Consider the following 57,167-nt stretch of genomic DNA (forward strand, 5'->3'; position numbering starts at 1 on the left):
TTTACACCCCCAACCCGCAAACCGCGAGCCCAGACGGTCTGGTGGGCTCGTTTTTGTTTATAAGACACCGGCGCGGCCCCGCCGATGGCGGGGCCGCTCTCGTGCGTTCGGGGGTCAGCTCTTGATCCAGCGCAGCGGGATGTCGATGGTCACGACCGTGCCCTCTCCCTCGCTGCCGCTCCATTCGATCGTCCCGCCCAGCTCGCCCTGGATGAGCGTGCGGATGATCTGCGTGCCGAGCCCCTGGCCGACCCTGCCCTCGGGGAGCCCGTGCCCGGTGTCCGACACCGTCACGCGCAGATTGTGCTCGGTGCGCGCGGCATCGATCGTGACGAAGCCCTCTTGACCGGCGAGCCCGTGCTCCACGGCGTTGGTGACCACCTCCGTGAGCGCGAGCGCGAGCGGCGTGGCGTACTCGCTGGGGAGCACCCCGAAATGGCCGCTGGAGCGCGTGCGAGCCCGCGTGTTGGGCGCGGCGGCCACCTCGGCGACGAGCTTGAGGACGCGGTGGAAGACCTCATCGAAGTCCACTTGCTGCGTCAGGCCCTGCGAGAGCGTGTCGTGCACCACCGCGATCGAGTCCACCCTGCGCATGGCCTGAGTGAGAGCATCCCTGGCTTCCTCGGAGTGCGTGCGCCTGGCCTGGATGCGCAGCAGCGACGCCACCGTCTGCAGGTTGTTCTTCACCCGGTGATGGATCTCGCGGATCGTGGCGTCCTTGGTGATGAGCTCCTGCTCCTGGTGACGCAGCTCGGTGACGTCGCGGCAGAGGACGATCGCTCCGATGCGCGTGCCCTGATCCTTCAGCGGGATCGCCCGCAGCGAGACGGTCACGCCACGGGCCTCGACGTCCGTGCGCCACGGCGCACGCCCGGTGACGACCACGGGCAGCGACTCGTCGACCTGGCGCGAGGGCGGGACGAGACGCGTGGTCACCTCCGCGAGGGACTCGCCCTCCAGCTCGTCGTCGAATCCCATCCGGTTGAAAGCGGAGAGCGCGTTCGGACTGGCGAAGGTGGCGATGCCGTCCACATCGATGCGGATGAGACCGTCTGAGGCGCGCGGCGCGCCCCTGCGCGGCGAGGTCGGCGCGGCGGGATCCGGGAACTCGCCCCAGGCGATCATGCGGAACAGGTCGTTCGCGCAGTCGTCGAAGGTGATCTGCTGCCGGGAGGGCGTCCGCGCCTCGCCGAGGTTCGTGTGCCTCGTGACGACCCCGACGATGCGACGCTCCGCGTCCTTGCCGCGCTCGACCGTGATCGGAACGGCCCGCACCCTCGTCGGGGTCTCCTCGAACCAGTCCGGAGACGAGGAGTCGACGATCTCCCCCGACTCGAACGCGCCCTGCACCTGCGTGCGCCACTGCGGTCGCACCCGCTCGCCGACGATGTCCCGATAAAACAGGGTCGCGGCGCCGCTCGGGCGGGCATGGGCGACGGCGACGAAGGAGGCGTCCGCTGTCTGCACCCACACGACGATGTCCGCGGAGGAGAGATCGGCGAGCAGCTGACCGTCCCCGGCGAGGCGATGCAGCCATTCGACGTCGTCGTCGGTCAGACGGCCTTCCGCATGGACGAGATCACTGAGAGTTGACACCCCATAAGCCTAGGCCGTGACGCGTCAGAGCACGGCGAGCGACGTGGTCCGCCAGCGCCGATCGAGACCCTCGAGACGGATGGCCACCGCCCTGGTCCGGCCCGGCCCCGCCACGACCACGACGGCCTCCACGACCCCGTCCGCGGGCGCGCTGTACCGCAGCGACAGGATCGCGAAGGAGGGCCGCGCGGCGATGACGCCCCTGGCGCTGCGCGCACGGGCGGCGAGGTTCGCGCGGGTGACGAGCTTCGCGTAGGCATCCTCGCTGAACCATCTGGCGAGCTGATCGACCTCGCGCACCCCGGCGATCACCTCCAGGACTCCCTGGGTGATGCTGCGCAGCAGCGGCTCAGGATCGGGCAGGGAGGCTGCGGGCGTCGGCTGTCTGGCGAAGTACTCGTGCAGTGTCATGGTCGTACCGCTCTCGTGTGACGTGCCGAAAGTAGAACACGCACGTCGCACGCCGTGCGGCGCCGGCGACCGGGATTGTGGATAACTCGTAGTCCGGTCTCCGCGTCGCCTACGCTCTGTTCTCGTGCACTGGGATCGCATGTTCGAGGACCTCGAAGGCCAGCTCGCCTCCGAGTGGGAGGCGGAGCGCGCAGCGCTGGACGCCGAGTCGGAACGGCTGCGGATATCCAAGGTCGAGCTGAGGGCGCGGATGCGGTCGCTCTGCGGCCGAGGCGCCGTCGTGCGTGTCGATCTGCGATGCGCGGGTGGTCTGGTCGTGACACCGACCGAGCTCGGTGCGGACTGGGTAGCGGCCTCCGTCGACGGCGAGCACGGGATCTCGATCATCCCGCTCGGCGCGATCGCCGGGATCCGGATGGATCACGGCCTTCTCCTTTCGACCCTCGAGCCTCTCGTGGCCGAGGCCTCGCTGCGGGAGAGGATGACGTTCGGCTTCGTCCTGCGCGACCTCGCGCGGCGGCGCATCCCGGTATGGATCGACGTCGTCACGGGGCACGCGGACCACGGGACCATCGACCGCGCGGGCGCGGATCACCTCGACCTCGCGGAGCACGACGCGGGGGCACCGCGACGCGCCAGGGACGTCCGCGGCATGCGGGTGGTGCCCTTCAGCGCCATCGACCGCGTGCGCATCGACACCGCGCACCCCTGACCCGCGCGTCGGCGCCTCCGTGGGTCAGGACGTGAGCGGCGACGTGCCCCAGACCTCCGGGAAGCTCGCCTCGTTGGCCTGTCGCCACAGCGCCATCCGCCTGGCCTGCTCGGACTGCTCGGCGAGGTACTCGGACAGGCTCGATTCCTCCACGCGCCACCGCTGCGGCGAGCCGAGCTGCGACCCGCGCAGCCGACCCTCGTGGATCAGCGCGATCACCTCGGCGACCTCGATGCTCAGCAGCTCCGCGACCTGAGCGGGAGCAAGAAAGCGCGGTGTCGTGGGGAGCGCGTCTGCCATTCCCCCATTCTCCCCCTGCATCGCTGCACCTTTCCAGCCGAATCCGTCCTGTGGATAACTTTGACGCCCATGGGACTCGATCTGTGACGATGTCCTGCATGACGACACCGCGCTCACGTGCGGGCAGAGCCCCGTGGGGCGACGTCCGCTTCTACATCGGCATCGCCCTGGTCCTGCTGTCGGTCATCGGGGTGTGGCTCATCGTGTCGACGTCCCGACAGACCGCACCCGTCCTCCAAGCCGATCGCACGATCATCGTCGGCGAGGCGATCAGCTCGAACGATTTCGTCGTCGTCGAGGCGTCGCTCGGCGCGGCGCAGGAGGGATACCTCGCACCCCAGGACCTCGTCCCCGGCCTCGTCGCGACGCGGACGCTCTCCCCCGGCGAGCTCGTGCCATCCAGCGGCGTCGGCGACGCCGATGAGCGCCGCACCACGACGGTGGTGGTGGAGAGCACGATCGGTCTGCCAGCGGAGCTCGGCGCCGGCTCCGTCGTCGAGCTCTGGCAGGCGCCTGCGACCGAGGAGGGATTCGACGAGCCGCGCATCCTCGTCGCGGACGCCACGGTGGCGGCGCTCGTCAGCCGAGACGGCATGCTTGCACAGAGCTCCACCGCCGTCGAGCTCGTCATCGACCGCGCCGACGTCGCAGAGGTGCTGTCCGCCGTCACCGGGGGCGCCGCGCTGTCGATCGTCCCGACGGGCGCGCTGCCATGACGCGCATCATCCTCGCCCTGGACGAACCGCTCCGCTCGCGGATCGCGACGATCCTGACGGACGAGGGGGCGACGATCGTCGGCCTGATCCGACCGGGAGAGGCCCCGGACGCCGTCCACGACGATGCCGCAGCCCTCATCGTCCCCGCCGCGCGTACCGCGGTCACCAGCGGCGTGATCTCGGCATGCGATCGTGCCGGCATCCGCATCGTCGCGCTCGGAGACACCGATGCGCGCTACCTCGGACGTCGCGGAATCATCTCGATCCAGGCGGAACCGACCGCGGCGCAGATCCTCACCGCGGTGTCGACGGCGATCCCTCTCGTCTCGCAGGTCGAATCGCAGCCCGCGCGCATCACCGCGGTCTGGGGATCGCACGGCGCGCCTGGGCGGACGACGATCGCGATCCAGCTCGCGGTGGAGCTCGCGCGGACGGGGCGCTCGACCGCCCTCATCGATGCGGACACGGTCGCACCGGCGATCTCGCAGCTGCTCGGGCTCGACGACGACGCGCCAGGCATCGCCGCCGCCTGCAGGCGCGCAGAGCTGGGGGGCCTGGATGCGGCCGAGCTGAGCCGCATCGCCGCCTCAGTCGAGACCAGCGGAGGAATGATCGACGTGCTCGGCGGAGTGAACAGACCGAGCAGATGGCCCGAGCTCAGCGCATCGCGACTCACCGCTGCGCTCGGCGCGTGTCGCGACTGGGCCGAGCGGATCGTCGTCGACGTCTCCGCCGCCTACGACGCCGACGAGGAGGTCACCTGGGATCTGGCCGGCCCTCGTCGCCACGCCGCGACCCGTGCGGTGCTCGGCGCGGCGGACGAGATCCTCGCCGTCGCCTCGGCCGACCCGGTCGGGGTGTCACGCTTTCTCCGCGATCATGCCGAACTGCGCAGTCTCGCCGAGGGAACCCCGGTGAGGGTGATCGTGAACAACGTGCGGCCCGGTCCGCTGGGCATCGATGCGCGCGGTCAGGTGCGCCGCACGCTCGAGCGCTTCGCCGGCATCGCAGACGTCGTGTTCCTCCCCTACGACCAGCGAGGAGCGGACGCGGCGCTGCTGCATGCGAGACCGATCGCCGACGTCGCGCCGCGGTCCCCGCTGGTCGCGGGCATCCGTCGCCTCGTCTCAGCCAGAGAGGCGCCCGAGGTCACTGCCGATAGCTCGAGAGGAAGTTCCCGAGCCGCTCGATGGCCTCGCCGAGCACGCGAGGCTCCGGCAAGGTCACCACGCGGAAGTGATCGGGCGTCGGCCAGTTGAAGCCCGTGCCCTGGACGAGCAGGATGCGTTCGGCGACCAGCAGATCGTAGACGAACCGCTCGTCGTCGTGGATCTCGTGCACCTCGGGATCCAGCCGCGGGAAGGCGTACAGCGCCCCCTGGGGCTTCACGCACGACACGCCGGGAATGGCCTCGAGACCTTCCCAGGCCACATCCCGCTGCTCGTGCAGACGCCCCGTCGGAGCGATGAGCGCATCGATGGACTGCACGCCGGAGAGCGCCGCCTGAACCGCGTGCTGCGCGGGCACGTTCGGGCAGAGCCGCGTGGAGGCGAGCAACGTGATGCCCTCGATGAAACCCTTGGCGTGCTCCTGCGGCCCCGTGATCACCATCCATCCCGAACGGTATCCCGCGACGCGGTACGTCTTGGAGAGTCCGTTGAAGGTGAGGCAGAGCAGGTCCGGCGCGACGGTCGCCGTCGGGATGTGCTGCGCACCGTCGAAGAGGATCCGATCGTAGATCTCGTCGGAGAGCAGAAGCAGCTCGTGCTCGCGGGCGATCTGCACGATGCCCTCGAGCACCTCGCGCGAGTAGACGACGCCGGTCGGGTTGTTCGGGTTGATGATGACGATCGCCTTCGTCTGCGGCGTCACCTTGGCACGGATGTCCTCGAGGTCCGGCTGCCAGCCGTTCTGCTCGTCGCAGAGATAGTGCACCGGCGTGCCGCCGGCGAGGCTCGTCATCGCCGTCCACAACGGGTAGTCGGGGGCGGGGATCAGCACTTCGTCGCCGGCGTCCAGCAGCGCCTGCATGGTCATCGTGATGAGCTCGGAGACCCCGTTGCCGAGGTAGACGTCGTCAGGATCGACGTGCGGGAAGCCCTCGATCTGCTCGTAGCGGCTCACCACGGCGCGGCGAGCGGAGATGATGCCCTTGCTGTCGCTGTAGCCGTGCGCGGTCGGCAGTGCGGCGAGCATGTCGTGCACGATCTGGTGCGGAGCCTCGAACCCGAAGATCGCCGGGTTCCCGGTGTTCAGCTTGAGGACGCTGTGGCCCTCCGCCTCGAGACGCGCCGCCTCCGCCGGAACCTTCCCGCGGATCTCGTAGAGGACGTTCTTGAGCTTCGACGACTGGTCGAAATGGCGGGAGCGGGTCATCGCCCAAGCCTACTCCCGCACGAAGAGCGCCTTCGTCGCGGACGCCGATGCATATGCCACCGGAGCCCGATTGGACCCCGGTGGCATCGCCCGCACCGTCGCGGCGCGGTTACTTCTTCTTGCCTGCGGCTCGACGCTGCGCGCGGTTCTGAGCCGCGGGCGCGTCGCCCTGGGTCTTCTGCCCGAACGCTCCGCGCTCCGCAGGAGCCTCCGCGGCCGGCTCGCCCGCGGCGGCGGCCGCCGCCCGGCGCACGCGATCCGTCGCTGCCTGCTGCACCTGCCCGCGCTCGTTGCGCACCTCGACGTCGCCGGAGTCGCTGGGCGCGGAGTACTCCAGGCGCTGCTCCGGAGCACCGTCCGCCAGCCCCTTCGCCTCGACCGCCGCGACGTCCTGGCTGCCCTCGGCGCGACGCACCTCGACCTCGAGGTTGTAGAGGTAGCCGACCGACTCCTCCTTGATCTGACCCATCATCGACTGGAACATCGAGTAGCCCTCGCGCTGGTACTCGATGAGCGGATCGCGCTGCGCCATGGCCCGCAGGCCTATGCCGTCCTTGAGGTAGTCCATCTCGTACAGGTGGTCGCGCCAGCGGCGGTCGAGCACCTGCAGCACCACGCGGCGCTCGAGCTCACGCGTTGCCGGGGCGCCCAGCGTCTCCTCGCGGTTCTCGTAGGCGATCCTCGCGTCGGAGAGGAGCTCACGGATGAGGCCTTCGGAGGTGATGCCGCCCTTGCGCCCCTGCGCTTCGGAGACGACCTCATCGATGGTGACGCCCACGGGGTAGAGCGTCTTCAGCTCGGTCCACAGCGCGTCGAAGTCCCAGCTCTCGTTGTGGCCCTCGGCGGTGTGATCCTTGACGACACCGGTGATGGCGTCCTCGATGAAGTGCTGCACCCGGTCGGCGATGTCGTCGCCGTGCAGGATGTGGCGACGGTCGGTGTAGATCGCCTCGCGCTGACGGTTGAGGACGTCGTCGTACTTCAGGACGTTCTTGCGCATCTCGGCGTTGCGCGCCTCCACCTGAGACTGGGCGCTGCGGATGGCGCGGGACACGAGGCCGGACTCGATCGGCACGTCGTCCGGGAAGTTCGTGCGGGCGAGGATGGCCTCGGCGGCGCCCGACTGGAACAGCCGCATGAGGTCGTCCGTGAGGCTGAGGTAGAACCGGCTCTCGCCGGGGTCGCCCTGGCGGCCGGATCGACCGCGCAGCTGGTTGTCGATGCGGCGGGACTCGTGGCGCTCGGTGCCGAGCACGTACAGTCCACCGGCCTCGGCGACCTTCGCGCCCTCCTCTGAAACCTTCTCCTTCATCGCCTCGTAGGCCTCGTCCCAGGCGGACTCGTACTCCTCCGGGGTCTCGACCGGGTCGAGCCCCTTCGCCTTGAGCTCCTGCACGGCGAGAAACTCCGCGTTGCCGCCGAGCATGATGTCCGTGCCTCGTCCTGCCATGTTCGTGGCGACGGTGACCGCGCCGAGGCGTCCGGCCCTGGCGACGATCTCGGCTTCCCTGGCATGGTTCTTGGCGTTCAGGACCTCGTGCTTGACGCCCTTCTTGGCAAGCAGGCGCGAGAGGTACTCGCTCTTCTCGACGCTCACGGTTCCGACGAGGACGGGCTGCCCTGCGGCGTGGCGCTCGACGATGTCCTCCACGACCTGCGCGAACTTCGCGGTCTCGTTCTTGTAGACGAGATCCGCCTGGTCCTTGCGGATCATCGGCCGGTTGGTCGGAATCGGGACGACGCCGAGCTGGTACGTCGACATGAACTCGGCCGCCTCGGTCTCGGCGGTACCGGTCATTCCGGCCAGCTTGTCGTAGAGACGGAAGTAGTTCTGCAGGGTGACGGTGGCCAGCGTCTGGTTCTCAGCCTTGACCGGGACGTTCTCCTTGGCCTCGATGGCCTGGTGGATGCCCTCGTTGTAGCGACGCCCGACGAGGATGCGCCCGGTGTGCTCATCGACGATCATGACCTCGTCGTTCATGACGACGTAGTCGGTGTCCTTCTTGAACAGCGCGAGCGCCTTGATCGAGTTGTTCAAGAACGAGATCAGCGGGGTGTTCGCCGACTCGTAGAGGTTGTCGATTCCGAGGTAGTCCTCGACCTTCTCGATGCCGGGCTCGAGGACGCCGACGGTGCGCTTCTTCTCGTCGACCTCGTAGTCGACGCCCGCCTCGAGCGTCCTGGCGATCTTCGCGAACTCGGCGAACCAGCGGTTGGCCTCGCCGGAGGACGGCCCGGAGATGATGAGCGGGGTGCGCGCCTCGTCGATGAGGATCGAGTCGACCTCGTCCACGATCGCGAAGAAGTGGTCACGCTGGACGAGATCCTCCTTGCGCCACGCCATGTTGTCGCGGAGGTAGTCGAAGCCGAACTCGTTGTTCGTGCCGTAGGTGATGTCGCAGGAGTACTGCTCCCTGCGCACCGCGGGCGTCTGCCCCGACACGATGATCCCCGTGGTCATGCCGAGCGCGCGGTACACGCGTCCCATCAGCTCCGCCTGGTACGAGGCGAGGAAGTCGTTCACGGTGATGACGTGCACGCCCTTGCCTGCGATCGCGTTGAGGTACGTCGGGAACGTCGCGACGAGCGTCTTGCCCTCACCGGTCTTCATCTCGGCGATGTTGCCCATGTGCAGCGCGGCACCGCCCATGATCTGCACGTCGTAGGCGCGCATGCCGAGCGTCCGCTTGGCGGCCTCGCGCACCGCGGCGAAGGCCTCCGGCATCAGCTGGTCGAGGGTCTCGCCCTTCTCGTAGCGCTCGCGCAGCTCGACGGTCTCGTTCGCCAGCTCCTCGTCGGTGAGCTTCTCGAAGTCCTCCTCCAGCGCGCCGACGGCCTTCACGACCTGGTTGAGGCGGCGAAGGATGCGTCCTTCGCCCGCGCGCAGCAGCTTCTCAAGAGGATTCGCCACTTAAGTCATCTCCCTGTTGTGGGTCAGGACCCGGCCGCCCCGATGGGGCCGGTGCCGGGCATACTGTGCCATGTTACCGGTCTGTGACCTGCGCGTGGCCTGCACACCGGCCCTGCACGGACGATCCATAGGTTTCCCGTCATCCATATACTCGGTAATGCTTTCACTCGCCGCCCGAAGGAGCCCGGATGTCCGTCCGCCAGAGCCTGCTCGCCATCCTCGATCAGGGGCCCTGCTACGGCTATCAGCTGCGCGCGGAGTTCGATCGGCGCACAGGCTCCACCTGGCCCCTGAACGTCGGTCAGATATACAACACCCTCGAGCGCCTGGAGCGCGATGGCCTCGTCTCGCGTGGAGAACCGGACGAGCACGGTCACGTCTACTGGGAGATCACCCCCCCGGGGTCCTCCGAGGTGACCTCCTGGCTCTCCTCCCCCGTCCGGCGCGCTCAGGCGTCACGCGACGAACTCGCGATCAAGTTGTCCCTCACAGCGACCCTGCCCGGCGCCGATGCGACGGAGGTCATCAGGACGCAGCGCACCGAGACCGAGCGACGACGCAGCGAGCTCGCCGACGCCGCCCAGGATCTCGACAGGGATCGGGATCCGGCGGCGCTGACCCGCGCCCTCATCCTCGACGCGATGATCTTCTCGGCGGAGGCGGAGCTGCGCTGGCTCGATCACGCCGAGCAGCGCCTGTCGACGCAGCCCCCGCACGCGATGGCGTTGGAGATCGACCCGGTCCGCCCGCGCCGCGGCCGCCCGACACGGGCCGTCGCGGTCTGAGCATCCGCGTTCGCCCCTGGCGGATGCACAGCCGGCGCATGGCATACGGAAAGTAGGATCTGCTCATGGCTGGATTTTGGGGCAGGCGCAAACGCGAACAGGAGGCTCAGGCGGCGCAGGATGCCGACCTGGCCCGCAAGGCCGAGCAGGCGCTCGTCGCCGCGGACGAGCGGATCCGTACGGCGAGCGACGAGCTCGTCTTCGCAGAGGCCGAACTCGGCGCCTCGCTGACGAAGGACCTCACGACCGCTCTGGATGCCGTCCGCACCCACCTGCGAGAGGCGTTCCAGCTCCACCAGCTCAACCACGACGAGATCCCCGACACGGATGAGGAGCTGCGCACGCGCAACGCGCGCATCGTCCAGCTCTGCGAGTGGGCGGAGGACCTCCTCGACGAGAAGACCGACGCGCTCTCGGCCCAGGTCGCCCGTGTCCGCCAGGCGCCCCAGGTCATCGCCCAGCTGCGCCAGGACGCCGAGGCGCTCACGGCGCGCATCCCCCAGGCACGCACCACGATCGAGCGGCTGACGGCACGATATGCGGAATCCGCCGTCCACCAGATCGCCGCGTCCGCAGACGAGGCCGGCCAGCTCGTCGCCTTCGCGACGCACGGGGCGGATGTCTCGGAGCGTCGCCGTGCGGCGCGACAGAACGAAGAGGCGAACCTCGCCCTGGAAGCCGCCACGGAGGCGATCCGCAGGGCCGGCGTCGTGCTCGACGCGGTCGAGGATTTCGAGATCGAGGCGCTGCGCGCGGAGTCGACGCTCGCCGAGGTGGTCGCGGACTCGCGTGGCGATGTGATCGCGGCACGCACCGCCCCCCAGGTTCCCGCCGTGACGGGAGCCGTCGCCGACCTCGAAGCGGCGCTCGCCTCCCTTGCTCCCTCAGGCTCGAGGAATGATCCTTTCGCCGAGCTCTCCCGGCTGCGGACCGCGAACACCGCGCTCGACGAGGCGATCGCCACGGCGAGACACCGCGCCGAGCATCCGCTCCCCTCCGTCGCCCAGGTGCAGCACGCGCTCGATGACGCCGACCGTCAGCTCGGCGTCGCCCGCAGCCTCATCGCCGGTCACCGCGGGTGGATCGGCGCAGACGCGCGCACGCGACTGGCCGAGGCGGAGCGACTGCGCATCGACATCCCCGAGAAGATCGCCTCCGAAGACACCCGCGAGGAGGCGCTGGCCGGCGCGCGCCGCGTCGCGCAGCTCGCCGCAGAGGCGCTCCAGCTCGCCCAGCGCGACATCGACTCCTCGCGCCCTCAGCAGCAGCCGTACGACGACTGGGGCGGCGGTGGCGGATGGGGCGGCGGCGGACGCCGTGGAGGCGGTGGAGGCGACCTCGCCTCCGGCATCCTCGGCGGCCTCGTCATCGGCAGCATCCTCGACGGCATCTTCGACTGACGCAGAAAGGCCCGGCCTCTCGGCCGGGCCTTTCTCTTCGTGCCTCAGGACGCCAGCGCCTCGGCGGGCGGTGCCTGAGTGGTCAGGGAGATGACGCCGTAGTCCCAGCCCTTGCGGCGGTAGACGACGCTCGGGTGGTCGGTGCGGACGTCGACGAAGAGGAAGAAGTCGTGTCCGACCAGCTCCATGCGATCGACGGCCTCCTCCACGGTCATCCACTCCGCATCGAAGTTCTTCGTGCGGATGACGACGGGAGAGTACGCCTCTTCCTCGTCGTTCTGGATGGGGACGGAACCCGTGGCGACGGCGTGCAGCACATCCGCGGATGCCGGCTGGACGTCGATCCCCGTGAGGGCCCCGCTGCCCTTCTCGAAGTGCGCGCCTCGGGGATGCTGGCGTCCGTCGACGCGCTTCTCCTTGGCACGGCGCAACTGCTCGCTGAGCTTGTCGATGGCGAGATCGAGGGCGACGAACTTGTCGCCGTCCGTCGCCTCCGCCCGGACGACCGGGCCCTTGCTCACGAGCGTGAGCTCGACCGTCTCATCCGGAACACGACCGCCTCGATAGGCCCGGTGGGTGACCTTGACATCGAGTCGTTGGGCGCGTGCGGCGAAGGCTGCGATCCTGGCGATCTTCTCTTCGACCACGTCCCGGAAGCGATCACTGATGCTCACTCCCACGCCGACGATGCTCGTTTCCATTCGTGCCTCCTTGTCCCGGTCTGCCCGGCCAAGGGCGGACCGTGGTCGCCTTGTGACCCCCTACCGTAGTCCCCGTTCCCTCGGATGTCACCATTGATTTCCGATGAGTCCGGTGTGTCTCTTCCGCGACGTGCCGTGGCGGCAAGCGCGACGCATCCGACGACATCGAATCCCGCGCGGGTCAGCACCGCCGATGCCTCGGAGAGCGTGGCACCGGTCGTGACGACGTCGTCCACCACGACCACCGCGCGGCCGTCTCCGGCACGGGTCGCACGCATCGTGCCCGCGACGTTCATCGCACGCTGCTCCCTGCCGAGCAGACGCTGATCCGAGGCCCTCCCCGTGGACGCGAGAAGGCGCACAGGGCGCGCGCCCGCTGCACGGATCAGGAGCTCGGGGACGCGGTAGCCCCTCGCACGGAAGGCGGACGGGCGCGTGGGAACGGGCACGCACAGCGCGTTCGGCGGGATCACCGCCGCGAGCGCAGCGCCGAGCGGACGGGCGAGCATCGTCGCGCCCTCCTCCTTGAGCGCCCGTACGCAGCGCGCTGCCACACCCTCGAACGCGAGAGCTGCGGTCGCCTCACCTCCGCGAGGAAGGCGCGCACGCAGCGGGGCCGGAGCCACCGCCTCCGCGCATCCCTCGCAGAGCATCCACCCCGGCGCGTCGCACCCCGCGCAGGATGCGCCGAGGAGCAGCCCGAGCACCTCTTCGCAGAGCTTCCGCCCGGCGCGGAGGAGGGCGGCGGGGTCGGTGTCCGCGTGTGAGGTCATGCGTTTCAGCTTCGGGGACACCGCCCGCCGCTCACGCGATCGGTGGACGCATCCGATCCGCGCGTGGTCGTGCAGGAGGTCTCAGAACCCTGCGCGGGTCCCGAGCACCTGGACCCCGCCGAAGTACTCCTGCCACACCGAGGCGCGCGGCGCGAACACCAGACCTTCCGCATCCAGGACACGGAGGCTCGACCGATCGGCCGCTCCGGCGATCATGCTCGCATCCGCCGGCGCGAAGCCCGTCACCCCTGGCCCTCCGACCGGCTGTGTGAGCAGCACGCCGTCCTCGCCGGTCACGAGCACGACGAGCTCGCCCGAGCCGAGCCACGCGAGCTCCGCTCCGCCCGTCGAGATGTCGACCAGCTCCTTCGCCGGGCCGAGGCCCGTCGGCACCCCGGATTCGTCCCTGATGATCGCGGCCACGACCACGCTCTGATGCCCGCCCACCGCGATGACCGCGGCGATGCGGGTGCCGTCGGAGGCGACTCTGAGAGCGGTGATGGCTGAGGCCTCCGGCCAGGAGCCCTCCACGTCGATCGCCGCGGCATCCGCATCGGTCGCGTGCAGGGCCACCGGATCGCGCGACGGCACCGTCCAGACGTAGCCGAGCGGATCGATCGTCGGTCTGACCAGGCCCGGTCGTTCATCCAAGGCGGTGACGCGGCCCTCGCCGATGGCGAACACCGTGCCCGAGACGGACCGGGTCGCCACGAAGGACTGGTTCGCGGCGAGCTCGATCGACGTGAACTGCTCATCGATACCCGCGAGCTGTTCCGAGATACCGGCCACGTCGGTCAGCTCGCCGCCCACGAGCGTGCCGAACCGGTCGTCGGCGAGGACGAGCGTCCCCGACTCCGCCCCGCCGCCGGTCAGCGGCACCGTCTGGGCATCCAGCGTGCGCCCCTGGACCGTGAAGCGCACCTCGCCGACTCCTGCCGCGCGCAGGCTCGCCTGCAGCTGCGTCCGCATCCGTGCGAGCGTCACCGTGTCCAGGCTCAGCGCGGCCTCGCTGAGCTCCACCTCTGCGATCTGACCGTCGAGGGGAACGGATGCCCTGGCGAGGGTGACGTCGGCGGGGAAGGCGTTCTGCACGGCCGGCAGGAGCCACTCCGCCGGCCCGTTCTCCAGGACGGTCCTGGTGATCCGCGTCACGACGTTGGTCTTCGGGTACCAGCGCACGTCCGGCACGAGCCGCGTCCAGCTGCGGTCGAAGTACTGCAGCTGATAGGGGCTGAAGACCTGCTCGAACGCCGCCTGGTCGATGACGATGCCATCCGGCGCGTCGGAGATGCGCCAGTCGCCGTCGTCATTGCGCTCCAGCGCGAACGTCAGACCGGTCGCCCCCGATGCCTCCGTGTACCCTCCCCCGGCATCGACGCTCGCGACCTGCTCCAGATCGACGACCATCGTTCCCTCGGTCTCCGACTCCAGGGTCTCGGGGTCGAGATCGGCGGACGCGAAGACGCGGGAGGAGACCGTGGCGTCGATCGTCACGCCGGAGCGCGGAGCCCAGGTCTCGGCGAACTCCGCCGTGAGGAACTGCCTGGCGATGTCCCACTCCCCGGCCGGCGAGATCGAGGCCTCCAGGAAGCCGGAGACGATCTGCTCCGGAGAGGCTCCGCGGACCGGGCCGGAGGCCACCTGGGTGAACTCCGTGTCGGTCTGGGTCTGGCCGACGGCGAGTCCGTTGCCGACGGGGCCCGAGGTGGGTAGCCCCGCGCAGGCGGTGAGCGCGAGCAGGGCGGCGGCGACGGCCGCGGCTCTCAGCATCCGCGGCGCGTTCATCGGCGTCCTCCGTCGTCTTCCGCTCCGCCGAACTCGTCGGCGTCCAGCTCGTAGCGCACCTGCGAGAGGTGGATGGGCTGTGTGGCGTCCGCGACGTCGCCGAGCGCCTCCTGCGGCTCCAGCGGCACCGGTGACGCGCCCTGCAGGTCTCCGGACTGTCGCGGGATCGTGAGGACGAAGTTCGATCCGACCGCGAGCTCGGACCAGACCTCCAGCCTGCCGCCGTGCAGACGTGCATCGCCGAGCGAGATGGACAGCCCGAGCCCCGTTCCGCCGATCGTGCGCTGGCGCGAGGGGTCGGCCCGCCAGAACCGGTCGAAGACCCGCTCGGCGTCCTCCGCGCGCATCCCGAGGCCGAAATCGCGTACACCGGCCGCGACAGCGTGCTGATTGCTGTCGACGGTGATCACGATCGGCCTGCCCTCGCCGTGCTCGATGGCGTTGCCGATGAGGTTGCGCAGCACCCGCCGCACGCGCCGCGGATCCATGTCCACGGGCGAGTATCCGCCCGGCGCGACGAGCCGCAGCTCGCTGCCGTGCCGGTCGGCGAGCGGACGCATCTGCTCGATGACGTCCTCCGCGAGGTGCGCCAGACTGGTCGCCTCCCATTCGAGCTGCACCGAACCCGCGTCGTACCGACTGATCTCGAGCAGGTCGTTCAACAGCGTCTCGAAGCGCTGCACCTGGGTGTGCAGCAGCTCGGTCGTGCGGGACGTCGTCGCGTCGAACTCCTCGCGCTGGTCGTTGAGCATGTCCGCCGCCAGCCTGATCGTCGTCAACGGCGTGCGCAGTTCATGGGAGACGTCGGAGACGAAGCGCTGCTGCACGAGCGACAGCTCGCCCAGCTCCTTGATCTGCGCCTCGATGCTGTCTGCCATCGCGTTGAACGAGCGCCCGAGCGTGGCCAGCTCGTCCTCGCCGCGGACCGGGATGCGCACGGCGAGATCGCCGGCGGCGAATCGGGCGCTGGTCTCCGCCGTCTCGACGATCGGCACGGACATCGACCGGAGCACGATCCAGGAGATGCCGGCGATGAGGGCGACGAGGATGCTTCCGGCCAGCCACAGCGTGCGCTGGACGAACACGAGCGTCTGCTCGGAGTCGGCCAGGCTGTAGGCGATGTAGACCTCGAACTCGCCGACCTCCGGCACCTCGAGCTGCTGCCCGACGACGATGCCGGGGACGACGGCGCCGGCGTCCTCGAGCGCGATGGACTGCCATTGCTGGAGGTCCTCGGCCGCCTTCACCCTCGTGCGCAGGGCGTCGCTGAGCAGGTCGCCGCTGAGGCCGGGCGAGGTGAAGCCGTTCAGGGTAACGTCATCGGCCTGGACGTCGATCTGGAACGCCGTGATCCGGTCGGAGGAGGACACCCGGTCGAGCTCGCCCTGCACGTTCAGCCAGAGCGCGCGCAGCGCCGTCCTGTCATCGCCGACATCGGCGGAATCGAGGGTGTTCTGCGCCGCCGCCACCGCGCGCTGGGCATCGGAGAGCGCCTGGTCCTTGCGGGAGACGAAGAGATCGTTCTGGATCACGAGCGCCATGATCGCGCAGGTGATGAAGACGGCCACCGAGGTCAGCAGCAGTGTGACGGAGATCGTGCGGAAGCGCAGCGAACGTCGCCACAGCGCGGCGATGTTCTCCGGCCAGCCGCGCCAGTCGCGCCAGAACGCGACAGTGGTGCGCGTCGCGCTCGTCGCGATCACGATGTCTCCTAGCCGACGCTCCCCGCGCGGTAGCCCACGCCGCGCACGGTCATCACGATCCTCGGGTTGTCCGGATCGAGCTCCACCTTCGCGCGCAGACGCTGCACGTGCACGTTGACCAGCCGTGTGTCCGCCTTGTAGTGGTAGCCCCAGACCTGCTCCAGCAGCATCTCTCTGGAGAACACCTGCTGAGGCTTGGAGGCGAGCGCGACGAGCAGCTGGAACTCCAGCGGCGTGAGGGCGATCGGCGTCGAGCCTCGACGGACCTCGTGCGCGTCGACGTCGACGAGGAGATCGCCGATACGCAGAGCCTCCGAACCGCCGGGCGATGCGGGGCGGAGCCTGGTGCGGATGCGGGCGACGAGCTCCTTGGGGTTGAAGGGCTTGACCATGTAGTCGTCCGCGCCGACCTCGAGGCCGCGCACGACGTCGGCGGTGTCCGTCCTGGCGGTGAGCATGATGATCGGGACGCCGGACTCGGCGCGGATCCTGGTGCAGATCTCGATGCCGTCCATGCCTGGCAGCATGAGGTCGAGCAGGACGAGGTCCGGCCGCTGCGTGCGCCATTCCTCGACGGCCTTGGCGCCGTCCGCGCAGAAGACCGGTTCGAAGCCCTCGGTGCGCAGCACGATGCCGATCATCTCGGCGAGCGCGGTGTCGTCATCGACCACGAGGATGCGTGAGGTCATGTGTGCCCAGCTCCGACTTTCTCTCCCAGGGCGCCGTCCGGGAACACACCGGACGCACGCGAGTTTTCTCAGCGTACTTCACGACACGCCGCGAATCACGGAACCCGCCGCCCTGCCGTCGACGGTGGCGCGTGTGACACGATGGGAATGCGACTGTCGGAGGGAGCGCCGTGAGCGGACAGATGTGGACACCTGCACCCAGGCGCGGGATCGTGCCGCTGCATCCGTTCACGTTCGGCACGGTGCTCGGGCGATCCTTCGCCGTGCTCCGTCACAACCCCAAAGTCGTGCTGACCTTCGCCGTGCTCACGCAGCTCGCCTTCACCATCGTCGCGGCCGGGATCATGGTCGTCATCCTCGTGACCACGATCGGGAGGCTGGATCGCGTCTCCTACGGATCCCCCGACTTCGAGCCGCTGCTCATCGGCACCATCGCCATCAACGGGGTCGCCGGATTCGTCATCGGCCTGCTCTCCGTGGCGTTCACGGCGCTCCTGCAGGGCGTCGTGGCCGCGGAGGCGAGCTTCGCCGTGCTCGGGGAGAAGGTTCCCCTCGCACGATTGTGGGGGCGGATGCGCCCGGTGTTCTGGCGTCTGTTCGGATTCGCGATGCTGCAGATCCTCTACATGATCGCCCTGGTGCTCGTCATCGTGCTGATCCTCACCCCGCTCGCCATGGCCACGGGCGCCTCTGCGGACTTCGTGGGGATCGGCATCGGCGTCACGGTGCTGATCGTGCTCGCCGCGGTGCCGCTGAGCGTATGGCTGTCGACGAAGCTGCTGCTCACCCCGAGCGTGCTCGTCTTCGAGCACGCCACGCTCAGAGGCGCGCTCGTCCGATCCTGGCGCCTGACCCGTGGCAGGTTCTGGTTCGCCTTCGGCGTGACGATCGTCATCGGCCTCATCATGGGACTGGCGGCCCAGGTCATCGCGACGCCGGCGTCGTTGATCTCCGGCATCCTCATCCCCATCCTGGCTCCCACGGGCTCGACGGTGGATCCGACGGCGATCATCCTCGCCGTCGTCCTCGGCGGTCTCCTTCCCCAGATCCTCCTCCTCGTCGTCCAGGCGATCGCCGTCGTCGTCCAGTCGACCTCCGCGGCGCTCGTGTACCTCGACTGCCGCTTCCGCTACGAAGGGCTCGATCAGACCCTGCTCGCCCACCTGGAGCGACGCGAGCTCGGCTGGTCGGCGGAGCAGCTCGGCGATCCCTATGCGGTCGACCCCGCCAGGGCGGTCTCCCGCACGCCTCCGCCGCAGCCCGTGTACGCGCAGCCCGCGTTCCCGCAGCCCGGCTACCCGCAGCCCCAGCCGCAGGGCTACCCGCAGCCGCAGGGCTACCCGCCCGCCCCCTCAGCGATCGTGCCTCCCCCGCCGTACATCGCGCCGTCCGCGCCACCGGTACCATCCGCTCCCGTCCCGCCGGACGACTCCCCCTGGGCTCCGCCGCGCGCATGATCGCGGGGTGGGAGGTGTTCATCCCGGACGGGGACGACGCGCGGCGCTGGGCCGAAGAGGAGCTCGCCGATCCGCGATACGCCGATGCACGCCCGACCTGGTTCGACCTGCTCGCCAGGGATGTCGCGCACTTCCTCGCCGATCTCTTCTCCCCTCAGGGCAATGCGAACGCGGGGCCGATCGGGCTCATCATCGTCTGCATCGTCGTCGTCGCCGTTCTCGTCGCGGCACTCCTCGTCTGGGGACGGCCTCGAGCCGCCCGATCGGTCCGCCGCGGCGGCGCCGACCTCCTCGGAGGCGCCGACGACCGCACGGCGGCGCAACTGCGCGCCGACGCGGACCGGAGCGCGCGCGGGGAGGACTGGGAGGCGGCCGTCGTCCTGCGCTTCCGCGCGATCGCGCGCGGGCTCATCGAGCGCGACCTCCTCGATCCCGCCCCCGGAGCCACCGCGCAGGCGATCGCACGGGAGGCCGGTGCCGTCTTCGCCGATGAGCGCGCCGCGTTGACGGCATCCGCCGCGCAGTTCGACGACGTGCGCTATCTCGAGCATCCGGCGGACGCCGAGGGATATCGGCGCCTCGTCGCCCTCGACGAGCGCCTGACCGCCAGGCGCATCGAGGCGGTGCCGGCATGAGCACCGTGCAGGATCCGGCGAGCGCCACCACCGCCGCACCGCGCCGCTCCCCTGTGACGCGGTGGATCGCATGGGCTCTGCTGTGCGCGCTCGTCATCGGCGGCGCGTTCGTCGTGGCCCGCGTGAACGATGTCCTCTCCATCCCGACCAGGGGCGCGCTCGATCCCGAGAGCGCAGGCCGTGACGGAGCGCTCGCGCTCGTCGAGATCCTCCGCGATCAGGGTGTGGAGGTGCAGGTCGTCCGATCGCGCATCTCGGCGGCCGACGCCCTCAGGGAAGGGTCGACGCTCGCGATGACCGATCCCTACGCGCTGTCCGACGAGGCGGTGCGCGCGATGATCGCCCCGGCAGACCGCGTCGTGGTCCTCTCTGTGAGCGCCAGGATGCTGCGCCTCCTCGATCTCGGAGAGGACTCCTTCTCCTCGGCGTCCGGCGCCGTCGAAGCGTCCTGCGATCTGCCGGAGGTGTCGGAGGTGGGACGGATCCGCCCCGACCGCCTCATCGTGCCCGGTCCAGGAGTGACCGGGTGCTTCGCCGAGTCCGATGGGGCATCCGCACTGCTGCAGACCGACAGGGAGGGCGCCTCCGTCTCGATCATCGAAGCCTCTCGCCTCGTCAGCAACGGTTTCCTCGCCGAGGACGGCAACGCCGCCCTCGGGCTCGCCCTGCTGGGCCAGAGCGACCACGTGGTCTGGTACGTCCCCTCCTTCCTCGACGGCGACCTCGAGGCGCAGAGCGAGCCGAGCCTCGGAGACCTCACCCCCGCCTGGGTGACGCCGGCGATCCTCCTGCTCGTGGCCGCCCTCATCGCCGCGGCGATCTGGCGGGGACGGAGATTCGGACCGCTCGTCGCGGAGACCCTCCCCGTGACCGTGCGGGCGTCCGAGACCATGCACGGCCGGGCCAGGCTCACGGCGAAGGCCGCCGATTCAGGACACGCCGCGGATGCGCTGCGCGAGGGCGCGATCCGCCGCCTCGCACGCCGACTCGGCCTTCACGAGCGCTCCAGCGCGGGAGAGGTCGCGGACGCGAGCGCCGACCGCCTGCGTGTACCGCGTTCGGATGTCGCGGAGCTCCTGTCGGGATCACCGCCCCCCGACGACGAAGCGCTCGTCCGGCTCGCACGCCGCATCGCCGATCTTGAGGCCGCTGTGGAGGCGGCGAGCCAGGACGGACGCCGCCGACCATGACCACCACCGCCCCCGCTCAGGGAGGGAACCGATGACAGCACCACTCACCGCCGCGCACGACGATGCGGCGCTCCGGCAGGCCATGCACCGCGTGCGCGAGGAGGTGGACAAGGCCGTGATCGGCCAGGCTGGCACCGTCACCGGCCTGCTCGTCTCTCTCCTCGCCAGAGGGCACGTGCTCCTGGAGGGCGTGCCGGGCGTGGCGAAGACGCTCGTCGTGCGCTCGTTCGCGAGGGCCCTCGGCCTGGACACCAAGCGCGTCCAGTTCACCCCCGACCTCATGCCGGGCGACGTGACGGGCTCTCTCGTGTACGACGCCCGCACCGGCGAGTTCGAGTTCCGTGCGGGCCCCGTCTTCACGAACCTCCTGCTCGCGGACGAGATCAACCGCACCCCGCCGAAGACCCAGGCCGCGCTTCTGGAGGCGATGGAGGAGCGGCAGGTCTCGGCGGACGGCGTCTCCAGGGCGCTGCCGGACCCCTTCCTCGTCGCGGCGACGCAGAACCCCATCGAGCACGAGGGCACCTACTCGCTCCCCGAGGCCCAGCTCGACCGCTTCCTCATGAAGCTCGTCGTCGCCATGCCGGAGAGGGACGCCGAGGTCGCGGTACTGCGTCTGCACGCCGGTGGCTTCTCCCCTCGCGCGCTGACGGGCGTCGAGGCGGTCGTCTCCGCCGAGGAGATCCGTGCCGCACAGGACGCCGCGGCACGGGTGGACGTCACCGACGACGTGCTCGGCTACGTCGTCGACCTCGCCAGGGCGAGCCGCCAGTCGCCGTCCGTGCTGCTGGGTGCGAGCCCCCGTGCGGCGACGGCTCTGCTGGCTGCCGCGAAGGCATGGGCATGGCTCAACGCCTCGACGGCCGTCACGCCGGACCACGTCCAGACGATGCTCGTCCCGGTGTGGCGTCACCGCCTCCAACTGAGACCGGATGCCGAGATGGAGGGCGTCTCCGCGGACGCCGTCCTCACCTCGGTGCTGCAGCAGACCAGGGTGCCGATCTAGGTGTTCCTCACCGGTCGGTTTCCCGTGCTCGTCGCCGCGGGGGTCGCACCTGTCATCGTGCTCTCGATGATGGGGGCGGCGCCGTATGCGGTGCTGGGCGGCTGGCTCGCGCTGTGCGCCCTGCTGCTCGCGATCGATGTCGCTGCTGCGGCCTCGGCGCGGACGGTCGTGGTCACGCGGCGCCTGCCCTCGCGCGTTCGCCTGGGAGAGGCCGTACCGACGAGCATCGCCCTGCACAACACCGGGCGCCGGGAGCTTCACGCCCTCGTCCGCGATGCGTGGCAGCCGACCGCCGGTGCCGGATCCGAGCGCTTCGGGCTGCGGATCCCGGCCGGAGAACGACGTCGCGTGGATGTGCCGCTGCGGCCACGGCGCAGGGGCGAGCTCGTCAGCGGATTCGTGGTGATCCGCTCCATGGGGCCGCTCGGTCTCGGCGGCAGGCAGGCGCGGCACGACGTGCGCGGGGCCGTGCGGGTGCTCCCGGCCTTCGCCTCGCGAAAGCATCTGCCCTCCCGTCTTGCGCGTCTGCGGGAACTCGACGGCAACACGAGCATCCAGGTCCGCGGCCAGGGCACCGAGTTCGACTCGCTGCGCGAGTACGTCCGCGGCGACGACGTCCGCTCCATCGACTGGCGCGCGACGGCACGGGCGGGCACGACGATGCTGCGCACCTGGCGGCCCGAGCGCGACAGGCACGTGGTGATCCTCATCGACACGGGGCGGACCGCTGCCGCCCGCGTCGGAGACGGCACCCGGCTGGAGGCCTCGCTGGAAGCGGCCCTCCTGCTCGGTGCACTCGCGGCACGGGCGGGCGATCACGTGCATCTGCTGATGTTCGACCGCGTCGTGAGGGCCAGAGTGACCGGCGTCGACGGTGCAGGGCTCCTGCCAGCGATGTCCGACGCGATGGCGCCGGTGCACGCAGGCCTGGTCGACACAGACTGGGCGGGTGCCTTCGCCGCGGTCCGCACGCTCACGACGAGGCCCTCACTGGTGGTCGTTCTGACCGCCCAGGACGCCGCCGAGTCCGCACGAGGGTTCCTCGGCGCGTTCCCGGACCCCGGCCGTGCGACGACCGTGCTGGTCGGATCGGCGACCGACACGTCCATCGCCGAGATCGCACAGGGCCGCGACTCCCGCGAGGCGGTCTATCTCGCGGCAGCCGCCGAGCGCACGATGCGCGACGCCGAGAACGTCGCGGATGCCGTGCGCAGACTCGGCGGCGAGGCCATCGCCGCCGACCCGGAGAACCTCCCGCCGCGCATCGCCGACCGGTACCTCGAGCTGAAGGCCGCTGGACGCCTGTAGCGTCGATCCCGACCCCACGTCGCACAACGCGGAGCGGCCCCCGTCCCGAGAGGACGAGGGGCCGCTCCGCGCTGCGGGTCAGCGCAGGTCGAAGCGGTCCAGCTCCGTGACCTTGCCCCACGCCGCGACGAAGTCGCGGACGAACTTCTCCGCGGCGTCGTCCGAGGCGTACACCTCGGCGATCGCACGCAGCTCCGAGTTCGAGCCGAACAGGAGGTCGACGCGAGTGCCACGTCCGACCTTCTCACCCGAGCCGTCCTTGGCGCCCTCGAAGGCGTGCGAGCCGGGGTCCAGCGGCTTCCAGGTCGTGCCGAGGTCGAGCAGGTTGACGAAGAAGTCGTTCGTGAGCACACCGGGCCGCTCGGTGAAGACGCCGTACTCCGAGCCGTCCCAGTTCGCACCGAGCACACGCAGGCCTCCGACGAGGACCGTCAGCTCCGGCGCGGTCAGGGTGAGCAGGTTCGCCTTGTCGATGAGCAGGTGCTCGGCGGGAATGCGCGCGACGTCCTTGGAGACGTAGTTGCGGAATCCGTCGGAGGCGGGCTCGAGGAAGGAGAACGAGTGCACATCTGTCTGCTCGGCAGAGGCGTCCGTGCGGCCGGCGTGGAAGGGCACGGTCGTCGCGAACCCTGCGTCCGCGGCGGCCTTCTCGACACCCGCGTTGCCCGCGAGCACGATGAGGTCGGCGAGCGAGACGCGCACGTCGTCGGTGCGGGCGCTGTTGAACTCGGCCTGGATGCCTTCCAGGACGCCCAGCACGCGGGCGAGGCGCTCGGGGCTGTTGACCTCCCAGTCCTTCTGCGGGGCGAGGCGGATGCGAGCGCCGTTGACGCCGCCGCGCTTGTCGCTGCCGCGGAACGTGGACGCGGCGGCCCAGGTCACCGAGACGAGGTCGGCGACGGACAGGCCGGAGGCGAGCACGGATGCCTTGAGCGCCGCCGCGTCCGCGTCGGAGATGAGGGCGTGGTCGACGGCCGGGACGTTGTCCTGCCAGATCAGCTCCTCCGCAGGGACCTCGGTGCCGGCGTAGCGTGCGCGCGGGCCCATGTCTCGGTGGGTGAGCTTGAACCATGCGCGCGCGAAGGCGTCGGCGAACGCGTCGGGGTCGTCCTTGAAGCGCTGCGAGATCTTGCCGTACTCAGGGTCGAAGCGCAGCGCGAGGTCGCTGGTGAGCATGCGCGGCTCACGGCGTCCACCGGAGTGCGCGAGCGGGACCATGTCGGCGCCGCCGCCGTTGATCGGACGCCACTGGTTGGCGCCGGCCGGGCTCTGGAAGAGCTCCCACTCGTACGCGTACAGGATGTGGAAGAACTCGTTGTCCCAGCGGGTGGGGTGGTAGGTCCAGGTGACCTCGAGTCCGCTCGTGATCTGGTCGTCGCCCTTGCCCGTGCCGTGGTTGTTCTTCCAGCCGAGGCCCTGTCGCTCGATGCCGGCCGCCTCGGGGTTGTCCTCGAGGTTCGAGTCCGACGCCGCGCCATGGGTCTTTCCGAAGGTGTGGCCGCCGGCGATGAGGGCGACGGTCTCCTCGTCGTCCATCGCCATGCGGGCGAAGGTCTCGCGGATATCGCGGGCGGACGCCAGCGGGTCGGGGTTGCCGTTCGGTCCCTCGGGGTTGACGTAGATGAGACCCATCTGGACGGCCGCCAGCGGCCTCTCCAGGTCGCGGTCGCCCGAGTAGCGCTCGTCACCGAGCCAGGTGGTCTCCGGGCCCCAGTACACGTCGTCGTCCGGCTCCCAGGCGTCGACGCGTCCGCCGGCGAACCCGAAGGTCTCGAAGCCCATGTTCTCCAGCGCGACGTTGCCTGCCAGGATCATCAGGTCGCCCCAGCTGAGCGCCTGACCGTACTTCTTCTTCACCGGCCAGAGGATCCGGCGGGCCTTGTCGAGGCCCACGTTGTCCGGCCAGCTGTTTAGCGGCGCGAAGCGCTGCTGACCGGTTCCTCCGCCGCCGCGTCCGTCCGTGACGCGGTACGTGCCGGCGCTGTGCCATGCCATCCGGATCATCAGCGGGCCGTAGTGACCGAAGTCCGCCGGCCACCAGTCCTGCGAGACCGTGATGGTCTCCTCGATGTCCTTCTTGACGGCGTCGAGGTCGAGCGCCTCGAACGCGGCCTTGTAGTCGAAGCCTGCGTCGAGCGGATTGCGCTCCGCGGTGTTCTTGGCGAGGATCTTCAGGTTCAGCTGCTCCGGCCACCACGTGCGGTTCGCGGAGCCCATCGTCGGGTGCGGCTGCGCGTGGACGACGGGGCAGGCGCCGGCCTCTGACGCCTCGACGGGCGGGTCGATGACGGTCTTGGACTGGTCGATGCCGGAGACGTCGTCCCCGATGCCTGGTACCTGCTCGTTGGCGGTCATGGTGGTCCTTCCGATGGATGGGCAGATGGATGGATGGTCAGGAGGCCTCGGCCGCGCAGGAGGCGCACAGCCCCCAGTACGTGACCTCCGCCGACGTCACGCGGAAACCGTGATCGTCGGACGGCGTGAGGCACGGGGCATGGCCGACGGCGCAGGGGACGTCCTCGACGGCCCCGCATCCCGTGCACACCAGGTGGTGGTGGTTGTCGTCCACGTGGAGTTCGAAGAGCATCGGATGCCCGGCGGGCTCGATGCGGCGCACGAGGCCGGCCTCGGCGAAGTCCCCGAGCACGTTGTACACCGACTGGAGGCTCGTCGAGTCGACGCGCGGGCGTACGGCGGCGTGGATCTCCTCGGCGCTCGCATGCGGATGACCGCGCAAGGCCTCGAACACCGCCCTGCGCGATTCCGTCACCCTGAGACCCGCGCCGCGGATCGCGGCGTCGTCGGGCAGCACGGGAAGGGTCACGAGGTCATTCTAGCTTGTTTTGAGTGATTCAAGAAAGGGTGACACGCGCCCTCGAGCGATATATCGGCATCGCCGTCACGTGCGACACATACGGCGCGCCTGCTGTGAGGATGCTGAGTACGCGGCCATCATGTGGCTTGCCGGGCCGTACCGGTCCGGCGCTCCTGAAAGGACTTCGGAACATGAGCGACACCACGTCCGCTGCGCCCACCATGGGGGCGAAGCTCGCCGCCGAGGGCTTCGGCACACTCCTGCTCGTCTTCGGCGGCGTCGGCACGGCGCTGTTCGCCTCCAACCATTTCACCGACCCCGGTGCCAACTCCGCGGTGTACGTCGCCGTGGCGCTGGCGTTCGGCCTCACCGTCGTCGCCGGCGCATACGCCTTCGGCCCGATCTCGGGCGGGCACTTCAACCCGGCCGTCACCCTCGGCGCTGCGGCCGCAGGCCGCATCGGCTGGGGCGACGTGCTGCCCTACATCATCGCCCAGGTCATCGGCGGTGCGGTCGGCAGCACGCTGCTGTTCCTCATCGGGCAGTTCGGCCCCGACGGCTGGCTGACGGGAGCGCAGGACGCCGGATTCGCCAGCAACGGCTTCGGCGAGCTCTCCCCCGGCGGCTTCGGGATCGGCGCAGCCATCATCATCGAGGTCATCCTGACGGCGGTGTTCCTGCTCGTGATCCTCGGCACGACGCACTCCAAGCGCGGCACGCCGTTCGCAGGTCTCGCGATCGGTCTCACGCTGACGCTCATCCACCTCATCAGCATCCCGGTCGACAACACCTCGGTGAACCCCGCCCGCTCGATCGCGGCAGCGATCTACGGCGGCGCCGAGCCGCTGGCCCAGCTGTGGGTGTTCCTCGTGTTCCCGATCGTGGGCGCACTGATCGCCGGATTCGCCTACAAGCTCCTCTTCGACGGCACGAAGAAGGCCTGATCCACGACAGGAGGCGCTCCCGCTCCGGCGGGGGCGCCTTCTTCGTGCGGCGACGGTTCAGCCCGCGACGAGGCGTGGAGTCCCCGCCTCGAACTCCACGAGGTCGCCCGTCTGCCCACGGCGATAAGCGCGGCCGCCGACGAGCAGCATGTATACGAGGAAGGCGGCCAGCGCCGCGCCGCCGATCCCGATCTTGACCGGCCATGGCAGCGACCAGCCGGTCACGAAGCCCTCGACGAGCCCCGCGAGAAGCAGTGCGAAGACGAGCCCGATCGCGACCGTCGCCAGCGACCGCCCTCCCGCGGCCAGCGACTCGGCCCTGCTCCGGTGGCCGGGGGCCACCCAGGACCAGAACACGTGCAGCCCGGCGGCCGCCGCGACGAAGATGCAGGTGAGCTCGAGCATCCCGTGCGGGAGGATGTACAGCACCATCACATCGGCCCGATCGTGAGCAGCCATGATCCCGCCCGAGACGCCGAGGCCGACCGCGTTCTGCACGATGACGTAGATCGGCCAGATGCCGGTGATGCCGAACAGCACGCACTGCGCGGCGATCATGGCGTTGTTGGTCCATACCAGGCCGGCGAACTCGGCCGCAGGGTTCTCGGTGTAGTAGCCGGTGAAGTCCTCATCCGCGTACTGCCGGAGGAACTCCGGCGAGCCGATCGAGGCGACCAGGGCCGGGTCGCCTGCGATCCAGATCGCCATCCCCACGGCGATGGCGAGGAAGGAGCCGGCTATCGCGAGGGTCGTCCAGCGCAGGCGGTACAGCGCCGCGGGCAGCTGGTCGACGAAGAACCGGATGATCTGGGTGATCACGTTGTCGCTCGCACCCGTGAGGGTCAGACGGGCCCTGGAGAGGATCGTGGACAGGTAGGCGCCCTGGGGCGACTCCCCCACCGACGTCTTCAGCTCGGCGAGATCCGCGGATGCCGCGCGATAGCGCACGATGAGCTCGTCGACCTGGGCGCCGCTGGCGACACGAGCTCGGCTGAGCTCGTCCAGCCGCTCCCATTCCGCGCGGCGTGCATCGCTGAGTGCATCGGCATCCACCTGGTTTACTGTACTCATGTCCACCCCGATCGCGTCGGAAGACGAGGTGCTCTCCGGAGAGGCCGTCGCGATCGACGCCCAGCCGGTCGGATTCCTCCTGCGCACGCTCGGCGCCATGATCGACTTCCTCGCGATGGTCGTCCTCTACATCGCCTTCCTGCTCCTGACCTTCTGGCTCTCGGGGGCGGGCGTGTTCAGCGACGCGGTGGCCCGCATCATGAGCGTCGTCGCCCTCGCCGTCTGCTTCGTCATCGTCCCGGTGGCCGTCGAGGTCGCCACCAGGGGCAGGAGCCTCGGCAAGCTCGCCGTCGGTGCACGCGTGGTCCGCATCGACGGAGGCGCCATCGGATTCCGGCACGCCTTCGTCCGCGCCCTCCTCGGTCTCCTCGAGATCTTCATGACCTTCGGCTCCGTCGCGCTGCTCACCGGGGCGATGACCGCCCGCTCGCAGCGCCTCGGCGACCTCGCCGCCGGCACCTACGCCCAGCGCGTGCGCACGCCGGCGCTCGTGCACCACGCTCCCCTCCTTCCTCCAGGGCTCGCCGAGTGGGCCGCCATCGCCGATGTCGCACGCCTGCCCGATCGCCTCGCCAGGCGCATCTCCCAGTTCCTGCAGAACGCGCAGAACTTCACACCGGCGGCGCGAACCCGTATCGCCGAACAGCTCCTCGAGCAGGCCGCACCGTACATCTCGCCCATGCCGGCGGCTCCCCCCGAGCACGTGCTCGCCGCCGCGACGGTGCTTCGTCGAGCTCGCGAGCTGCGCGCCCTGCAGCTCGCGGACGACCGCGCAGAGCGTCTGACGGGGCGGCGCATCCGCGTCTGAGTCCGCGTCTCAGAAGCGGATCGCGTCGATGACCTTCACGCGCAGGGCGACGAGAGCCGGGATGAAGCCGGCCACCGCGCCGACGACGACGGATGCCACGAGGCCCGTCACCGCCGCACGCATGGGGAACGGGGGGACGTCCTGCATCCCGGGGAACATCATCGTGACGATCCATTCCGAGCGCAGCACCGCCACGACGATCGCGATGCCGATGACTCCCGCGACGGTGGTGGCTACCAGGCTCTCCAGCAGCACCGAGGTGAACACGCGACCGCCTGTCGCGCCGAACGCGCGCCGGACGCCGATCTCCCGCACCCGCTGACGCATCGCGACGAGCTGGATGTTGACAAGGCTGAGCGCGCCGAGCGCGAGGATGAGCACCGCGATGCCGCCGGTGATGAGCTCGAAGGTGCGCATGGCATCCTCCAGGCCGCTCATCGCGCCCCAGTCGGTGCGGCTCACGCCGACCTCCTGCCCCTCGGGGAGGCCTGCCCGCAGATCCATCGCCAGCACCGGACCGATCTCGGATGCCTGCTCCTCGCCGACCCACACCTCCCACGTCGGCACCATGCCGAGCGGCAGCGCATCGACACGGGCGCGATAGGCGTCGTACAGCACGTCCACCCGTAGCTCCTCGTCCCAGATGCCCTGCTTCGGCGTCACACCCACGACCTGGTAGGTGCCGCCGGTCGGGCCGCCGACGGTGAGAACCGGATGCTGCGAGAGAGGCACGCGCCCCAGGCGGTCCCAGAGCGGCTCCGTGATGACCACCGCAGGGGCGAGCGCCTGCGCATCGCCGTCGGTGAGCCATCTCCCCTCCAACAGGGATTCCCGGTGGATCAGCGGGAACACCGGATCGATAAGCCGCAGGGGAACGTCGACGGAGCCGTCCGGCAGCTGCACGGGGATCGCCATGCCCTGGACGTTGCGCGCGGTGTGCGAGAACGCGAACCGCTCCCCGACTCTGGTGAAGAGCTCGTCGAAGGCATCCACGTCGATGTTCGAGCCGTCCTCGGTGTACGGCGTGACCGCGATCGTGGCGACACGCCCACCCCAGCGGTCGGATTGCTCGGCCTGGAACTGCTGCTGGAACTCGGAGAACGCGACCACGGCGGTGAGCGCCGCGACGGAGACCGCGATGCCGATCAGACTGAGCAGCACGCGCAGCCGGTGGACGCGGATCTCCGACCAGGCGTCCGCGAGCGCGCCGATGATGCCGCTCATGCGGTGCGCCCTTCGACGGGCTCAGGGCTCGATGGAACGGGCTCAGGGCTCGATGGAACGGGCTCAGGGCTCGAAGGGACGGGCTCGGCGAGGGTGGATGCCTCGAACGCTCTGCTGAGATCGACCGGGGCGAGCAGCCCCGCCTCCAACCGGTAGTGCCTGCGCGCACGAGCGGCGACGTGGAGATCGTGCGTGATCGTGACGAGCGCGGCCTCGGTCTGGGTCGCCACCTCGTCGAGCAACGACATCACGACCGCACCGGTGTCGATGTCCAGTGCTCCCGTCGGCTCGTCGGCGAGGATCAGTACGGGCCTGCGCACGAGCGCCCTCGCGATGGCCACCCTCTGCTGCTCACCACCGGACAGACGGTCGGCGATCTGGTCGATGCGATGGCCGAGGCCGACGCGCTCGAGCATCTCGGCGGCGATGTCCCTCCGACGCCAGAACAGCCGTCCTGAGGCGTGACCGAGCGGCATCATCACATTCTCCAACGCCGTGCGCCCCGGCAGGAGGTTGAACTGCTGGAAGACGAAGCCCACGTTCGCGCCGCGCAGCCGGTCGAGGCGCCCGGTGCGCATCTTCCGCACCGGTAGGCCCTCGAAGGAGACGGCTCCGGATGTCGGCGTATCGAGCATGCCGAGGATGTTCAGAAGGGTGGACTTCCCCGAGCCAGAGCGCCCGACGATCGAGACGTGATCGCCCGCATCGACGTCGAGGCTGATGCCGCGCAGGATCTCGAGACGGGAGTCGTCCGCGAGCAGGACGCTCTTGGTGACGTCCTGGAGCGAGACGAGACTCACCAGCTGGTCCCGCTCTCGCAGACCTCGACGCCTGGTTCGCTCTCGTAGCAGAACTCCTCGACAGGAGCGGCGAATCCGGGAACGAACTGCCGGATGCTCTCACCCTCCGTGAGACCCTCGGTGACCTCCACGAGCACCCCGTCGTTCACACCGAGGCTCACGGTGCGCTCCTCCGGCTCTGCGCCCTCTCCGGCATCCACCCACACCACTCCGGTACCGGATCCGCCCTGCACGGCCGTGACGGGGACGACGAGGGCGTCGTCCACCTGTCCGATCGCGAGATCGAGCTGGGCGGGGAGCCCGGCGAAGACCGTCTGATCCACAGGGATCGCGCATCGCACGCTGGCCGTCCCCTCGGCTGACACCTCGACCTTGACTCCCGTGCAGGCGAACGGCGCCGGCCCGCCGGTGATGGTGACCGTCGCCTCGCTCGGCGCGTCCACGAGCCGGTACAGCTGCACGGGCTCGACGGTGGCGAGCAGGTGGTAGCGCGCGGGTGTGAGGGTCGCGATCTCCTCGCCGACCGACGTCATCTGCCCCTTGACGAGGGCGATGTCGGTCACCTCGCCTGCTTCAGGCGCGACGATGTCGATCTTCTTCGCCGGCGAGTCCTGCTTGACCGTGAACAGGATCTGCCCGGCCTTCACGCTCGCCCCCTCAGACACGTGGACATCGGTGACCGTGCCGTTGACCTGCCCGCGGATCGCGAACGCCTCATCTCTGGCGATGTTCCCCGACAGTGTGAGCGCGTTGACGACCGAGCCGCGCTCCACGAGCACGACGGGATCGGTGATGCCCGCTTCCGGCTCGACCGCGGCCTGCGTGCTGTCCGGGAAGAACGCCAGCTTGACCAGCGCTGCGGCGCAGGCGCCGAAGACGATGAGGAGAAGGATCGGGAGAACCCAACGACGCCAGACGACCACGGCAGCTGCCTTTCCGGAAGCCCCGCCATGGCGCATCCGCGATCAGCCTAGCCAGAAGCGACCGGCGTGGATGGCAGCGACTCCTGGGAGATCGGTGTCAGACCCGCAGCGCCTCGTGACGGACGATCAGCCAGCCGGCCGGTGCGGAGAGCCGATCGGCATGCGTCGCGCAGAGATCGTGCGCGCTCGGCTGGGCCGACGGCCCGAGCGGGCCGAGCGCGACCATCTGGTCGCCGTAGTCGTAGGTGACCGTGGCCACCGCCTCTCGGGCGCAGGCGGGCTTGGAGCAGAGCCGTTCATCCATCTCCCTCAGGCTAGCCCGCACCGGCGCCCGCGCGACGACGCCGCGCGCATAGACTTTCGTCATGATCCGTCGACGCGCCGCCCGCACCTCGCCCCGCCGAGGTGCCAGGCACGGAAGGCACGGAAGGCTCGGACGCAGCGATGTCGTCCGCCCCCCGCTCCCCCCGCTCGACGGCCGACTGGACCGCTTCGATCTCACGGTCGGTTCTGCCGTGGAGTTCCTCCGAGGCACCTGGCCGGAACTCGAGGACGTCTCCTTCGAGATCGGCGCTCTGCCGATGGATGCGGGCGGCAGCAACGGCGTGCCGCGCTGGTGGATCGACCGCGAGGCCAGGCGGATCGTGCTGTTCCGCATCCCCATCGAACGCCTCCTGCCGCCCGGTCACGACGACGCCGCGCACCGCCGCATCGCCATCGAGAGCTCCGTGTTCCGGGCGGCCGCCGAGTACGCGGGGCGCGAGCCGTGGGAGATGGGCCCGGACGCCTGACGGCCGGCTCGCGTCAGGGGACGACGCCGATGACCTGCTGCGCCCCGGGCCCCGGGGAAACGGGCCACCCCGCGAGCTGCCCCTCTCCGGCCATCGTGACGGCGGCACGGACGGGAGCATCGGTCGAGATCCGGTAGAGGCTGGATGCTCGGAGATCGACGAGTTCAGAGGCTCCGGCTGCGACCCGGATCTCCTGTGCGGAGCCGTCGATGCGCGTGAGGGTGACGACGGCGTCGCTCTCGGGATCGCCGAGGAGATGAAGGGCAGGTCGTGGGCCGCTCGGCACAGCGAAGAGCGCATCGTCCTCCAGGACGGGCGACGGCGTCATCCAGGCGAAGTCCGTGCCGCCGCCTGTTCCCGTGCCCTGCCAGAGGCCGCCGACCAGCGGCACATCGGCGAGGACCTCGACCGAGTAGGTGCCGATCTCGAGATCGCCGAGAGCGACCTCGAGCGGTACACCGGCGGACAACGGCGCGGTGAAGGTGCTGGCGGTCCGGCCGTCGACATCCCGCACGGTCACCTGCGCCTCGGTATCCGCATCGACGGCGAGCAGGCGCAGGGCATCGGTCGCATTTCCCTCGCCGAGAGCGACGACCTGCATACCGGCGAAGACGAGTTCCTGCCCCACGACGCCGGTGCTGCTCTGCACGTCGACGCCGGCTGGTTCGAGCGTGCTCATCAGCGCGGATTGCAGGCTGGCCCTCACCGGCGCCCCTTCGGCGGTGACCCGGACGATCGGCTCCGTCTCACCCGCGGCGATCGAGGCGAACGGGATCCCGGTCTGCGTCTGCGCAGGGAGGATGACCGTCGATGCCGATTGCTCCTCGCCGTACACGGTCAGGGTCACGGTCGCCGTGACGCTGCCGGGGTTGGCGAGCACCAGCACATCAGTCGCTCCGGTCTGGATCGATCCGCCCACGATCCAGGACTCCGTGCTCGCCTGCTCACAGGAGCCGGCGGCGAGGCCCGAGAGGTCCTCTTCCGCGAGGCGCTGCGACTCGGATGCCGCCACGAGCGGCGCCTGCCGGTCCTGGACCTCCGCGGTGAAGACCTGGGCGGATGCCGCGCCGTCGGAACCTGCGAGCTCGACCGAATCGGGAGAGACGGGGTCGCCGCCGTCCGTGATGCGGCTGCTTCCGACGGACTCCAGCGCCGATGCGTCCTGCACATCCCGCCCGAGCGCGTGGAATGCGCCCGTGCAGACGAGCGCCGCGTCGGCCGGCACCGTCGTCACGGCCGTCTCAGCCGTGGTTCCGCTGATGCTCGGCCAGGGCAATGCGACGGCCGCGGTCACGCCGAAGACGCATCCGACGGCGACGACGGCGCCTACCGCGAGCCGGACGCCGGTCACCGCGATCGTCGCAGCCTTGTTCGAGGTCATCTGCTCGTCTCCTCGCCGCCCTGCGGGGCATCGTCCGTCTCTGCGGCGACGGGCTCCGCCGCCGTGTCCTGCGACGGCGGATCGAGCGCGGGCTCCGGCGCGGAATCGGGATCCGGCTCCGCCGCAGAGGCGGGATCGGGCGCCGTCTCGTCGGGTGCAGGCACATCCTGTTCATCGCCGGCGTAGTGATCGATCGCTCCGGCAGGCCTGCGCACCGGTGCGAGGGGCTCCTCCGGCGCCTTGCCGACGATGCGGGAGACGGCGCGCGCGGCGCGGCGTGACGCCCTGGTCGGCACGGCGAGCAGAACGGCGGCGAGGAAGACCACGAGCTGTGTGAGACCGACGGCGCGGGAGATGCTCCGCTGTCCGTCGTCGAGCGCAGCCGGCCCCTGCTCGCCCGGCTCCTCGAGACGCCAGAGGGCGCCCATTCCGGTGACCTCGCCCGCCTTGACGAACCCGGAGCGCTGATCGACCGCGATGATCGCGTCGAGGCGGAACGCACGCGCGGCATCGGCCTGGGAACCGGAGACCTCCCGGATGAGCACGAAGTCGATGCCGAGTTCCGCGAGCTGCTCGGCGGCGTCGAAGTCGCGACCGGAGATCAGATCGACGGCGACCGCGCTGATATCCGTGCCCTGCGGCAACGTCGCCGTGCTGAGCATGCTGGTCTGCGCTCCGAGCGTCTCACTGGATCCCCAGATCACCCTGGCAGCGAGTCGGTCGCCGGACAGCGGCGTCAGCTCGAGCGTGCCCTGCTCCTCATCGGCTCTGGCGTTGGCAGCGATCAGGGCGGGAAGGGTGCTCTCCCCGCCCTGCACGACCGCACTGCGGTCCGAGTGGAAGGCGGCGAGCGCCGGGACGGCGCAGACGGCCAGGGCCACCCCGGTGACAGCCGCCGAGAGCGTGCGCACCCACCCGATCCCGACGAGGGTGTCGAGGGTGACGCCGGCTGCGCCGACGACGCCCGCCCACGTCAGGCTCAGGCCGACGCCGGGCCAGATCGCCACCGCGACCCCGTCGACGAATCCGACGGCGACGCCGACGGCCGCGAACGCCGTCGCCGTTCCCACGAGGGCGACGAGCAGGAGCACGACGCCGGCCCGCCAGCGCGGTGCGGCCGCCGCGGCGAGCGCGAGAAGCGCGAGCGGTGCGAGCAGCACGGGGGCGAAGGCGGCGAGCGAAGGATCGACCAGCGTGGTCCAACCCGCCAGGTCTGCCGTCGGGAATCCGGTTGCGAGCACGAGCCGCCCCGCGGCATCCGCATCCGCCTGAGGCCCCGCCCATACCAGGGCGGGGTCCGCGAAGAGCGCCAAGGCGGACCCGTGACGGAGCTGCCAGACGACCAGGGGCAGGAACAGCACAGCCGTCGGAACGAGCAGCCACACCCAGCGGCCCACGCCGCGGGCGTTGCGCTGGGCGATCACGATGCCGACCGCGACGATCCAGAGCACACCGATCGCGGGCGCGAGCGAGGGCGATGACGCGACGACACCGGCGAGCAGCACCGACGCGGCGCCGGCCGCCCCCCACGATCGATGCGCGACGACCGCACTGTGGAACACCCACGGCAGCAGGAGATGAACGAGGACGGCTGCCGGCCGGCCGTCGACGAGCGCGGTGAGGAAAGTCGGTGCGAGCGCCCAGGCGATCGCGACGAAGGCACGCACGCCCGAGCGGTCCGATACCCGGGTCGCCGCGAACCATCCGCCGAGGACCGCGAGAGGCAGAGCGAGGATCCAGAGCAGGACGAGAGCGAACGACGGCGCGGCGGGCCACAGGCTGCCGAGCACGGCCACGACAGCGGCGAACGGATCGGCGGGGCCGATGACGTCGACGCCCAGACCGCGCACCCCCCAGGCGGCGTCAGCCCAGAGCGCAGCGACGGTGTCGCGCAGCGGAAGCAGCGCGCCCCCGGCGATGGAGGGCCAGGCGAGCAGGGAGGTGAACGATGCGATGCTCACGAGAAGCGCCGCGAGCACGATCCACGCCCCTCCACCGGAGAAGAACCGGAGTTCGCTCACAGCGCCGCGCTCGCTGCCGTGCCCGTCGTCCCAACGGCGGCGAAGCTGCCCTGCCGTGACGCGCAGCGGGGCGATGCTCGCCCAGGATGCCGTGCGGAAAGACCGGATGCGGCGGCGGGAGCGCGCGATGGCGCCGAATCGTGCCATCGCCGTCGCGGCGGCACCCCACTCCGGCAGGACGGCCGCCGGGCGCTTGCCGACGAGGTGCCCGATCGTGCGCCAGAGCGCCAGCGGCAGATAGGTCAGCCAGTGCAGCACGACCAGCGGAGCCGCGGCGTAGGCGAGGCGTCGATGCAGCTGGGCGAGTCGGGTGACGTACGCCCGCTGCGCGGTGCGCTCGGGGAGCGCGGCCGGGCCGTCCGGGGCGACGAGGACGCGGGCGCCGGAGGCGAGCACGACGCGGCCGCCCCCGAGTCGTGCGCGGACGCCGAGGTCGAGGCCTTCATCGGCTCCGGCGAGGGCGGTGTCGGGCAGAAGACTCTCGCGCAGCTCGCCCCGGATCAGCACGCCCCTGATATCAGCGCCGAGCGCCTCGTCGACGCCGTCGTGCTGCCCCTGATCGAGCTCGCCCGCGGCGAGATCGACGCTGCGGCCGAGCGTCGTCATGGTCACGCCGTAGGAGACGATCTCGCTGGGGTCCGCAGCGCTGAGCAGCTTCGGCGCGGCGAGGGCCGCGGAGGGCGAACGCTCCAGGGCGCCGGCGAGCTGTTCCAGCGCGGTGGGCTCAGGCGCTGTGTCGTGCGCGAGCAGCCAGACGCCGCTCCCCTGGCTCACCCTCGGCATCGCGAGTGCGAGCGCATCCGCGTACGACGTCGTCGCCCTGGTCGCGATGATGCCTTCGACGGCGCCGCCGATGGCTGCGCTCTCCTGAGCCGTCACGGTATCGCCGCAGAGGACGAGGGTGACGGCATCCGGCCGACGGGTCTGCGCGCCGACGGCGGAGAGAGTGTGCAGGAGCTGCGCTCGGGCTGTCGCCCCTGAGCGCGCGACGATGACGGCGTGGAGTCGGGCTGGCATGACGTGGTCAGCCTAGGCCGGTCGAGGCTCCGCCCGAATCATCGCGCACGGCGCGCCCCCGAAGCTGTGAACGAAGGATCAGACGGCGCGGCGCTTGAGCTTGCGGCGCTCGCGCTCGCTGAGCCCGCCCCAGATGCCGAAGCGCTCGTCGTTGCCGAGCGCGTACTCGAGGCATTCGCCGCGGACGTCGCAGGACGTGCAGATCCGCTTCGCGTCGCGCGTGGATCCGCCCTTCTCGGGGAAGAAGGCCTCGGGGTCGGTCTGCGCGCACAGCGCATCGGTCTGCCAGGCGAGCGCGTTGTCGTCGCCGGACTCGACCGGCCGCACCCCCGGAACTCCGAGGTTCACGGGATCGACGTACCAATTCTCGGGAACGTCCGAACGGTAACCCGTCATGTCGCCCTCCCTTGCCCTTGTCCTGCCCCCCGCCGGGCCTTGCTCCTCCTAATTACACCCGTGTCATTCGCTGCGGTCAAGTCGCGGATCGTAAACCCTCAACTCTGCCTTTAAGGTTCTTGAGGACGCATCGGCGTGTCGCGAAGGTCAGATCGGCGCACCGGGCTGGGCGACGAAGACCTCGCCTGGACCACGCAGACCGAGCGCAGCCTCATCCGCCGTCGCGAACGCGGCGCTCCCCGCAGAGACGACGATCTCTGCCCCGTCCGCACCGGAGACGCGGACCTCGCCGTTCGTGACGAGCACCATCGCCGCGCCGTCGAGGCGAACTGTGCGCGCCGCGCCCGACAGTTCGATCCGGCGCAGGGCGAAGTCGGGGATCGCCACGGGATAGTCCACCGCGCCGTCGACGAGCGGGGGACGCAGCACGTCGACCTCGCCCGGCGCGGTGTCCAGCACGGCGAGCAGCTCGGCGACATCGATGTGCTTGGGGGTCAGCCCTCCGCGCAGGACGTTGTCACTGGCGGCCATGATCTCCACGCCGAGACCGCCGAGATACGCGTGCAGGAGCCCTGCTCTGAGGAACAGCCCTTCACCGCGGGACAGCACGACGTGATTCATCAGCAGGGCGACGACGACGCCCGGATCTCCCGGATTGCGCTCGGCAACGCCGCGGATCGCCGCGATCGTCTCGGCGTATCCGTCGATGTCGGCCTCCGCGAGCGCGTCGATCACCTCGGCGACCTCGGCGTCCGCGTCTCCGGAGAGCAGCCACGCGATCGTGTCACGGAGCACGTCTCCCCCGGCGGCGAGGCGTTCGCGGAGCGCGACGACTCCCGCCCGATCGTCGAAGCCGTCGAGCAGCCGCAGCGTCTGCGCGACGGGACGGAGCCCGGCGAGCGCCTCAAAACGCTCGCTGAGCGCGACGATGAGCTCCGGCTTGTGGTTGTCGTCGCGGTAGCTCCGACGGGGATCGTCCTCGGCGAGGCCCGCCTCGCGCACCCGGCCCTCCTTCGCCTGCGCGATCGTCGGGTGCACCTGGATCGACAGCGGAGCGTCGGCGGCCAGGAGCTTCAGCAGATACGGCAGGCTCCCGCCTGTGACCGTGTCCAGCGTCGTGCCGCCCGCCACGTCGGCCGGATCGCCCGCATGATCCCCGAACCAGACCTCCGCCTCCGGCCGCCCCGTGGGCTCTCGGCCCTCCAGGTCGGCGATGAGCACGGCGGATCCCCACGCGTAGTCGCGCGGCACGTTCGACAGACGCAGCAGCATGCCCCCAGCGTAGGGCGTCGCCCGGCACGGGAATGCCGCAGGCGCGCACGGTAGCCTGAACGCGATGGCGCAGTACACGAAGCATCCGGTGTCGGCACCGCCCGCCGCACCCGAGCGCGAATCCACCGGGCGGCTGCTCCTGCGCGGGTACGTCGTCCTGGTGCTCGTCCTGGTGTTCGCGCACGCCGCCGTCTACAACCTCGTCGGCGCCGTGGGGGCCGGGGTCGTCATCCTCGTGATCTCGCTCGCGACGGCGGCGATCGGTGCGCCCATGCTGGCCCGATCTCGCCCGCACGCGTTTCCCTGGCGTCGCCTCCCGTGGGTGGCTCTGGGGTACGTTTCCCTGGCGCTCGTCTCGGTCGCCTGGTCGCACTGGCGTCTGCCGACCGTGATCACGTGGGTCCTGCTCGCCGCCATCACCGTGAACGCGCTGTTCATCGCCTACGCGCTGAGCTGGCAGGAGATCATCCGCGCGCTCGCATCGGCGTTCAAGTGGATCCTCGGCCTCTCGCTCGCTTTCGAGCTCTGGGCCGTGCTCGTCGTGCACGGCCCGATCCTGCCGAACTTCGTCACGCTCCCCGCCGGGGACATCGACCCGCAGTGGTACTGGGTGCGGGCCAACCTCTTCGACGGCGGACGCCTGCAGGGCATTGTCGGCAACGCGAACCTGCTCGCGTTCATCGCGCTCTTCGCGCTCGTCGCCTTCGGGGTGCGCCTCGCCGCCGGAGCCCGGTGGCGCACCACGCTCGCCCTGTGGATGCTGCTCGCCGCGTTCTTCCTCATCCGGGCGTCGTCAGCGACCGCGTACATCTGCGCGATGGCCGCCGGCGCCGTGCTCGTCGTCGCACTGCTGCTCCGGCGCGCTTCGACGCCCAGGGCGAGACGGCGCATCTATCTGACGGCAGGGTCGATCGGAGCGCTGTGCGTGCTGGCGGGCCTGCTGCTCGCTCCCGCGATCTTCACCGCGCTCGGCCGCAGCGCCGACCTCACCGGCCGCGCGGACAAGATCTGGACCGCCGTGCTCGACCGGGCCGCCGACAGTCCCGTCTTCGGCCTCGGCTTCTCCAGCCCCTGGCTGCCCTTCGACCCGGCTTTCGCGGGGTGGATCGAAGACCATGGGATCACGGTCTTCCACGCGCACAACATGTGGATCGACGTGCTCTTCCAGCTCGGCGTGGTCGGCGTCGTCCTCATGGCGATCACCTACCTCAGCCTGCTCTGGCGTTCGTGGTTCTTCGCGGTGGACCGTCCCCGGTGGGATCTGCGGGCTGATCGCCCCTACTCCCCCGTCACGCTGCTGCCGCTGCTGTACACGGTGATCCTGCTCGTGCAGGGCCTCACCGAGTCCACGCCCATCATGCTCTGGGGCTGGCTGCTCGTCGTCCTCCTGTCGTTCAAGGTGAAGTCGGTGCCGCTGGTGGGCGTGGGGTTGAGCGAGCGCGCCAGGGTCACGGAGGTCGGACGGCGAACGCGGCGGGTGCCGTGACCGGCGGGCACCCCATCTCCCGCCTGCTCGGTTCCGTCGAGGCGGCACGCGCCTACACGATCACGGTCCTGTGCGCGGTGTTCGGCTCCTTCGCGATCGAACGCATGACCTCCGCCGTCACGCTCTCGACGGTGATCCTCGTGCTGTGCGGCATCGGCGTCGCCATTCTCGTCGCACGGCGAGCGGAGCTGTCCCTCCTCAGGCTCGCCCCGACCTCGCTCCTCGCCTTCCTCGTGCTCGCCCTGGCCAGCGTGCTGTGGAGCACCGACCGCAGCGACACCCTCATCGCCTGGGTGTCGCTGGCCGGCTACGGGATCCTGGCGATCGTCATCGGCCACATCCGCGACACGCTTCAGACGGTGCGGGCCATCGGCGACTCCCTGCGCGTGCTGCTGAGCGTGTCGCTCGGCCTCGAGATCCTCGCCGGCATCCTGCTGGACATGCCGATCGCCTTCCTCGGCATCGAGGGCGACCTGGCCGCCGGAGGGCCAGTGCAGGGCATCTTCGGCACGAGGAACATGCTCGGATTCGTCGCCGTGATCGCGCTCATCACCTTCGTGATCGAATGGCGCACGCAGTCCGTGTCCGTCCGGCTCGCCATCCCCTCGATCGCTCTGGCCGGATTCCTCGCCCTGCTCTCCGCGTCGCCGACCGTGCTCGTGCTCGCCGTCGGAGTCGGTGTGGTGACGCTCGCGCTGACGCTCGTCCGGCACGCGCCCCCTGAACGCCGGGGTCTCGTGCAGTGGTCGCTCGCCGGCCTCGTCGCGCTCGCGCTGGTGTTCGCCTTCGTGTTCCGGCATCCCATCATCCGGTGGATGGGCGCAGGCTCCGATTTCTCCATGCGTGCGGACCTGTGGAACATGCTGCTGGACTTCGCCGCCGTCCATCCGCTGCAGGGCTGGGGATGGTTCGGGGACTGGCCCGCCGCTGAACGGCCGTTCTCGTCGATCAACTTCCTGCTCGGCCAGCAGCACGGCTCCGCCCTCAACGCCTATTTCGACGCCCTGCTCCAGCTCGGGATCGCCGGCCTCGTCCTGTTCCTGCTCCTCGGCGGCGTCGCGCTCGTGCGGTCCTGGCTGGTGGCCAGCGCCAGGCGGTCGGTCGTGTACGCCTGGACGCCGCTGATCCTCGTGACGCTCGCGATCGACTCGATGTTCGAGAGCTTCACGCTGGGCGGCCTCGGCTGGTTCATGCTCGCCCTGTGCGCGTTGCGGGCCGGACAGTCCCGTTCCTGGCGGGAGGACATCGACGCCGCGCACACCGGGGTGCTCCCCACCCTCCCCCCGCAGAGCTGAGCCGAGCATTGTCGGCGTGCTCGGAGGTGATGCCGAGGGGATGCCGGGTAGGCTGATCCGTGCCCTCATCAGGGACGCCCGCCGAACGCATACCGTCGGCGAGCGCCGCACCACCTCGGAGATCGCCTCGTGGCTCACGTCCTGCAGAATGTCGTCTTCCCGCTCGACCGCGACCCCGACCTTCTTCCGCTGTACGCCGACCCCGAGACATGGTCGACGATCGAGGGCGAGCCCGTGCGCGTCTCGGCGAGGGCGCACCTCGGCAACATCCTCGGCAGGCACAGGGCAAGGATCGTCGCGGGACGCCGCGTCTCGCTCGGCACCTACTTCAACGCCTTCCCCGCGTCCTACTGGCAGCACTGGACGAGCGTCAGGGAGATCCGCCTGACCGTGCGCACCAGCGGACCTGCGACGATCCTCGTCTACCGCTCGAACGGTTCAGGCATCCGGCAGCGCGTGGCGACACGGGAGGTCACCGGCGAGGCGTCCACGTCCTTCGACCTCGGCCTCACGCAGTTCAGCGATGGCGGGTGGATCTGGTTCGACGTCGTGGCCGACGAGAAGAACGCCGTGCTCGAGGGCGCGGAGTGGACCACCGAGCAGGAGCCGGCGCGGTCGGGCAAGGCGTCGCTGGGCATCACGACCTACAACAAGCCCGATTACTGCGTCGAGACGCTGCGCGCGCTGGCGGACTCGCCCGATGCGCTCGAGTTCGTCGACAGGATCTTCCTCGTCGACCAGGGCACCGAGCTCGTCGCCGACGAGGACGGCTTCGATGACGTCGCCGCTCGCCTGGGCGAGACGCTCAGCGTCATCCGTCAGCCGAACCTCGGCGGATCCGGTGGTTTCGCCCGCGCCATGCACGAGAGCATCCGCCGCGAGGAGAGCGACTTCGTCCAGCTCCTCGACGACGACGTGCGCATCGAGCCGGAGTCCCTGCGCAGGTCGATCGTCTTCGGGCGCTACGCGACCACCCCGATGCTCGTCGGCGGCCACATGTTCGATCTCCTCGACCGGCCGAAGCTGCACGGCTGGGCCGAGGTCGTCGACGAGTCGCCGTTCATGTGGCGCAATCAGTACCAGGAGAAGATGCCGCACGACTTCGGCACCTCGAACCTCCGCCAGACCAAGCTGCTGCACAAGCGCATGGACGCCGACTACAACGGCTGGTGGATGTGCCTCATCCCCCTCGACGCCGTGCGCGAGGTCGGGCTCTCGCTCCCCGCGTTCATCAAATGGGACGATGCCGAGTTCTGCCTGAGGGCGGGAGAGGCCGGCTACCCGACCGTCTCGATGCCCGGTGTCGCGCTGTGGCACGTCTCCTGGGTCAACAAGGACGATTCGATCGATTGGCAGGCGTACTTCCACGCCCGCAATCGCATCGTGGCCGGCCTGCTGCACTCCGGCGCCCCCAACGGCGGACGGCTGATCAGGCACAGCCGCCGCGCCGACCTCAAGCACCTGATGATGATGCAGTACTACCCCGCGGCACTGCGCGCGATGGCGTTGAGGGACGTGCTGTCTGGGCCCGAGCACATGCGACGCAACCTCGCCACGGCCATGCCTGCCGCCCGCGCCCTCGCGGCGGAATACCCCGAGACGGTCGTGCATCGCGACCCCTCCCGGGTGCTGCACTCCCGGCGGGGACGGCAGATGTACAAGCAGCTCGACATCAACGACCTCGACAACCCGACCGGGCTGGCGCTGCGCTGGTTCACGCTGTCCACGCTCGTGAAGCACTGGCTGCACACACCAGATCCGGCAAACGTCGCCCAGCCGGAGGTGGAGTTCGGCAAGGACGACGCGCACTGGTGGCGCGTACCCGCGTTCGACAGCGCCCTGGTGAGCGCGGCGGACGGCTCCGGCAAGAACATCTACACCCGTGATCGGGCGAAGTTCCGCCGCATGCTCAGGGAGACCCTTCGGCTGCACCGCCAGCTGCAGCGGCGCTGGCCGCAACTACAGGAGGAGTATCGCCGCGCGCTCCCCGACCTCGTCTCCGATGCCTCCTGGCAGACCACCTTCGAGGAGAAGGCATGACCTCCCCCGCCTTCGATCCCTCTTCGGCCGCGATCGTCGTCGTCACCTACAACCGGTCACAGCTGCTCACCGGCCTGTTGACGAGCATCACGGCGATGGACCCCAAGCCGGGCAGGGTCGTCATCGTCGACAATGCATCGGCGGACGACACCACGGACGTGGTCGAGTCGTTCCGCGACCGGATCGGCACGGAGATCGTCTACCGCAGGCTCGAGGAGAACACCGGCGGGTCCGGCGGCTTCAGCGAGGGCATGCGCACCGCGTACGGGCTCGGCGCGGAGTGGATCTGGATGATGGACGACGACGTCGAGGTCCTCCCCGACGGCCTGGCGAAGATGGGTGCGTGGAGCGGCCGTTTCAAGAGCATCCAGGGTCGCCGCTACGACTACGACGGCAGCGAGTTCTACTGGCAGTACCGGATCGCCGAGCGCATGGGCATCCCCATCCCGTTCGCACCGTCCGGCTTCGACGCTTCCGGGTTCAAGGAGATGAACAGCGGATGCTTCGAGGGGATGTTCATCCACCGCTCGATCGTGACGCGGATCGGCCTGCCCGACCCGCGGTTCTTCATCTACTGGGATGACCAGGTCTACGGCTGGCTGGCGTCGCGGCTCACGACCTCGGTGATCGTGGACGACTTCGTCCTGCGTCGCACGCGCGAGATCAGGCAGTGGGACTTCGGCCTTCGCCACCTCAACGCGTCCAGCAACGCCTACCGCTTCTACATCATGCGCAACCGCGCCTTCATCAAGCAGTACTACCGCGTGCACGGTGTCTACAACCCGGTGCTGTTCGGGCTCGGCACCACGGCGACGTTCTTCAAGGAGCTGATCCGGCTGGTGTTCGTCGAGCGGACCGCGCGCGGCACGAGCAACCTGTTCCGAGGCCTGCGCGAGGGCGGCCGTCTCGGACGCGACCGCAGCTGGCAGCCGATGCCCGCGTTGGAGGAATGATGAGCGACGAGCGTCAGCCCGAGGCGGTCTGGTACTTCCCGCCGCAGAAGAACAAGCGCTGGAAGGTCTGGCTGCTCGTCGGGCTCGGGGTGGTCGCCGTCGCCCTGGTCCTCATGTTCCTGCTCGTGGTGCTGCCTGGCAGCTTCCGTCCGGAGCCGACCGGCACCGCGACGCCCTCCCCCTCGCCCAGCGCCTCCGTCACAGCGACGCCCACCCCCACCGTGTCCCCGACGCCGACGTCGACGCCCACCGCGCCGCCGACGGCACCGCCCGTCACCGACCCCTCGATGGATGCCTTCGCCGCGCAGGTGCGCCCCGTGCTCGACGATGCGGTCACCGGCCTCGGCTACGCCGCCGAGGACGGCGGCGAGAGCGGTGCGAACGATGTGATGCTGCTGCAGCAGGACGCCGAACGGCTCTCGGATGCCGTCGCGCCGTCCTCGATCGCGGGCGACTGGTCTGAGGGGGTCCAGACCTATCTGGACGCGCTCAACACGCTGCAGTCGGCGTACCGCAGCGGCAACGGCGTCAGCGGCGCCGAGAGCACCGCCCAGGACGCGCTGCAGAGCCTGCGCGGGCTCGTCGGCCTCTGATCCGGTATCCAGGGCCGGCCGCGCCTGCCTCGCTCAGCGCGCGATATCGGCGTTGTAGCGATCGAGCACGGCGGTGATGGGGCCGTCGAGCACGAGGGCGCCCTTGTCGAGATAGAGTCCGCGCGTGCAGAAGCGCCGGAGATCGCGCTCGTTGTGGCTGACGAAGAACAGCGTCCTCCCCTCGGCGAGCAGCTCGTCGATGCGGGCGTAGCACTTGTCGCGGAACGCTTTGTCGCCCACGGCGAGCACCTCGTCGACGAGGAGGATCGGCTCGTCGAGTTGCGAGACGACAGCGAAGGCCAGACGGACCTTCATGCCGTTGGACAGGTGCTTGTAGGGGGTGTCCTCGAAGCCGTCGAGCTCGGCGAACGCGATGATGCCGTCGTAGCGGCGAGCGATCTCCGCCTTGGACATCCCGTGCAGCCCGGCGGTCATCCGGACGTTCTCGCGCACGGTCAGGTCGCCGACGAAGCCGCCGGTGAGCTCGATGAGGGGCGCCACGCCGCCGTTGACCTGCACGGAGCCCTCGTCAGGCAGCAGCACCCCCGCCACCAGTCGGAGCAGCGTCGACTTCCCCTGTCCGTTCCGACCGACGACGCCGATGGACTCGCCCTGCTGGACGCTGAAGGAGACGTCGCGCAGCGCCCAGAACTCGCCGGGACGAGAGCGGCGGGAGGCCCCGGCGAAGAGGTCCTTGAAACTGCGCCTTCCGCGCCTGTTGCGCCGGAAATGCACGCCGAGGCCGGTGACATCGATCGCAGCCGTCATACTTCTTCTTCCTCCTGCACCCGCCACAGCGCGATCGCCGCGAGGGAGTGCGCATCCATGATGACACCGTCGCGGACGAGCACCGCGATTTCTCCGGCCGGCACCCAGCGCTGCGCGTCGATCTCGCCGTCTGTCTCGCGCACGGGGTCGGCGGTCTCCGCCTCGCACATCACGACGTCGACGGGCTGCGGATAGACGGAGCTGTCCGTGATGTACCGTCCGAGCACACGGGGGCGGCGCCCGATCAGCCCGGTCTCCTCGGTCAGCTCGCGCATCGCCGTGTCGATCCCGTCGCCGTCCTCTGCGTCTCCGGCTCCGCGCGGCAGCTCCCAGAGGGTCATGCCCGCAGCAGGCCGGTCGCTCCGCACCAGGAGCACCGCGCCATCCCTCGTGGCGAGGATCACCGAGCCGACTCGCCCGTCCGCGACGATGAGGCGGTGATGCCGGTATGCGTCGGCCTCCGCCGCCTCGAGGCGGACATCGAGCGGGCCCTCGCTGCGGTAGACGACGTGGAACGGACCGGTCATGCCCGCGCCCCTCTGTGGACGATCAGCCGGGTGCGCTCGGCCTTCTCGAAGAGCGAGAGCAGGGACAGCAGCGAGTCGACCGGCACGGTGGTGGCGATGAGGCCGATGAAGGCGATCCAGGTGAGGGGGTTGTCGACGGCGCCGACGCCGAGCCCAGGGACGGCGAGCCAGATCACCAGCACGGCGAAGACGAGCTTCGACGCCGACGCGGTGATCACCCACCAGCGCGCAGGCACGGCGGAGACCTGCTTGACGGCGTACGCAAGTCCACGCATCTTCGACCAGGTCGGCGCGGCGCGAAGGCGCGCGCGCTGCGTGACGGACGCATCCCAGCCCAGCGCGATCGTGGACGGCGTCGATCGCTCCGCCCACGCCCGCAGCTCTTCCGGCAGGGGCACCTCGAGGTCCTGCGAGTCGAGTTCGGCGCGCAGGCCAGGGTCTCTGTCGAAGCTGATCCAGTCGGCGCGGGCGTTCTCCGCGATCATCCGCAGGTATGCGTCCGTCCACCAGGACCGGATCCGTGCGCGCTCGTCCTCTGAGACGGAGAGGTCGTCGATGCGCCGGTTCGCGATGCTGCGGAACAGGACCTCTCCGAGCTTCGACTCGGCCACGATCTCGAGCGTCTGCGCGGACGCGACCGGCGCCGGGCCGGTCCGCAGCGGAGCATCCGCCGCGGTCTGCTGTTCGTAGCGGATCGTGCCGCTCTCGGTCGCGTGCAGCCACCGGTTCCATGCGTCGGCGACGCTGTCAGGGACGCGCCCATAGGAGACGCCCTCGAGCGACCAGGCGAAGTCGGGGTTCTCCCGCCGCGCCTCAAGGCCTGCCCGCAGCGTCGGCGCAGTGCCGGTGATGACGAGAGGCTCGCCGGTGCCGGCGACGCCGAGTTCGCGGAGTACTCCATCCGGCCCGAGGCGGACGAAGTATGCGCCGTCGAGGACCATCGCATCGGTGACGAGCACGGTGCCCGAGATCAGCATCCCGGTGCGCAGCATCCCTGTCAGCTCGGTGATCGCCTGTCTGGCATCCTCGCCCTCGCGGAAGCGCTCGGCCTGCGCCGGCGAGTCGAGCTCCGCGATGAGCACGCGCGAGCCGGCCGTCATCACAGCTCCTTCAGCACGGGGCGTTCGAGGGTGCGGAACACCCAGGCGCCCAGCACGAAGATGATGAGGCTCATCGCCACGCTGATCAGCACCGTGTTCAGGTGCCACTCGCCGGGGAAGAACGCCATCCGGTAGAGCGTGAAGATCCCCGCGAGCGGGTTGAACGAGCCGAGCACTTCGAAGGCACCAGGCAGATCTCTGACGCTGTAGATGATCGGGGTTGCGTAGAAGAGCGCACGGAGGATGAGGCCGGTGGTGCGCTCGAGGTCGGCGTACAGGGCGCACAGCGGCGCGACGAGCATACCGAGACCGACGAGCAGGATCACCTGCAGCAGGATCGCGACAGGGAACCAGAGGATGCCCCAGCCGATGTGCACGACCTTGGTCGGGTCTGCTTCGGTGAGCATGTTGACGACGACGAACAGCGCGAGCACGGGAAGCGAGAACAGGAACTCCATGCCCTTGCTCAGCACGATGCGGTTGACCCAGATCGACCGCGGGATGTTCGTCGAGCGGACGAGTCGGGAGTCCTTCTTGAAGGCCCTGGTGAAATCCGAGACGGAGGAGTTGAACCACACCCACGGAAGAAGCGCCGAGATGAGGAAGACGATGTACGGTTCGGTTCCGACGTCGCGGTGGAAGATCTGCGTGAAGACGAACCAGTAGATGGCGCTCATCACGAGCGGATCCAGCACCGACCACAGGTAGCCGAGGAAGCTCGTCGCGTAGCGGACCTTGAGGTCCCTGGCGGACAGCAACCACAGCGAATGCAGATATCGCCGGGGCGTCCCCGGCGCCCCGACAGCAGCGTGACTCACGGTATCGAGTCTAGGAGAGGTGGTTGTTCCACATCGACAGCGCCGAGCCGATGGCCATGTGCATGTCCAGGTACTGGTAGGTGCCCAGGCGTCCGCCGAAGTGGACGTCCTTCTCCCCCTTGGCGAGCTCGCGGTAGGCCAGGAGCCCTGCCCGGTCGTCGGCGGTGTTCACCGGGTAGTACGGCTCGTCGTCGCGCGTGGCGAAGCGGGAGAACTCGCGCATGATGACGGTGTGGTCGGCCTCGTACACGTCCCTGCGCTCCGGGTGGAAGTGCTTGAACTCGTGGATGCGCGTATACGGCACGTCCATGTCCGGGTAGTTCATCACGGTGGTGCCCTGGAAGTCTCGGACGCCGAGCACCTCCTGCTCGAAGTCGAGCGTGCGCCAGCTGAGCGCTCCCTCCGCATAGTCGAAGTAGCGGTCGACGGGGCCGGTGTAGACGACGGGGACCTGTCCGACGGTCGCCTTCCGGTTCAGCGGCTGCGTCTCGTCGAAGTAGTCGACGTCGAGTTTCACCTCGATGTTGGGGTGGTCGGCCATCCGCTCCAGCCACGCCGTGTAGCCGTCGGTGGGAAGGCCCTCCCACGTGTCGTTGAAGTAGCGGTTGTCGTAGGTGTAGCGCACGGGCAGGCGGCTGATGATGTCGCCGGAGAGCTTGTGCGGGTCGGTCTGCCACTGCTTCGCGGTGTAGTCGCGGAAGAACGCCTCGAACAACGGGCGACCGACGAGGGCGATGCCCTTCTCCTCGAAGTTGGATGCTGTCGAGACGTCGAACTCCCCCGCCTGCTCCCTGACGAGTGCACGCGCCTCGTCCGGGGTGTATGCGGACTGGAAGAACTGGTTGATGGTGCCGAGGTTCACCGGCATCGGGAACACCGTGCCCTTGTGCGTCGTGTAGACGCGGTGCACGTAGTTCGTGAAGGTCGTGAAGCGGTTGACGTACTCCCAGACGGTGGCGTTCGAGGTGTGGAACAGGTGCGCGCCGTAGCGGTGCACCTCGATGCCGGTCTGCGGCTCCGCCTCGCTGTAGGCGTTGCCGCCGATGTGGTGGCGGCGCTCGATGACGGTGACCTTGCGGCCGGCATCCGCCGCGCGCTCCGCGATGGTGAGGCCGAAGAAACCCGACCCGACGACGAGGAGGTCCATCAGGCGGCCGTACCGACGACGATGCGCGGCGTGCCGGCCCACAGGCCGGCGTCGGTAGCGGCGCGCCCATCGACGATGAGCTTGATGCCGGGGAGCTCGGCAGGCGTCAGCGCCTTGTAGTCGGCGTGATCGGTCTGCAGGATGGCGAGATCGACCTCGCCGCCGATCGCGTACGGCTCGAAGCCGAGCCCGCGCAGCTCCTCATCGGTGTAGAGCGGGTCGTGCACGACGACCTCGGCCCCGCGCTCCTTGAGCGCCTTCACGGTCGGGAAGACGCCCGAGAAGGCGGTCTCCTTCACGCCGCCGCGATAGGCGGCGCCGAGGACCACCGCGCGCTGGCCGGCGAGATCGCCGAGGATGCCCTCGGCCTGCGCCACGAGTCGCTCCGGCATGGAGGCGTTCAGCTGACGTGCGACACGGACGATGTCGGCGTCGGGGTCGGTGGAGAGGTACAGACGCGGGTACACCGGGATGCAGTGCCCGCCGACGGCGATGCCGGGGCGGTGGATGTGGCTGTACGGCTGCGAGTTGCACGCCTCGATGACCTTGTAGACGTCGATGCCGTGGGATGCCGCGAACAGGCCGAACTGGTTGGCGAGCCCGATGTTCACGTCGCGGTACGTGGTCTCGGCGAGCTTCGCCATCTCGGACGCCTCGGTCGTTCCGAGGTCCCAGACGCCGTTCGGGCGGGGCAGGTCGGGGCGCTCGTCGAACTGGAGCACGGCCTCGTAGAACTCGCGCGCGCGACGGTTGCCCTCGTCGGAGAGGGCACCGATCAGCTTGGGGTACTTGCGGAGGTCCTCGAAGACGCGGCCGGTCAGGACGCGCTCCGGGGAGTACGCCAGGAAGAAGTCCACGCCCTCGGTGAGGCCGGAGCCGGACTCGAGCATCGGCTTCCAGCGGTTGCGCGTGGTGCCGACCGGAAGGGTGGTCTCGTAGGAGACGAGCGTGCCGGGGGTCAGGTGCTCGGCGAGCGAGGTCGTCGCGGCATCCATGTACTTGAAGTCGGGCTCCCAGGTCTCGTCGTCGACGAAGACGGGGGCGACGAGGACGACCGCGTCGGCGCCGGGGATGGCCTCGGCGTAGTCGGTCGTGGCGCGGAGCTTTCCGGCCGGGATCAGCTCGGCGAGACGCTCCTGGAGGTGCGCCTCGCCGGGGAACGGCTCGATCCCCGCGTTGATCGTGTCGACGGCCTTCTGATTGACGTCGACACCGATGACGTCATGACCGGAGGAGGCGAACTGGACGGCGAGAGGGAGCCCGATCTTACCGAGGGCCACGACGGCGATACGCATGGTGACCAGTCTACGGGCGGGTGCTGGAGCCGGCGTCCAGCAAGGTCTGCACGACTCGCTGTGCAGCATGGCCGTCACCGTACGGGGCGGCCGTAGTCTCGACCGGGCGCGGGCGCGTGACGCCGGCCGCGATCTCCGCCGCGGTGTTCGCCAGGACGTTCCAGCCGAGCTCCACCGTCTCCACCCACTCCGTCTCCGTGCGTACCGTCGTGCACGGGATGCGCAGCAGGAAGGCCTCCTTCTGGAGACCGCCGGAATCCGTCACCACGCCGGCGCTCGACAGCGCTGCGGCGATCAGGTCCGGGTAGGCAAGCGGCGCGTGGGCGATCAGCGAGCCCTGGGTGAGGGAGATTCCGTGCTCTGCGGCCTTCGCCACGACCCTCGGGTGCGCGAGGAGGATCACCGGCTTGTCGAGGCCGGCGAGTCCGGCAGCGACCTCGGCGAGTCTGGCGGGATCGTCCGTGTTCTCCGCTCGGTGGATCGTCGCGACGTAGTACTCGCCCTCGGCAAGACCGAGTTCTTCGAGCAGGATCGACGGCGTCCCAGAGACCTGGTCGCGTACTTCGAGCAGCACGTCGGTCATCACGTCCCCGACGAGCACGGTTCGCTCCGACAATCCCTCGGACGCGAGGTGGTCCACGGCGACCTGGGTGGGCGCGAGGAGGAGATCGGCAGCATGATCGGTCATCACGCGGTTGTGCTCTTCCGGCATGCGACGGTTGAAGCTGCGCAGGCCCGCCTCGAGGTGTGCAACCGGGATGTGCATCTTGACGGCGCTGAGCGCCGCGGCGACGGTCGAGTTCGTGTCGCCGTACACGAGCACCCAGTCCGGAGCGTGCTCGTCGAACACGGCGTCGAGGGCCGCGAGCATCGCTCCCGTCTGCACTCCATGCGAGCCGCTGCCGACGCCGAGGTGGACGTCCGGCGCTCCGATGCCGAGGTCCTCGAAGAAGACGTCGGAGAGCATCGGGTCGTAGTGCTGGCCGGTGTGCACGATCACGTGGTCGACACCTGCAGCCTTCGCCGCTTTGTGGATGGGTGCGAGCTTGACGAACTGGGGGCGAGCGCCCACGACGCTGACGATCTTCACGGGAGATCAGTCTACGTGTGCCGTGACGCATCCTCCTGGAGCAGACGCATCACCAGACGTTCTTGGACTGCGGTATCGGATGCTGAAGACAGCTGCGATGCGGCTGCATCTGCTGCAGCCTTCGCCTTGGCCACATCCGCACGGCTCAGCCGGCGGATTGCCCTCTCAATGTCGTCGGCTCCGAACCCCTCTGCGACCGCACCGAGCTGGTACTCACGAATCAGACGATCTGTCTCAACCGCAGTGGAGAACACGATGCCGAGGCGCGCCTGCACGAAGTCGAAGAACTTGTTCGGCAGCATGAGCCGGTGGTTCGGTGTCAACGGCGGCAACGAAAATACGCCGAGGTCGTAGCCGTTGAGAACATCCGGCAGTTCAGCTGGAGGCACGGGGGGGTGCAGCGTCGTTCGTGGACTGCGGTTGATCCTGTCCTGGAGTCCAGCCCAATACGTGTCGCGTTGGCGGCCCGGGATGAGGTACAGATCGAGGGAATAGCCGGTGCCGAGTTTATCCACTGCATCGATGAGGGCCTCGATGTTACGACCCGCGACCGCCCCTCCACTGTGAACCAGACGGATGCGCTCGGGATCAAGGGGTTGAGGTTCGAGATCCGGCCGATGCGCGATCGCGTTACGGACCACCGCTGGGCGCACGCCGAACTCTCGAAGATACATGTCTGCGATGGAGTCGTTCACGGTGGTCGAACCATCCACCACCGGCAGGTAGGTTGCACACACCCATCGCATGAAAGGTGCAACCAGCAACCGCCAGGACAGGATGTGCGTGCGTTCGGCGGGGGCCCATTCGTGCAGATCGCAGAGGATACGAGGATTACCCTGAACCGCCGCAGCGAGCGGCAGCGCACGCGCTTCATTCGCAACGACGAGATCGAAAGTCCGAGAGCCGAGTGCCGCGCGTGCAGCCGCCAAGGCAGGCGCCTCCCCCTGTACCGAATCGAAGCGGCGGAAAAGCAGTTTGAGAACACCCGAAGCGGTCTGCGGGAGTGACGGCAGTGACTCGTCGATCGCAATGTGCTCATCCGACCGGTCAGGCTTCTCCCCATAAGAAAGAGTCGTCACGTGGCCATGTCGAGCAAGCACATCCAGTTGACGCAGAACACGGGAGTCCGCCCGGATGTCCGAGAAAGAGATGCAGAGGATACGCGGACGAGGTCGATCGATCATCGAATCACCCCAGGGTCCCCGGGCCGCTTCTGAGCGACGACATCACGATAATGCTCGGCCAGCTCCTCTGCGCTCCGACGAAGGCTCCGATTCTCCACCACGAAGCGGCGAGCCTGCATGCTCATCTCGCGCCAACGTGAATCGGAAAGTGTGAGCACCGTTTTGATGGCATCTTCCAATGCCGGCAGGTTGCCTTCCTCCACGACGATGCCCGTCACGCCGTCATTGACCATCTCCGGCGCACCTCCAGAGTTATACACAATCGCGGGAACTCCCGAAGCCTGAGCTTCGAGTGATACGAGACCAGCAGCCTCGCGCCAAGGTCCCGATCGCTGGGTCGGCAACACGAACAGCGTTGCCCCGGCTATGGCGGAGCGCACCCCCTCGCGATTCACCTGACCGAGCACGTCAATATGGGAGTGCTGCAAAGCCGCCTCTTCGACTTCGACCCTGAGCGGCCCGTCGCCGACGATGACCAGCTCATGAGGAATCTTGTTGATGAGCGCCACGGACGCAGCGATAAGGTCGCGTACTCCCTTCGCGCGCGATAGAGCGCCGATGAAGACCACGCGCGGTGGCCCGTCGACCCTTTCAACGGGCCGATACAGTTCCGTGTCGATGCCTTGGTAATGAACCTCGACTCGGTCGGCCGGAGCTCCGGCACGAACGACCGTCGCAGCAAGATACTCGCTGACGGCAAGTATGCGGGAAGCCGAATCGAAAGCGCGCTGTATGGACCTCTGATGCCACAGAAGCAGGGGCTTTCCGAACATGTTGCGGTCGGACAAGGGCGTGAGCGGAACGTAGACGTCAGCTCCGTGGACGGTCACGATCAGCGGCACGTCTTGTGCTCTCGAAGCCGCGACTGCGGGCTGTGACCAGTTGGCGAAATGCTGATGCACAACATCAGGAGCCCAGTTCCGCACCTGACGACGCATCCGGCCGAAGAGCAGGGGGAGCGCGCGCTCTCGCCGCTGCCATGACGCGCGGCCTGCTGCGAACGGCGTGCCGCTCGAAGCATCGCGGATCTCGATCGATTCAGCGACCGCATCGTCTCGGATGTCAGCGGCCATCGTGAAGAAGCCGAACTCGAATTCTGTCTTGAGCTCGGCCGCGTGCTGGATCGCGAAATACGTTGGCGGAACTCGCAACGAGCCCTTGGTCAGCGCGATGCGCATCATCGCTCCTCGTCCACTCGATCTCGAAGCGCCTCGATCCGCGGATCGAGTTGCGCTTGTCTCGCGTATCTCGCTCCCCAGTTCTGGGCAGCCGTGCGAAGCTCAGGCGTCTGCGCCTCCGCTACGCGCGCCGACTCGCTGAGAGCCTCCGCGATATCGTCTGTCGAAAGGGAGCGAGCCCCGACCCATCCCGGTGCGTCTTGAACGACAGTCGTCGCTGCGTTCGCTGGATCGTGCACCGATACGACCGGGATGCCCGTCGCGAGATACTCGAAGACCTTCCCGCTCGTGACATAGCGTCCCGTGCCCAGCGCGAGGACCAGCACATCGAAGCCTGCGTACACGTCACCGATTCGCGCCTTGCTCACTGGACCTCGGAACTGCACGCCGACGTCAGCGGCCGAAGCGATGACCTCCGCTGCGGTTCCACCGCCGGTGTGTCCGACATAACCGTGAAGGATCAGCTGCGCGTTCACGGGCACGCGGCCATCGCTCCGAGCGAGCCGCCAACCTTCGATGAGCTGGGTGATCGGCACCTGATCCGAGATCGTACCGATGTACCCGAACACCAGTCCGCCGTCACGACCTTCGCGCAGCGGGACCGTCAGAGGGGATTCATACTCGTCGAAGCCATTCGAGACGACGTACATCCGGTCGGCACCGCCATAGTGCGCCTCATGCCACGCGCGGATCGGCTCGTTGACGAACCAGACCTCTGCCGCACTCTGAAGCAGCCGTCGCTCGAGTTTGCCGGCCCCAGGGACCCAGTTCGGTGCTGCCTCGCCGGTGAATACATCCAGAGCCCACGCATCGCGGTAGTCCATGACGTAGGGCACTCCGTGTCGGCGGTGCAGGTAATCTCCCGTCGCGAAGTCGACGTTAGGGTTGGCTGTGCCGATCGCGAGATCTACCGGGTGCTCGGAGTGCACTCGCGCAGCGGCGCGTTCAAGGGCCGGACGCCATCGACCATACGACAGTTCGGGGAAACGCCGGATGTCGCGCATGCGATCGATCCCGCGCCAGAGCTCGATGTTCCGGGCCCTCAACCGACTCCATCGCCTCAGGTCGTTCTCGTGTGCCGTGGCGCGAGGATCAACACGGAGCACACGGATGCCTTCCGCGACCTTCTCCTCAAGTGATGCATCGATGCCGGTGCTCATCTCGAAGATCTGCCTGGGGACGGTCAACACCGTGACGTCCCATCCGGCGCGCGCGAACGCATTCACTGTCGCGAGCGCCCGATACACGCCACCCGCACGACTGGGAGGGAAACTCCATGCCGTGTAAAGCATATGCGGCCTCACGCGGCTGCCCCCGACAGCACGCTCTCGGCGGCCGGATACCCACTCACCGCGGCCACATCATGACGCCGGGCGAGCTTCCAACAGGTGAAGTTGGCGTCCCGATCTGCTGCCACCAAGAGGTCAGCGTCTGCCAGAAGCGCCCTGACCTGCGCATTCCGACGGATTACACGCCAGGTGTGCGCACCCCGATCGAACGGAGAGAGCCTTACCAGCATCCGCAGTACTACGTGTCGACGCCCTAGCGCCTCAGCACGGTCGGCGAGCTGCTTCCCGAGTCCGCGGGTGTCGATGGCGAGCACGCGCGCGCTCGACGCGATCCCTGAGGCGCTCGTGATCACGCTCAGACTTACCTCTGAATGGCGAGCCCCGAACGGATCATCTGGAACGAGTCCGGATGTCGTGACGACGACGACCTTCATACGAGGCCGGCCAAACGCGCCTGCGCTGCAAAAGCGGCATTTGCAGCGACGACCTCATCGAACGTCCCCCGTCCTCCGACGCCTCCGTCCTGCATGAACACGATCTGGTCAGAGTCCCGAATCGTGCTGAGCCGATGCGCGACTGCGATAACCGTCACGTCTCCGCGAAGGTCACGAATCGCCTTGGCGACGTCGGCTTCCGTCTTGGTGTCTAGGGCGCTGGTTGCCTCGTCCAGAACCAGTACGAGTGGATCGTTGTAAAGAGCACGCGCGATACCGAGGCGCTGTCGCTGCCCACCGGACAGGCTTAGACCGCGCTCCCCCACCCTCGTCTGAAGTCCGTCCGCGCGGCTCTCGATGACGCTCCACAGCTGCGCACGACGGGCGGCCTCCTCGACACGGATCTGGTCGTAGTCGTCACCCCATGTGAGGGCGATGTTCTGTGCGATCGTCCCATCGAAAAGCGTCACCTCTTGTGGAACGTACCCGACGTGGGTTCGCCATGCCCTGAGGACATCCCCAAGCGGGCGGTCGTCGATGCTGATCGTCCCCGACGTCGGCGTGAGCAGACCGAGCAGCAGGTCCACGAGCGTGGACTTGCCCGCACCGGACGCACCGGCGATTCCTACGGTGCTGCCCAGAGGAATATCGAGTGAGACTCCGCGAACCGCATCGACCTCACTGCCGGGGAACGCGAAGCAGACATCGTCCAGTCGCAGTGTGCGTGGCTCGGCCGGAAGCGGATCGCGTCCGAGCTGCTCACGGTCAGCGTGATATCTCTTCGAATTCTCGATGTCGGAAATCACGAGCTCGATGTAAGGCGCGGCGGTCACCGTCCGAGTGAGCACGCCCTGGAATCCTGTGAGCGAGGGAACCAAACGGAACCCCGCGACGCCGAAGAGAGCGACAGCCGAGATCGTGGCGCCCATGTCGCCGCCATTGGTGAGATACGCCCCGCCGCCGACGACGATGAATCCACCGATGATCGCAGCGTCGAACACGAAGCGCGGCACGGCGGAGAGGAAACTTGAGTTCGCCCGGGCCTGGGACGTCCGTGCGCGGGTGGCGCCGACAACAGCGGTCACTTCGTCGGCCTTGTCGCGGAGGGTGATCTCCTTCAGCGAGGCGATCATTCCCGAGATCAGCGCGGCAACACGCAACGACGAGTCGCGGGCGACGCGAGCGGCCTGGCGGGTCTTCCCGCTCAGCACGAAGTACTGCAGCAAGGCGATCCCACCGAGATAGACGATCGTGATCAGTGCCGTCAGCGGCTGCGTGAACACGATGACGCCGACCACTCCGACGGAAGTCACGAGAAGTCCCGGCAGAGTGGTGATGGGCAGCAGGAAGCCGGAGACGACGTTCGCGATCGCACTGTCGGTCATGGCGACGATCTGGGCGCTGTTGCGCGTCATCCGATCGGTCCACGACGATCGGATGTATGCGCCGAACAGTTCTTGCCCGACCGTGAGCTCGTAGTTCGCGAAACGGCGGGTGGCGACCCACTGCAACCAGACGTTGGCTGCGGACTTCGCGATGATCACGGCGGCGAGGATCAGGATCAGCCACACCAACTGGTCCTGCGGGATCTTCCCTACCAACGGGAGCGATGCCCCAGTTCCCGCAACGGTTCCGGCCAAGGTGATCGCGAGCAGCATCAGCGCCGTGACGTCGATCAGGGCTAGCACCGCCGAGACCACGCCGAAAACCGTCAGGAACCTGCCCGTCGACTGCGGTAGCAGCGGCAGGAGTCGCCGGAGAGTACGAACGATATCGAGCATGATTCAGAGGCTCACAGACGCACCATCGCGGGCGGACTCCAGAGCAGCTTCCACGACCACGAGCGTACGAAGCCCCTGCGCCATCGTGACGACATCGGTCTGCTGGCCGAGCACGGCGTCGCGGAAGGCCTCGTGCTCGACGCGCAGCGGCTCGCGCTTGGCGAACGCGTAACGGGTGACGTCACCCTCTGAGACCCCGCGGAACGACGACACGGACTCCCACTCCAGCGGGATCGTGCCGTTCGCGTAGAAGGTGAGGTCGCCGGTGGAGG

Annotated in this window: 51 protein-coding genes (1 of these 51 running past the window's edge); 18 read left to right on the forward strand and 33 right to left on the reverse strand. The window is 69.1% G+C overall.

The window, feature by feature from the left end; genetic code table 11:
* Positions 1-114: 114 nt before the first annotated feature.
* Positions 115-1,596: a sensor histidine kinase gene (locus ACWGJP_RS13855; RefSeq protein WP_452330387.1), complete on the reverse strand. Its 1,482-nt coding sequence runs from the start codon at positions 1,594-1,596 to the stop codon at positions 115-117.
* 24 nt (positions 1,597-1,620) lie between these two features.
* Positions 1,621-2,007 carry an Rv3235 family protein gene (locus ACWGJP_RS13860; protein ID WP_452330388.1) on the reverse strand — a complete coding sequence of 129 codons (387 nt, stop codon included), beginning with the start codon at positions 2,005-2,007 and terminating at the stop codon, positions 1,621-1,623.
* Positions 2,008-2,131: 124 nt separating this feature from the next.
* Between ACWGJP_RS13860 and ACWGJP_RS13865 the strand changes: the two genes are divergently transcribed.
* Positions 2,132-2,719, forward strand: a complete 588-nt coding sequence (locus tag ACWGJP_RS13865; RefSeq protein ID WP_452330389.1) for a hypothetical protein — start codon at positions 2,132-2,134, stop codon at positions 2,717-2,719.
* 24 nt (positions 2,720-2,743) lie between these two features.
* On the opposite strand, the gene ACWGJP_RS13870 is transcribed toward ACWGJP_RS13865, so the two are convergent.
* A complete protein-coding gene (locus tag ACWGJP_RS13870) occupies positions 2,744-3,019 on the reverse strand; it encodes a helix-turn-helix domain-containing protein (RefSeq protein ID WP_452330390.1) in 276 nt (91 codons plus the stop codon).
* A gap of 98 nt (positions 3,020-3,117) precedes the next feature.
* Here ACWGJP_RS13870 and ACWGJP_RS13875 point away from each other — a divergent pair, with 98 nt between their 5' ends.
* Together ACWGJP_RS13875 and ACWGJP_RS13880 are read left to right on the forward strand one after the other, a co-directional pair.
* Entirely contained in the window at positions 3,118-3,735 is a 618-nt protein-coding gene (locus tag ACWGJP_RS13875; protein ID WP_452330391.1) for an SAF domain-containing protein, read from the forward strand.
* Positions 3,732-4,994 (forward strand): AAA family ATPase, encoded by a 1,263-nt coding sequence (locus tag ACWGJP_RS13880; RefSeq protein WP_452330392.1) that lies wholly within the window; start codon positions 3,732-3,734, stop codon positions 4,992-4,994. The genes ACWGJP_RS13875 and ACWGJP_RS13880 overlap by 4 nt, the downstream gene beginning before the upstream one ends.
* Here the strand turns inward: ACWGJP_RS13880 and ACWGJP_RS13885 are convergent.
* Both ACWGJP_RS13885 and secA read right to left on the reverse strand, forming a co-directional pair.
* Entirely contained in the window at positions 4,885-6,111 is a 1,227-nt protein-coding gene (locus ACWGJP_RS13885; protein ID WP_452330393.1) for a pyridoxal phosphate-dependent aminotransferase, read from the reverse strand. The genes ACWGJP_RS13880 and ACWGJP_RS13885 overlap by 110 nt on opposite strands.
* A gap of 109 nt (positions 6,112-6,220) precedes the next feature.
* A complete protein-coding gene (gene secA, locus ACWGJP_RS13890; protein WP_452330394.1) occupies positions 6,221-9,022 on the reverse strand; it encodes a preprotein translocase subunit SecA in 2,802 nt (933 codons plus the stop codon).
* Between the two features lie 188 nt (positions 9,023-9,210).
* Here secA and ACWGJP_RS13895 point away from each other — a divergent pair, with 188 nt between their 5' ends.
* Together ACWGJP_RS13895 and ACWGJP_RS13900 are read left to right on the forward strand one after the other, a co-directional pair.
* Positions 9,211-9,807, forward strand: a complete 597-nt coding sequence (locus tag ACWGJP_RS13895; RefSeq protein ID WP_452330395.1) for a PadR family transcriptional regulator — start codon at positions 9,211-9,213, stop codon at positions 9,805-9,807.
* A 65-nt stretch (positions 9,808-9,872) separates the two neighbouring features.
* Positions 9,873-11,207 (forward strand): hypothetical protein, encoded by a 1,335-nt coding sequence (locus ACWGJP_RS13900; RefSeq protein WP_452330396.1) that lies wholly within the window; start codon positions 9,873-9,875, stop codon positions 11,205-11,207.
* A 44-nt stretch (positions 11,208-11,251) separates the two neighbouring features.
* On the opposite strand, the gene hpf is transcribed toward ACWGJP_RS13900, so the two are convergent.
* From hpf to mtrA, 5 genes are all read right to left on the reverse strand, one after another.
* Positions 11,252-11,908, reverse strand: a complete 657-nt coding sequence (hpf, locus tag ACWGJP_RS13905) for a ribosome hibernation-promoting factor, HPF/YfiA family (RefSeq protein ID WP_452330397.1) — start codon at positions 11,906-11,908, stop codon at positions 11,252-11,254.
* Positions 11,878-12,681 carry a ComF family protein gene (locus tag ACWGJP_RS13910; protein ID WP_452330398.1) on the reverse strand — a complete coding sequence of 268 codons (804 nt, stop codon included), beginning with the start codon at positions 12,679-12,681 and terminating at the stop codon, positions 11,878-11,880. The genes hpf and ACWGJP_RS13910 overlap by 31 nt, the downstream gene beginning before the upstream one ends.
* 81 nt (positions 12,682-12,762) lie before the next feature.
* Positions 12,763-14,466 (reverse strand): LpqB family beta-propeller domain-containing protein, encoded by a 1,704-nt coding sequence (locus ACWGJP_RS13915; protein ID WP_452330399.1) that lies wholly within the window; start codon positions 14,464-14,466, stop codon positions 12,763-12,765.
* On the reverse strand, positions 14,463-16,169 hold the full coding sequence (mtrB, locus tag ACWGJP_RS13920; RefSeq protein WP_452330400.1) for an MtrAB system histidine kinase MtrB: 1,707 nt from the start codon (positions 16,167-16,169) through the stop codon (positions 14,463-14,465). The genes ACWGJP_RS13915 and mtrB overlap by 4 nt, the downstream gene beginning before the upstream one ends.
* Positions 16,170-16,177: 8 nt before the next feature.
* The gene (gene mtrA / locus ACWGJP_RS13925; protein WP_452330401.1) at positions 16,178-16,858 is read right to left on the reverse strand and encodes an MtrAB system response regulator MtrA; all 681 of its coding nucleotides are present in this window, start codon (positions 16,856-16,858) and stop codon (positions 16,178-16,180) included.
* Between the two features lie 170 nt (positions 16,859-17,028).
* Between mtrA and ACWGJP_RS13930 the strand changes: the two genes are divergently transcribed.
* Genes ACWGJP_RS13930 through ACWGJP_RS13950 form a run of 5 tightly spaced genes read left to right on the forward strand, consistent with a single transcriptional unit; the run spans position 17,029 to position 22,454 of the window.
* Entirely contained in the window at positions 17,029-18,315 is a 1,287-nt protein-coding gene (locus ACWGJP_RS13930; protein ID WP_452330402.1) for a glycerophosphoryl diester phosphodiesterase membrane domain-containing protein, read from the forward strand.
* Positions 18,312-18,950 carry a DUF4129 domain-containing protein gene (locus ACWGJP_RS13935; RefSeq protein WP_452330403.1) on the forward strand — a complete coding sequence of 213 codons (639 nt, stop codon included), beginning with the start codon at positions 18,312-18,314 and terminating at the stop codon, positions 18,948-18,950. Before ACWGJP_RS13930 ends, ACWGJP_RS13935 begins: the two co-directional genes overlap by 4 nt.
* Complete coding sequence (locus ACWGJP_RS13940) at positions 18,947-20,140, forward strand: DUF4350 domain-containing protein (RefSeq protein WP_452330404.1); 1,194 nt, start codon at positions 18,947-18,949, stop codon at positions 20,138-20,140. Before ACWGJP_RS13935 ends, ACWGJP_RS13940 begins: the two co-directional genes overlap by 4 nt.
* Positions 20,141-20,171: 31 nt before the next feature.
* Positions 20,172-21,146 carry an AAA family ATPase gene (locus tag ACWGJP_RS13945; RefSeq protein WP_452330405.1) on the forward strand — a complete coding sequence of 325 codons (975 nt, stop codon included), beginning with the start codon at positions 20,172-20,174 and terminating at the stop codon, positions 21,144-21,146.
* Positions 21,147-22,454, forward strand: coding sequence for a DUF58 domain-containing protein (locus tag ACWGJP_RS13950; RefSeq protein WP_452330406.1), 1,308 nt, complete (start codon positions 21,147-21,149; stop codon positions 22,452-22,454).
* A gap of 78 nt (positions 22,455-22,532) precedes the next feature.
* On the opposite strand, the gene katG is transcribed toward ACWGJP_RS13950, so the two are convergent.
* Both katG and ACWGJP_RS13960 read right to left on the reverse strand, forming a co-directional pair.
* Positions 22,533-24,809, reverse strand: coding sequence for a catalase/peroxidase HPI (gene katG, locus ACWGJP_RS13955; RefSeq protein WP_452330407.1), 2,277 nt, complete (start codon positions 24,807-24,809; stop codon positions 22,533-22,535).
* Between the two features lie 37 nt (positions 24,810-24,846).
* Positions 24,847-25,278, reverse strand: a complete 432-nt coding sequence (locus tag ACWGJP_RS13960; RefSeq protein ID WP_452330408.1) for a Fur family transcriptional regulator — start codon at positions 25,276-25,278, stop codon at positions 24,847-24,849.
* A 182-nt stretch (positions 25,279-25,460) separates the two neighbouring features.
* Here ACWGJP_RS13960 and aqpZ point away from each other — a divergent pair, with 182 nt between their 5' ends.
* Entirely contained in the window at positions 25,461-26,213 is a 753-nt protein-coding gene (gene aqpZ, locus ACWGJP_RS13965) for an aquaporin Z (RefSeq protein WP_452330409.1), read from the forward strand.
* Positions 26,214-26,270: 57 nt separating this feature from the next.
* Here the strand turns inward: aqpZ and ACWGJP_RS13970 are convergent, their stop codons facing one another.
* Entirely contained in the window at positions 26,271-27,266 is a 996-nt protein-coding gene (locus tag ACWGJP_RS13970) for a stage II sporulation protein M (protein ID WP_452330839.1), read from the reverse strand.
* 16 nt (positions 27,267-27,282) lie between these two features.
* Between ACWGJP_RS13970 and ACWGJP_RS13975 the strand changes: the two genes are divergently transcribed.
* On the forward strand, positions 27,283-28,092 hold the full coding sequence (locus tag ACWGJP_RS13975) for an RDD family protein (protein WP_452330410.1): 810 nt from the start codon (positions 27,283-27,285) through the stop codon (positions 28,090-28,092).
* Positions 28,093-28,101: 9 nt separating this feature from the next.
* On the opposite strand, the gene ACWGJP_RS13980 is transcribed toward ACWGJP_RS13975, so the two are convergent.
* The 4 genes from ACWGJP_RS13980 to ACWGJP_RS13995 all read right to left on the reverse strand — a co-directional run bounded on the left by ACWGJP_RS13980 (position 28,102) and on the right by ACWGJP_RS13995 (position 31,406).
* Positions 28,102-29,316, reverse strand: coding sequence for an ABC transporter permease (locus ACWGJP_RS13980; protein WP_452330411.1), 1,215 nt, complete (start codon positions 29,314-29,316; stop codon positions 28,102-28,104).
* Positions 29,313-30,116: an ABC transporter ATP-binding protein gene (locus ACWGJP_RS13985; protein ID WP_452330412.1), complete on the reverse strand. Its 804-nt coding sequence runs from the start codon at positions 30,114-30,116 to the stop codon at positions 29,313-29,315. The genes ACWGJP_RS13980 and ACWGJP_RS13985 overlap by 4 nt, the downstream gene beginning before the upstream one ends.
* Positions 30,113-31,039 carry an efflux RND transporter periplasmic adaptor subunit gene (locus tag ACWGJP_RS13990; protein WP_452330413.1) on the reverse strand — a complete coding sequence of 309 codons (927 nt, stop codon included), beginning with the start codon at positions 31,037-31,039 and terminating at the stop codon, positions 30,113-30,115. The genes ACWGJP_RS13985 and ACWGJP_RS13990 overlap by 4 nt, the downstream gene beginning before the upstream one ends.
* A 97-nt stretch (positions 31,040-31,136) precedes the next feature.
* Complete coding sequence (locus ACWGJP_RS13995) at positions 31,137-31,406, reverse strand: DUF3499 family protein (protein WP_452330414.1); 270 nt, start codon at positions 31,404-31,406, stop codon at positions 31,137-31,139.
* Here ACWGJP_RS13995 and ACWGJP_RS14000 point away from each other — a divergent pair.
* A complete protein-coding gene (locus ACWGJP_RS14000) occupies positions 31,405-31,830 on the forward strand; it encodes a hypothetical protein (protein WP_452330415.1) in 426 nt (141 codons plus the stop codon). The genes ACWGJP_RS13995 and ACWGJP_RS14000 overlap by 2 nt on opposite strands.
* A 13-nt stretch (positions 31,831-31,843) precedes the next feature.
* Here the strand turns inward: ACWGJP_RS14000 and ACWGJP_RS14005 are convergent, their stop codons facing one another.
* The 4 genes from ACWGJP_RS14005 to manA form a co-directional block, all read right to left on the reverse strand.
* Positions 31,844-33,211, reverse strand: a complete 1,368-nt coding sequence (locus ACWGJP_RS14005) for a DUF5719 family protein (protein WP_452330416.1) — start codon at positions 33,209-33,211, stop codon at positions 31,844-31,846.
* A complete protein-coding gene (locus ACWGJP_RS14010) occupies positions 33,208-36,249 on the reverse strand; it encodes a glycosyltransferase (protein ID WP_452330417.1) in 3,042 nt (1,013 codons plus the stop codon). Before ACWGJP_RS14010 ends, ACWGJP_RS14005 begins: the two co-directional genes overlap by 4 nt.
* Positions 36,250-36,327: 78 nt before the next feature.
* On the reverse strand, positions 36,328-36,645 hold the full coding sequence (locus ACWGJP_RS14015; protein ID WP_452330418.1) for a WhiB family transcriptional regulator: 318 nt from the start codon (positions 36,643-36,645) through the stop codon (positions 36,328-36,330).
* Positions 36,646-36,792: 147 nt separating this feature from the next.
* The gene (gene manA, locus ACWGJP_RS14020; RefSeq protein ID WP_452330419.1) at positions 36,793-37,917 is read right to left on the reverse strand and encodes a mannose-6-phosphate isomerase, class I; all 1,125 of its coding nucleotides are present in this window, start codon (positions 37,915-37,917) and stop codon (positions 36,793-36,795) included.
* A 64-nt stretch (positions 37,918-37,981) separates the two neighbouring features.
* Between manA and ACWGJP_RS14025 the strand changes: the two genes are divergently transcribed.
* From ACWGJP_RS14025 to ACWGJP_RS14045, 5 genes are all read left to right on the forward strand, one after another.
* Complete coding sequence (locus tag ACWGJP_RS14025; RefSeq protein WP_452330420.1) at positions 37,982-39,403, forward strand: O-antigen ligase family protein; 1,422 nt, start codon at positions 37,982-37,984, stop codon at positions 39,401-39,403.
* Positions 39,400-40,698 carry an O-antigen ligase family protein gene (locus ACWGJP_RS14030; protein WP_452330421.1) on the forward strand — a complete coding sequence of 433 codons (1,299 nt, stop codon included), beginning with the start codon at positions 39,400-39,402 and terminating at the stop codon, positions 40,696-40,698. Before ACWGJP_RS14025 ends, ACWGJP_RS14030 begins: the two co-directional genes overlap by 4 nt.
* Positions 40,699-40,827: 129 nt before the next feature.
* Positions 40,828-42,738, forward strand: coding sequence for a glycosyltransferase (locus ACWGJP_RS14035; protein ID WP_452330422.1), 1,911 nt, complete (start codon positions 40,828-40,830; stop codon positions 42,736-42,738).
* Complete coding sequence (locus ACWGJP_RS14040) at positions 42,735-43,691, forward strand: glycosyltransferase (protein ID WP_452330423.1); 957 nt, start codon at positions 42,735-42,737, stop codon at positions 43,689-43,691. Before ACWGJP_RS14035 ends, ACWGJP_RS14040 begins: the two co-directional genes overlap by 4 nt.
* Positions 43,691-44,284: a hypothetical protein gene (locus ACWGJP_RS14045; RefSeq protein ID WP_452330424.1), complete on the forward strand. Its 594-nt coding sequence runs from the start codon at positions 43,691-43,693 to the stop codon at positions 44,282-44,284. The genes ACWGJP_RS14040 and ACWGJP_RS14045 overlap by 1 nt, the downstream gene beginning before the upstream one ends.
* Positions 44,285-44,317: 33 nt before the next feature.
* Here the strand turns inward: ACWGJP_RS14045 and ACWGJP_RS14050 are convergent, their stop codons facing one another.
* The 12 genes from ACWGJP_RS14050 to ACWGJP_RS14105 all read right to left on the reverse strand — a co-directional run.
* Positions 44,318-45,052, reverse strand: a complete 735-nt coding sequence (locus ACWGJP_RS14050; RefSeq protein WP_452330425.1) for an ABC transporter ATP-binding protein — start codon at positions 45,050-45,052, stop codon at positions 44,318-44,320.
* Positions 45,049-45,579 carry an NUDIX hydrolase gene (locus ACWGJP_RS14055; RefSeq protein WP_452330426.1) on the reverse strand — a complete coding sequence of 177 codons (531 nt, stop codon included), beginning with the start codon at positions 45,577-45,579 and terminating at the stop codon, positions 45,049-45,051. Before ACWGJP_RS14055 ends, ACWGJP_RS14050 begins: the two co-directional genes overlap by 4 nt.
* Positions 45,576-46,679 carry a hypothetical protein gene (locus ACWGJP_RS14060; RefSeq protein WP_452330427.1) on the reverse strand — a complete coding sequence of 368 codons (1,104 nt, stop codon included), beginning with the start codon at positions 46,677-46,679 and terminating at the stop codon, positions 45,576-45,578. Before ACWGJP_RS14060 ends, ACWGJP_RS14055 begins: the two co-directional genes overlap by 4 nt.
* A complete protein-coding gene (locus tag ACWGJP_RS14065; protein ID WP_452330428.1) occupies positions 46,679-47,497 on the reverse strand; it encodes an ABC transporter permease in 819 nt (272 codons plus the stop codon). The genes ACWGJP_RS14060 and ACWGJP_RS14065 overlap by 1 nt, the downstream gene beginning before the upstream one ends.
* 10 nt (positions 47,498-47,507) lie before the next feature.
* Positions 47,508-48,644: a UDP-galactopyranose mutase gene (gene glf / locus ACWGJP_RS14070; protein ID WP_452330429.1), complete on the reverse strand. Its 1,137-nt coding sequence runs from the start codon at positions 48,642-48,644 to the stop codon at positions 47,508-47,510.
* On the reverse strand, positions 48,644-49,939 hold the full coding sequence (locus tag ACWGJP_RS14075; protein WP_452330430.1) for a nucleotide sugar dehydrogenase: 1,296 nt from the start codon (positions 49,937-49,939) through the stop codon (positions 48,644-48,646). Before ACWGJP_RS14075 ends, glf begins: the two co-directional genes overlap by 1 nt.
* A gap of 10 nt (positions 49,940-49,949) precedes the next feature.
* Positions 49,950-51,029 (reverse strand): non-hydrolyzing UDP-N-acetylglucosamine 2-epimerase, encoded by a 1,080-nt coding sequence (gene wecB, locus ACWGJP_RS14080; RefSeq protein ID WP_452330431.1) that lies wholly within the window; start codon positions 51,027-51,029, stop codon positions 49,950-49,952.
* A gap of 11 nt (positions 51,030-51,040) precedes the next feature.
* A complete protein-coding gene (locus tag ACWGJP_RS14085; protein ID WP_452330432.1) occupies positions 51,041-52,213 on the reverse strand; it encodes a hypothetical protein in 1,173 nt (390 codons plus the stop codon).
* Positions 52,210-53,394: a glycosyltransferase gene (locus tag ACWGJP_RS14090; protein WP_452330433.1), complete on the reverse strand. Its 1,185-nt coding sequence runs from the start codon at positions 53,392-53,394 to the stop codon at positions 52,210-52,212. Before ACWGJP_RS14090 ends, ACWGJP_RS14085 begins: the two co-directional genes overlap by 4 nt.
* Entirely contained in the window at positions 53,391-54,683 is a 1,293-nt protein-coding gene (locus ACWGJP_RS14095) for a glycosyltransferase (protein WP_452330434.1), read from the reverse strand. The genes ACWGJP_RS14090 and ACWGJP_RS14095 overlap by 4 nt, the downstream gene beginning before the upstream one ends.
* A gap of 427 nt (positions 54,684-55,110) precedes the next feature.
* Entirely contained in the window at positions 55,111-56,895 is a 1,785-nt protein-coding gene (locus ACWGJP_RS14100; protein WP_452330435.1) for an ABC transporter ATP-binding protein, read from the reverse strand.
* Positions 56,896-56,898: 3 nt separating this feature from the next.
* Positions 56,899-57,167: the 3' portion of a Gfo/Idh/MocA family oxidoreductase gene (locus ACWGJP_RS14105; RefSeq protein WP_452330840.1), read on the reverse strand. Its footprint extends 718 nt past the window's final position; 269 of the gene's 987 nt are visible here — the last part of the coding sequence; its start codon lies off the right edge, out of view; its stop codon occupies positions 56,899-56,901.

Source organism: Microbacterium sp. NPDC055903, assembly GCF_053615555.1.

What these genes read in the sequence shown, in the direction of transcription:
- ACWGJP_RS13910 (WP_452330398.1), bottom strand. Translation starts at nt 12,681, where the DNA reads ATGACCTCACACGCGGACACCGACCCCGCCGCCCTCCTCCGCGCCGGG.
- ACWGJP_RS14005 (WP_452330416.1), bottom strand. Translation starts at nt 33,211, where the DNA reads ATGACCTCGAACAAGGCTGCGACGATCGCGGTGACCGGCGTCCGGCTC.
- hpf (WP_452330397.1), bottom strand. Translation starts at nt 11,908, where the DNA reads ATGGAAACGAGCATCGTCGGCGTGGGAGTGAGCATCAGTGATCGCTTC.
- ACWGJP_RS13945 (WP_452330405.1), top strand. Translation starts at nt 20,172, where the DNA reads ATGACAGCACCACTCACCGCCGCGCACGACGATGCGGCGCTCCGGCAG.
- ACWGJP_RS14045 (WP_452330424.1), top strand. Translation starts at nt 43,691, where the DNA reads ATGAGCGACGAGCGTCAGCCCGAGGCGGTCTGGTACTTCCCGCCGCAG.
- ACWGJP_RS13980 (WP_452330411.1), bottom strand. Translation starts at nt 29,316, where the DNA reads ATGAGCGGCATCATCGGCGCGCTCGCGGACGCCTGGTCGGAGATCCGC.
- ACWGJP_RS13940 (WP_452330404.1), top strand. Translation starts at nt 18,947, where the DNA reads ATGAGCACCGTGCAGGATCCGGCGAGCGCCACCACCGCCGCACCGCGC.
- ACWGJP_RS13915 (WP_452330399.1), bottom strand. Translation starts at nt 14,466, where the DNA reads ATGAACGCGCCGCGGATGCTGAGAGCCGCGGCCGTCGCCGCCGCCCTG.
- ACWGJP_RS13875 (WP_452330391.1), top strand. Translation starts at nt 3,118, where the DNA reads ATGACGACACCGCGCTCACGTGCGGGCAGAGCCCCGTGGGGCGACGTC.
- katG (WP_452330407.1), bottom strand. Translation starts at nt 24,809, where the DNA reads ATGACCGCCAACGAGCAGGTACCAGGCATCGGGGACGACGTCTCCGGC.
- manA (WP_452330419.1), bottom strand. Translation starts at nt 37,917, where the DNA reads ATGCTGCTGCGTCTGTCGAACGTGCCGCGCGACTACGCGTGGGGATCC.
- ACWGJP_RS14090 (WP_452330433.1), bottom strand. Translation starts at nt 53,394, where the DNA reads ATGATGCGCATCGCGCTGACCAAGGGCTCGTTGCGAGTTCCGCCAACG.
- ACWGJP_RS14085 (WP_452330432.1), bottom strand. Translation starts at nt 52,213, where the DNA reads ATGATCGATCGACCTCGTCCGCGTATCCTCTGCATCTCTTTCTCGGAC.
- ACWGJP_RS14000 (WP_452330415.1), top strand. Translation starts at nt 31,405, where the DNA reads ATGATCCGTCGACGCGCCGCCCGCACCTCGCCCCGCCGAGGTGCCAGG.
- ACWGJP_RS14095 (WP_452330434.1), bottom strand. Translation starts at nt 54,683, where the DNA reads ATGCTTTACACGGCATGGAGTTTCCCTCCCAGTCGTGCGGGTGGCGTG.
- ACWGJP_RS13885 (WP_452330393.1), bottom strand. Translation starts at nt 6,111, where the DNA reads ATGACCCGCTCCCGCCATTTCGACCAGTCGTCGAAGCTCAAGAACGTC.
- ACWGJP_RS13935 (WP_452330403.1), top strand. Translation starts at nt 18,312, where the DNA reads ATGATCGCGGGGTGGGAGGTGTTCATCCCGGACGGGGACGACGCGCGG.
- ACWGJP_RS14010 (WP_452330417.1), bottom strand. Translation starts at nt 36,249, where the DNA reads ATGCCAGCCCGACTCCACGCCGTCATCGTCGCGCGCTCAGGGGCGACA.
- ACWGJP_RS14040 (WP_452330423.1), top strand. Translation starts at nt 42,735, where the DNA reads ATGACCTCCCCCGCCTTCGATCCCTCTTCGGCCGCGATCGTCGTCGTC.
- ACWGJP_RS13880 (WP_452330392.1), top strand. Translation starts at nt 3,732, where the DNA reads ATGACGCGCATCATCCTCGCCCTGGACGAACCGCTCCGCTCGCGGATC.
- ACWGJP_RS13870 (WP_452330390.1), bottom strand. Translation starts at nt 3,019, where the DNA reads ATGGCAGACGCGCTCCCCACGACACCGCGCTTTCTTGCTCCCGCTCAG.
- ACWGJP_RS13995 (WP_452330414.1), bottom strand. Translation starts at nt 31,406, where the DNA reads ATGACGAAAGTCTATGCGCGCGGCGTCGTCGCGCGGGCGCCGGTGCGG.
- ACWGJP_RS13900 (WP_452330396.1), top strand. Translation starts at nt 9,873, where the DNA reads ATGGCTGGATTTTGGGGCAGGCGCAAACGCGAACAGGAGGCTCAGGCG.
- ACWGJP_RS13895 (WP_452330395.1), top strand. Translation starts at nt 9,211, where the DNA reads ATGTCCGTCCGCCAGAGCCTGCTCGCCATCCTCGATCAGGGGCCCTGC.
- ACWGJP_RS14060 (WP_452330427.1), bottom strand. Translation starts at nt 46,679, where the DNA reads ATGACGGCCGGCTCGCGCGTGCTCATCGCGGAGCTCGACTCGCCGGCG.
- ACWGJP_RS13975 (WP_452330410.1), top strand. Translation starts at nt 27,283, where the DNA reads ATGTCCACCCCGATCGCGTCGGAAGACGAGGTGCTCTCCGGAGAGGCC.
- ACWGJP_RS14015 (WP_452330418.1), bottom strand. Translation starts at nt 36,645, where the DNA reads ATGACGGGTTACCGTTCGGACGTTCCCGAGAATTGGTACGTCGATCCC.
- ACWGJP_RS14100 (WP_452330435.1), bottom strand. Translation starts at nt 56,895, where the DNA reads ATGCTCGATATCGTTCGTACTCTCCGGCGACTCCTGCCGCTGCTACCG.
- mtrA (WP_452330401.1), bottom strand. Translation starts at nt 16,858, where the DNA reads ATGACCTCACGCATCCTCGTGGTCGATGACGACACCGCGCTCGCCGAG.
- aqpZ (WP_452330409.1), top strand. Translation starts at nt 25,461, where the DNA reads ATGAGCGACACCACGTCCGCTGCGCCCACCATGGGGGCGAAGCTCGCC.
- ACWGJP_RS14055 (WP_452330426.1), bottom strand. Translation starts at nt 45,579, where the DNA reads ATGACCGGTCCGTTCCACGTCGTCTACCGCAGCGAGGGCCCGCTCGAT.
- ACWGJP_RS14075 (WP_452330430.1), bottom strand. Translation starts at nt 49,939, where the DNA reads ATGCGTATCGCCGTCGTGGCCCTCGGTAAGATCGGGCTCCCTCTCGCC.
- glf (WP_452330429.1), bottom strand. Translation starts at nt 48,644, where the DNA reads ATGGACCTCCTCGTCGTCGGGTCGGGTTTCTTCGGCCTCACCATCGCG.
- ACWGJP_RS13860 (WP_452330388.1), bottom strand. Translation starts at nt 2,007, where the DNA reads ATGACACTGCACGAGTACTTCGCCAGACAGCCGACGCCCGCAGCCTCC.
- ACWGJP_RS14025 (WP_452330420.1), top strand. Translation starts at nt 37,982, where the DNA reads ATGGCGCAGTACACGAAGCATCCGGTGTCGGCACCGCCCGCCGCACCC.
- ACWGJP_RS14050 (WP_452330425.1), bottom strand. Translation starts at nt 45,052, where the DNA reads ATGACGGCTGCGATCGATGTCACCGGCCTCGGCGTGCATTTCCGGCGC.